Genomic DNA, 57,671 nt, shown 5'->3' with positions numbered 1-57,671 from the left:
CCATGTAGGCTTGGCCGCAGCGTCCCTGCTGCGGACATCCCCTGGAGAGGATACCCCCACCTGTGACACTTGTTTTCCTGCCACCGTAAAAACCGACTTGCCACCGTCTCGTGATTTGCAAAGTCGTAGGGCAGAAGAGCCGAAGGCGTTATCTGCCTTGAGGGCGAAGCCCTATTCTCGCCCTGATCGCTTCAAAAAGCGGGCTTCGCCCGCCACGGCAGATAACGCCCCTCGGGCTCTTCTGCCCTACGGTTCGATCCGTGACATGGGCTGGATTAGAGTTTGGCACAGCTGTGAGCGAAGGGTACCGGTGTGTCTCTTGGCGGTCGTCGGTCCGCAGGGATGCGGACCGCCGAGCTTACATGGACGTACTTGCAGCGACCGCCAAGAGGCATACCGGTGCCCTTTGCGGGCCACTGGCGCTTAAAAAAACCCAGCCACAGCAGAATCCACTGGCACAAAAAAAGGGGGCCAAAGCCCCCTTGATCCAAACGACCCGAGTATTAACCCTGGCCTTTGATCTCTTTGAGGCCGTTGTAAATGGCCTTGTCGCCCAGCTCTTCCTCGATGCGCAGCAGCTGGTTGTACTTGGCTACGCGGTCGGAGCGGCACAGGGAGCCGGTCTTGATCTGGCCGGCGGCTGTGCCGACGGCCAGGTCGGCGATGGTCGCGTCTTCGGTCTCGCCGGAACGGTGCGAGATGACAGCGGTGTAGCCGGCGTCTTTCGCCATCTTGATCGCGGCCAGGGTCTCGGTCAGGGAACCGATCTGGTTGAACTTGATCAGGATGGAGTTGGCGACACCCTTGTCGATGCCTTCTTTCAGGATCTTGGTGTTGGTGACGAACAGGTCGTCGCCGACCAGCTGGATCTTCTTGCCCAGCTTTTCGGTCATGTAGGTGAAGCCGTCCCAGTCGGACTCGTCCAGGCCGTCTTCGATGGAGACGATCGGGTACTGTTCGGTCAGTTCGGCCAGGTAGTCGGTGAAGCCTTTGGAATCAAAGACCTTGCCTTCGCCTTTCAGGTTGTACTGACCGTCTTCATGGAATTCGGAAGCGGCGCAGTCCATCGCCAGGGTGACGTCGGTGCCCAGCTTATAACCAGCGGCCTCGACGGCTTCTTTGATGGCTTCCAGAGCGGCGGCGTTGCTTTCGAGGTTCGGGGCGAATCCGCCTTCGTCACCGACGGCGGTGCTCAGACCCTTGGTGCCCAGAACTTTCTTCAGGGCGTGGAAGATCTCGGCGCCGACGCGCAGGGCTTCCTTGAAGGAAGGGGCGGCGACGGGCTGGATCATGAATTCCTGGATGTCGACGTTGTTGTCGGCGTGCTCGCCGCCGTTCAGGATGTTCATCATCGGGACCGGCAGGCTGTATTGGCCCGGGGTTCCGTTCAGTTCGGCGATGTGTTCGTACAGTTCGACGCCCTTGTCCGCGGCGGCGGCCTTGGCGGCGGCCAGGGAAACGGCCAGGATGGCGTTGGCGCCGAAGTTGGATTTGTTCTCGGTACCGTCCAGTTCGATCATGGTCTTGTCCAGACCGGATTGATCGGCGGCGTCGAAGCCCAGCAGGGCGTCACGGATCGGGCCGTTGGCAGCGGCGACCGCTTTCAGTACGCCTTTGCCCAGGTAACGGCTCTTGTCGCCGTCACGCAGTTCCAGCGCTTCGCGGGAACCGGTCGAGGCACCGGACGGTGCGCAGGCGCGGCCGCGAGCGCCGGATTCCAGAATCACGTCGGCTTCCACGGTGGGGTTGCCCCGGGAATCGAGCACTTCGCGTGCTTTGATATCAACTATCTTGGCCATGTCAGACTCTCCTGAGAGTTCGGTCCTGAAGGTTCGGTCAGCCGCCTGGGCGGCTCATCCAATTGAAATCGTGCCGTGCTGAGTGTAGTGCCTGGTTTTGGTGTTGGACTACGACCTTTCGGCTCTAACAAAGCGTCATCCGATCCAACCCGAGGAGTCACTGTAGGGTGGGCACTGCCCACCACACGAGAGGCCAATGTCGCCGGCCTTTTAAGTGACCCTGTACGGGAAAGAGGCTTCCTTCGATGGTGGGCAATGCCCACCCTACGGATGATTGAATGCCTCATTCCACTGCTAATTTGTAATTTTATTACAAAACCGGCGCGCTGGATTATAGAGCTTTGGCGCCGGATTGCGAACCCCAATCAACCTTTCATCTGCCGGACGGCGCCGATGAAGCCACTGAACAAACCGTGGCCATCCCGCGGCGTAGAGGTGAATTCCGGGTGAAACTGACAGGCCACGAACCAGGGGTGATCGGGGTTTTCGACGATCTCGACCAGGGAACCGTCGACCGAGCGACCGGCGATGCGCAGGCCGGCTTTTTGTAAGTCTTCTACATAATGATTGTTGACTTCATAGCGGTGACGGTGACGCTCGACGATGCGGTCCTTGCCGTAACACTCGCGGGATACGGAATCCTCGGACAGCATGCATTCCTGACCGCCCAGACGCATGGTACCGCCGAGATCGGATTGCTCGTCGCGTTCGACCTTCTTGCCGTCGGCCTCGATCCACTCGGTGACCAGACCCACGACCGGGTGACGCGACTGGCGGTCGAACTCGGTCGAGTGCGCCCCTTCGAAACCGGCGACATTGCGCGCGAATTCGATGACCGCGACCTGCATGCCGAGGCATATGCCCAGGTAAGGGATCTTGTTTTCGCGGGCGTAGCGCACGGTGGTGATCTTGCCTTCGACGCCACGATAACCGAATCCGCCGGGTACCAGGATGCCCTGAACGCCTTTCAGGCAGTCGGTGCCGTCCTTTTCGATCTCTTCGGCGTCGATGAAGCGGATGTTCACCTTGGTGCGCGAGCGGATACCGGCGTGGTCGATGGCTTCGATCAGCGACTTGTAGGCGTCGAGCAGGTCCATGTATTTGCCGACCATGGCGATGGTGACTTCGCCGTCCGGGTTCAGCTTGCGATCGGTCACGTCTTCCCAGTCGCTCAAGTCCGGTTCGTGGCATTCCAGCGCGAATTTCTCGACGACGATGTTATCGAGGCCGGATTTGTGGAGCATGCCGGGAATACGATAAATGGAATCGGCATCCGGCAGCGGGATGACGGCACGCTCCTCGACGTTGGTGAACAGAGCGATCTTGCGCAGTTCCGCCTTGCCCACCGGCTGTTCGGAGCGGCAGACCAGGATGTCGGGCTGCAGGCCGATGGTGCGCAATTCCTTGACCGAGTGCTGAGTCGGCTTGGTTTTGACCTCGCCGGCGGTGGCGATGTAGGGCACCAGCGTCAGATGCATGGACAGGGCCCGGCGGCTGCCGAGTTCGACCTTGAGCTGACGCACGGCTTCGAGGAACGGCAGGGATTCGATGTCACCGACGGTGCCACCGACTTCGACCAGGGCGACATCGGCGTCGCCGGCGCCTTCGATAACGCGGCGCTTGATCTCGTCGGTGATGTGCGGGATGACCTGGACGGTACCGCCGAGGTAGTCGCCCCGGCGCTCTTTGCGCAGGACGTCCTGGTAGATGCGGCCGGTGGTGAAGTTGTTGCGACGCGTCATGGTGGTGCGAACGAAACGTTCGTAGTGACCGAGGTCGAGGTCGGTCTCGGCGCCGTCTTCGGTGACGAAGACTTCACCATGCTGGAAGGGGCTCATGGTACCGGGATCGACGTTGATGTAGGGGTCCAGCTTGAGGAGGGTCACCTTGAGCCCCCTGGCCTCGAGAATGGCGGCCAGTGAAGCCGATGCGATGCCTTTTCCCAAGGAAGACACCACACCGCCGGTGACAAAGATATAACGCGTCATAGAAGATCCCATCCGATGTTCGCTAGGTTGGTAAGGTGCCAAAAACGCCCGATATACAAACGCAATAACGGCCCCGGTGGCTGTTCTGTTGGGCCACGGAGCAATTCGTGCGAGGGGTTTTTGTGCGACTCAAGATGGGAGGCCAGAATAGCAAAAAGGGGCTGGTGGCTCAATTAGAATCTTTGGCTTCTTTATGTTTGGTGCCGGGAATACGCGGAGGATGCCGGCTGTACTCTCTCCGGGTCGCCGTGAATACCCCGAAGCGTCGGACCGCCCTGTAGGCTAGATCGCAGCATCCCTGCTGCGAACTCCCCTCCGTGAGCACAGCAGGCACCCTCCGCTAGCTCACACAGCCAAAACCAAAGTAAATCATTAGCGGAACCTAGTAGGGTGGGCACCGCCCACCAATGAAGGATGCTGCGGCATCAATCTCTCCAGTGGCTGATCTGGTCGTTCTATCGTTGCATTTGAAAAAAGGAGGACGGCGTCCACCCTTGGACTAACCGGCCGGATCGTCATACGCCGAGCGAAACTCGACCCTCAAACCGGGCATCCCCTCCTCCGCGCACCACTCCCGGTCGACACAGAGATCGGCCACGGCCACTAGTTGGTCCCCCGAAAACAGCAGCGGCAACCGATCCCGCTGCCAGGGGGGCAAGCGGTATTCCTGTAACAATCGCTTTAGATCGCGCCGATTGGACCGGCCGACCGGCCAGAGACTTTCCCCACCCTCGCGCATGCGCCAGTTGAGGTCGGGGGTGTCGGCTTTAAGTCGATTCGGGCCTTCGGTGACTCGAGTGAGGGTGAGGTCGCCGACTCCGGTCCAGTGGGTGGTGTGACCGATGTCGACGCTTGGGGGCTGGCCGACGTCAGGCCGGTCGGGCACCCAATAGAGCGCGGTGCGGAAGCGTCGGATGGTGCCGTTGCCGATCCGGACCTGGGGTTGGGCGTCGGGTTGGGCGCGGACGACGTCGTGAAGGATGCGGTGCATCAGGGCTTCGGAGGGCGGACGGACGCCTTGCTGGCGCAGCCATAGGTGAATCAGGGAGATCACCTGGTCATCGGGCCAGTCGTCGAGCTGGACGGCCTTGAAGGCTCCGTCGTGGGCTAGACGGTGGTCGAGAGCGTGCTCCAGTTGTTGTTGCTGTTGCTGGGCGGCCTGGTTGAGCTGGCCGAGGCTTCGGTTGAGCGTCTGGCGGTAGCTCGGCCAGCGTTGCTCCAGGCGCGGGAGGATGTCGTGGCGCAGGTAGTTGCGGTCGAATCGGGTGTCGGTGTTGCTGTCGTCTTCGATCCAGTCGAGCCGGTGTGTCCGGGCATAGGCTTCAAGTCCCGCTCGCGGGAGGTCAAGGAAGGGGCGCAGCAGTTGGTAGCCGCGGCGTTCCGATTCGGCTTGCATCGCACTCAGACCGTGCAGGCCGGCGCCGCGCAACAGACGCAGCATGAAGGTTTCGAGTTGGTCGTCGAGGTGATGGGCCAGCCAGAGGCTGTGGCCGGGGGCGACCTGTTCGTCGAACAGGCGGTAGCGCTCGTCGCGGGCGGCGGCTTCGAGACCCTGCCCCGTGCTTTCGACGTGAACCCGCCCGGCGACGAAGCGGCAGCCCAGTTCGAGGCATCGGTGTTCGCACTGGCGTTGCCAGTCATCGGCGTGGGCACTGATGCGGTGGTTGACGTGCAGTGCGACAACCTGCCGCGGAGACAGGGTTTGGCATAGGGCGTGCAGTAAGACCTGGGAGTCGAGACCGCCGCTGAAACCGACGAAGACCGGTCGCGGCTCGACGCGGTCGAGCCAGGTGTTGATGGTTTGCAGTACGGTGTCGGGCATGTCAGTCGGCGGCGCGCGGTCCGGTTCGTTCGGGTCGCGGCAGAACCCAGAGGTAGCGCAGTTTTTCCCGGTCGCCCCGTCGCCAGAGTTCTGACCAGCGGGGGACTTTCACGGTTTCGATGTATTCGGCGCCCAGTTTTTCGCAGGTGCGAACGGAGGCCGGATTGTCGGGATTACAGGTAATCCAGAGTTCGGTCATGCCGTGATCGAGGGCGACCGGGACGATGAGCTCACAGGCTTTGGCGGCGTAGTGGTGGCCCCGGTAGGGCCGGTCGATGCCGTAGCCGATCTGGCCGGCGTAGGTGACCAGGGCGTGGGTGTTGCCGATGCGCAGGTCGATTTGGCCGATGAGGGTGCCGTCTAGCAGGACGATGTCGAACAGGTAGGCAGGTGCCCCTTCGAGGGCGCGGTGGCCTTCAAGGTAGCGGTTCAACAGCAGGGCGATCTCGTCGCCGACTATGGGGTCGTACTGTCGAAATGGATAGGAGTAGGCGGCAGTCATCGGCTCCTGGGTTCCGCTCCGTGGTGACGGTTTGCTCAGTCTTGTGGGTAAGCATAGACCGAAACCGTGGCCGGTTTCGAGTATGTTGTTTGGATTTTGGCTTGGCGGGATTGTGTGCCTAATGTGGGTGACAGTGCCTGGGTGGTGCTTTGCCGGGGTTGCCAGAGGTGCCAGGAATTCGCGAGAAGTGCCGGTCGCCCCTCAAGCGGACCGCTGCAAGTACATCCATGTAAGCTCGGCGGCCCGCATCCGACCGCCATGGATGGCGGAAGTGCCGGTTTTGCAGGAGCAAAAAAACCGGTCCTGCGGGCCGACGTCCGCCGGAGGGACGACCGGCACCTCTCGCTCAGCGCTTCGGCAAGGTCCTGTAGGGCAGAAGAGCCCTAGGCGATATCTGCCGGGGCGGGCAGCGCCCGTCTTCCGAAGTGGCCAGGGGCCGACTGGAGGGCTTCGCCCTCTCGGCAGATTTCGGCTCCACCTCTTCTGCCCTACTGTAATACTTGTTTGCGAGGACTACTATGTGGGATTGGCGGCGGCACGGCCAAAGTGGCGAGTGTCGGGGTAGCCCATGGAAGGGATGTACGCAGCATGGATGCTGCGGTCAAGCCTACATGGACGTATTTACGGCGACCCTGCCATGGGCTACCCCGACACTCGTCACGAACCACTGGCAACCAACCTTGCCCTTCCGAAGTGAACCTGGCCACTATCAAAGACGACTGGCGCACAAGCCAACCCAGAAAAGGCCAAATCAAGCTTCAGGACTCGATCCCGTAAGCCATCAATCGCTTGTATCGACTATCCAGCAAATCGTCGACGGGCTTGGTGCGCAGCTCGTCGACCTGTTGGGTGAGTTGCTTTTTGAGGTTGGCGGCCATGAGTTCGTAGTCCCGGTGGGCGCCGCCCAGGGGTTCTTTGATCACGTTGTCGACGAGACCCAGGCTGTGCAGGCGTTCGGCGGTGATGCCCATGGATTCGGCCGCATCGGAGGCGCGTTCGGCGGTTTTCCAGAGAATGGAGGCGCAGCCTTCGGGGGAGATGACCGAGTAGGTGCTGTATTGCAGCATGTTCAGGTGATCACCGACACCGATGGCCAGGGCGCCACCGGAACCGCCCTCGCCCACGACCGTTGCGATGATCGGGGTGCGCAGGGAGGACATTTTCAGCAGGTTGAAGGCGATGGCTTCGCTCTGGCCGCGCTCCTCGGCACCGATGCCCGGGTAGGCGCCGGGTGTGTCGATGAAGGTCAGTACCGGCATGCGGAAGCGTTCGGCCATCTGCATCATGCGCAGGGCTTTGCGATAGCCTTCGGGCTTGGGCATGCCGAAGTTGCGGCGAACCTTCTCCTTCACGTCGCGCCCCTTCTGGTGGCCGATGACCATGACCGGTCGGTCGTCCAGGCGGGCGATGCCGCTGACGATGGCGGCGTCGTCGGCGTAGTGGCGATCGCCGTGCAGTTCGTCCCAGTCGGTGAAGATGTGCTTGACGTAGTCCAGGGTGTAGGGACGCTTGGGGTGACGGGCGAGCTGGGAGATCTGCCAGGAGCTCAGGTTGGAGAAGATCTGTTCCGTCAGTTTCACGGACTGGGCGTTGAGCTTCTCGATTTCCGAGGAGATGTTCAGGTCGTTACGGTTGCCGACCAGCCGGAGTTCTTCAATCTTGGCGATCAGATCCGCGATGGGTTGTTCAAATTCCAAGTAATCAGGATTCATGCCGGGTCCCTAATCGAGTGTGGCAGGCGTTCGGGCTCGTCCCGGTCGCCTGCCTGGCTCAGCGAAGATTCATAATAACCCGTCAGCCTAAAAGGTGTCCTTTGATTGAGCAAGGGCATCAATTCTTATTGAGCTTTGAGTAAACGGAAAAAGTGGGGGTGGTGTGGCGGTGTGGTTGGCTTTTGGTGGGCGGTGCCCACCCTACTCGAAACTAAGAGGGTGAGCGCCGCTCTTCAGTCACTAGTCCTGATAGCGGAACTGGAAGGCTCCGTTTTCGAAGGTCTGGCGCAACTGGTGCAGGGTCTCGTCTTCGAGCGGTATTCGATGCTCGGGGCCGAGACGCACCTGGCCGCGGGCGACGTCCGATTCGTAGTTGACCCAGACCGGTGTGCCCTGCCCGTCTTCCAGGTCGGGGCGGATCAGTTGCTTGAGGCGGCTCATGAAGGTATCCGCCTCGGTCACGGTGACGGTGAATTCGATGCCTCGAATCAGTTCCTGGCGCGCCTGGGTCAGGGTGTAGATCTTCTTCGAGCGGATGCGGGCCCGTTCGGCATAGTCGTCCCAGCCAACTTCGGCTTCGACGATGATGACCTGGTCCGGTTCGAGCAGGTCCTTGTAGGTTTGATAGTCCTCGCCGAACAGCGTCATTTCCACCCGGCCGGTACGGTCGTCCAGCGTGACGATGGCCATGGTGTCGCCGCGCTGGGTCTGGCGGGTGCGCACGCCGAGCACCAGTCCGGCTAGCGTCTTGGTCTGTTTGCGCATACGGCGCAGTTCGTCCGGGGAGACGTCGAGGTCGCCCAGGCGCAGGTTGGCGATCTTGCGCACTTCGGCTTCGTATTCGTCGATCGGGTGGCCGGTCAGATAGAGACCGAGCGTGTCCTTCTCGCCCATCAACCGTTCTTTCAGCGAATGCTGAATCACCGAACCGTAGGGCTCGTAGGGGTCGGTCCGGGTTTCTTCCTGGATCTCGCTGAACAGGTCGATCATGCCGGCGGCCTGGTTGCTGGCCGATTGTTCGGCGGTTTTCACGGCGTCGTCGAGGGCGGCCAGCATCATGGCGCGGTGTGGCGCCAGTCTGTCGAGAGCGCCAGCCTTGATCAGCGCTTCGATGCAGCGTTTGTTGACCTTGCGGCTGTCGATCCGCTCGCAGAAGTCGAACAGATCCTTGAACGGTCCGCCTTCGGTGCGGGCATTGACGATCGCCTCCACCGGGCCTTCGCCGACGCCCTTGATGGCGCCGAGGCCATAGATGATCTGGTCGTCGTCGTTGACGGTGAACATGTAGGCGCCTTCGTTGACATCCGGCGGCAGGACGTCGATGCCGATCTGGCGGCAGTCCTCGATAAAGATCACCACCTTGTCGGTGTTGTCCAGTTCCGAGGACATGGTCGCGGCCATGAAGGCGGCCGGGTAATGCGCCTTGAGCCAGAGTGTCTGATAGGACACCAGGGCGTAGGCGGCGGAGTGCGACTTGTTGAAGCCGTAGCCGGCGAATTTTTCCACCAGATCGAAGATTTTGGTCGCCAGTTCGGCGTCGATGCCCTGCTCCTTGGCCCCCTGGGCGAAAATGGCGCGCTGCTTCTCCATTTCCTCGAGTTTTTTCTTGCCCATGGCCCGACGCAACAGGTCGGCGCCGCCAAGGGTGTAGCCGGCCAGCACCTGGGCGATCTGCATCACCTGTTCCTGGTAGAGGATGATGCCGTAGGTGGGCGCCAGCACGGGCTTGAGCCACTCGTGTTGGTACTGGGCGTCCGGGTAGGACAACTCTTCGCGGCCGTGCTTCCGATTAATGAAGTTGTCCACCATGCCGGACTGCAGAGGGCCCGGACGGAACAGCGCCACCAGGGCGATCATGTCTTCCAGGCAGTCCGGCTGCAGCCGCTTGATCAGGTCTTTCATGCCGCGCGATTCGAGCTGGAACACAGCCGTGGTCTGGGCTTTTTTCAACAGCTGGAATGAGGGTTCGTCATCGAGCGGAATGTGGGCGATGTCGATCGGTTTCTTGCCCTCGGCCTCCAGACGCGGATTGATGATTTTCAATGCCCAGTCGATGATGGTGAGCGTTCGCAAACCCAGAAAGTCGAATTTGACCAGGCCGGCGGCTTCGACATCGTTCTTGTCGTACTGGGTGACCAGACCGGTGCCGTCTTCCTCGCACAGCAGGGGCGAAAAATCGGTCAGCTTGGTCGGTGCGATCACCACGCCCCCGGCGTGCTTGCCGGTCTGGCGGGTAATACCTTCCAGCTTGAGCGCCATCTCCCAGATCTCCATGGCTTCCTCGTCTTCGTCGAGGAAATCCTTGAGCTCCGAGACTTCGTCCAGTGCCTTGTTCAGGGTCATACCCGGGTCGCCCGGGATCATCTTGGACACCTTGTCGGCCAGGCCGTAGGCCTTGCCCTGAACACGGGCGACATCGCGCACCACAGCCTTGGCGGCCATGGTGCCGAAGGTCACGATCTGGGACACGGCGTCGCGGCCGTACTGATCGGCGACGTACTGGATGACCTGGTCGCGCTTTTCCATGCAGAAGTCGACGTCGAAGTCGGGCATGGACACCCGTTCCGGGTTGAGAAAGCGTTCGAACAGCAGGTCGTATTCGAGCGGGTCCAGATCGGTGATGTCGAGCGAGTAGGCCACCAGCGAGCCGGCACCTGAACCCCGGCCCGGACCCACCGGAATATCGTGTTCCTTGGCCCAGCGGATGAAGTCCATCACGATCAGGAAGTAGCCGGGGAAGCCCATCTGGATGATGATGTCGAGTTCGAAGTCGAGCCGCTTGATGTAGTCGGCCTTTTTGGCGTCGTAGTCCGGGTCGTCGTCTTTCAGAATCACCGCCAGGCGGCGTTCGAGGCCTTCCAGGCTGATCTTGCGGAAGAACTCGTTCATCGTCAGCCCTTCCGGAATCGGGTAGTCCGGCAGGAAGTATTCGCCCAGATGCACGGTGGTGGAGCAGCGTTCGGCGATCAGCACGGAGTTTTCGATCGCCTCCGGGATGTCCTCGAACAGGGCCGCCATCTCGTCCGGGGATTTCAGATATTGCTGATCCGAATAGCGGCGGGCGCGCTTGGGGTCGTCCAGCACGACACCGTCGTTGATGCAGACCCGGGCTTCGTGGGCGTCGAAATCTTCCTGGGTCAGGAACATCACATTGTTGGTCGCCACCACCGGAATACCCAGTTCCCGCGCCAGCAACAGGCTGCCTTGCAACAGGGTCTCGTCCTGGTCGCGTTGTGTGCGCTGCAGTTCCAGGTAGTACCGATCGCCGAAGACGCGCTGCCAGCGCTCGGCCAACTCGCGTGCATGGTCGGCCTTGCCGCGACTGAGGGCGTCCCCGACATCGCCATGGCGCGCGCCGCTGAGCAGGATCAAACCTTCGTGCTTCGCCTCCAGCCATTCCGCCTTGGTGATGGGAATGTCCTTGTGCTGGTTGGTCTGGTACGCGTCGGAGATGATCTCGGTCAGGTTGCGGTAGCCCTGGGGGTTCATCGTCAGAACCGTCATCAGAAACGGGGCGTCGGCATCGGCCGGGTTTTCGATCCACAGGTCGGCGCCCAGCAGGGGTTTGACGCCGGAGCCCAGGGCCGCGTTATAGAACTTGATCAAGCCGAAGAAATTGCTGATGTCGGTCATGGCGACGGCCGCCATGCCCTGCTCGACCGTGGCCTTGACCAGTTCCTTGGGGCGGATCAGGCCGTCCCAGAGCGAATATTCGGTGTGGACTCTCAGATGCACGAAGGATGCGGACACGGTATTGTTTCTCCTGATGGGTCCTGGAGTGCGGTCTAGGGCACTGTGTAATCGTTGTTTCGCGGCTCAGGCGGTTTTTTCGCCGGTGGCGGCTTCCAAACAGGCCCGAACCGGGCCATAGCTGCGGCGATGATGTTCGAGTATGCCGTGCTCGCGAATGGCCGCCAGGTGTTCCGCCGTCGGGTAGCCCTTGTGTCGGGCGAATCCATACTGCGGATATTGCCGATCCAGTTCAACCAGTTCACGGTCGCGCTGGACCTTGGCGAGAATCGAGGCCGCGCCGATGGCCGGAACCCGGGCATCGCCCTGGACGATGGCCTCGGCAGCGCAGGGCAGACCCGGGGGCAACTTGTTGCCATCGACCTGGCAGAAATCCGGGGTGACCGACAGGCCGAGCACGGCACGCTTCATCGCCAGCAGGCTGGCCTGCAGAATGTTCAGTTCGTCGATCTCGGCGACACTGGCGCGGGCGATGCACCAGGCCAGGGCCTGTTCCTTGATGGTCTCGCTCAGGGCATCCCGGCGGCGTGCGGTCAGCGCTTTGGAATCGGTCAGGCCGGGAATTGGCCGCTCCGGGTCGAGTATGACGGCGGCGGCGACCACATCCCCGGCCAGAGGCCCCCGGCCCACTTCGTCAATGCCGGCCAGGCGACGGGCGCCGGCCTCGAAATCAAATCCGGTCTGGCTCATCGATCAGTTTCCCTCAATGACGGACAAAACAGCCTGAGCGGCCTGGTCATCGGCACCCCGGGCCAGTTGACGATGCAGAAAACGGGCTCGCTGCTCGAATTGGTCGCGGTAGTCGGTGTCGGTCAGAATTTTTATCAGGTCGCGACTCAGGTTGTCCACCGTCGCGTCATCCTGCAGATGCTCCGGCACCCAGTCGGTCTTGGCCAGGATGTTCGGCAACGACACCCACTGGGTCGTCGCCATGGCCTTCATGATGCGGAACGTCAGGGCGTTCAGTTTGTAGGAGACCACCATCGGCCGCTTCAGCAGCATGGCTTCCAGCGCCGCTGTGCCGGATGCCAGCAGGACACCGTCGGCGGCCGTCATGACGTCGGAGGACTGCCCCGAATACAATTGGATGTGCAATGAGTTGCCGTGCCGGCGGACCGCCGCCTCGATCTGTTCGCGGCGGTATTCGTTGGCGGCCGGTATCAACACCGTCAATGGGCCGGTTTCTTGCTGAACCCGGGCCGCCGCCTCCAGGAACAGCGGTGCGAGCCGAGCGACTTCGCTGCCGCGACTGCCCGGCAAAACCGCCAGGCAGCGTTCCTCCAACGGCAAACCGAGACGCTGTCGCGCCGCCGCGCGATCCGGCTCGACCGGCAAGCTGTCGGCCAGCGTATGGCCGACGAAAGTAACCGGCACCCCGTGTTGCTGATAAAAGTCGGCCTCGAACGGCAACAGTGTCAGCATGTGGTCGACAGCCTTGGCGATCTTGTGAATGCGCCCCTGGCGCCAGGCCCAGACGGATGGCGAGACATAGTGCATGGTCTTGACACCGGCCTCGCGCAATTGGCGTTCGAGACCGATGTTGAAATCGGGAGCGTCGATGCCGATGAAGACATCCGGCCGCCAGTGAATGCACCAGTCCCGGTAGGCGCGGCGGATGCGGAACAGTTCGCGCAAACGGCCGACGACTTCGGCGATGCCCATGACCGACAACCGTTCCATCGAGACCCGGCTGTCCAGCCCCTGGGCCATCATTCGCTCGCCACCGATACCACCGAATTCGATGTCCGGATGGCGCGCGCGCAGAGCCTGCATCAGCCCGGCCCCGAGAATGTCGCCGCTGGTCTCACCCGCCAGCAGGGCCACACGAATCGGTCGAGCCATCAGCGAACGATACCCCGCTTGGAGCCCTCGATACTATCGACGAACACCCGGACTTCCGGATGCTCCTCGGCCAACGGCGCGAGTTCATCCAGCGCCTCGCGCACCGTCTTGCCTTCGCGGTACACAATCTTGTAGGCGCGGCGCAAAGCCGTCATGGCGGGTTTTTGGAACCCCCGCCGACGCAGGCCTTCGACATTCATGCCGTGCGGTGTCGCGGGGTACCCCTGAACCGTCACAAAGGCGGGCACGTCTTTGAGTACGGTCGAACCGGCGCCGAGAAAGGCGTGGGCGCCGATCGAGACGAACTGGTGGACGCCACAGTTACCACCGATGATGGCATGGTCGCCCACATGGACGTGGCCGGCCAGTTGAGCGTTGTTGGCCATAATCACCGAATCGCCCACGACGACGTCATGAGCGATGTGGGCATACGCCATGACCAGGCAATGACTGCCGACCCGGGTCTCGCCGCTGTCCTGAATCGTGCCCCGATGCAGGGTGGCGAATTCGCGAATGGTGTTGTGGTCGCCGATAATCAGGCGGGTCGGCTCACCCTTGTATTTCAGGTCCTGACAGGCTTCGCCGACACTGGCGAACTGAAAAATCTTGTTGTAGCGCCCGATGGTGGTCGGTCCGTTGACGACCACATGCGGGCCGATCCAGGTGCCCTCGCCAATCTCGACATCGGGCCCGATGACGCTGAAGGGCCCGATGGTGACCTTGTCGGCGATTCGGGCGCTCGGATCGATCTGAACCGTTGAATGTATCACGACGTCATCTTCCGTTCCGCACAGAGAATATCGGCCGTGGCGGCCAATTGACCGTCCACCTCGGCCCGGCACTGGAACTTGTAGATGCCGCGCCGCGCGGAGACCAGTTCGGAGTGGAGTTCCAGCCGGTCACCGGGCACGACCTGCTTCTTGAATTTGACGTTGTCGAGCCCCGCGAACAGGTACAAATAGCCATCGGCGGCGCGATTGCCGCTGGTGGCGAACCCCAGGATGGCGGATAACTGAGCCAGCGCCTCGCAGATCAGGACCCCCGGAAAGATGGCGCGATCCGGGAAGTGACCGTTGAACAGTTCTTCGTTACCCGAGATGTTCTTGTAGCCCTGAATTCGCGTACCCGGTTCCAGTTCGGTAACGCGGTCCACCAGCAAAAAGGGATAGCGATGTGGCAAGTAATCCTTGATGGCCTCGTGATCCAGGGGTAACGATAGACTCATTCGGGGTCCTCTTGTTCTGAAGATGATTTGGATGCCGACGCCTTCTCCAGTGCCTTGAGGCGTTGCTCCATGTTTTCCAATTGGCGCAATCGCGCCACGGTGCGGCGCCATTCCCGGCTCGGCTGTATCGGCCAACCGGAAGAGTAGAGACCGCCTTCGCGGGTACCCTTGGTCACCATGGCCTGACCGGTGAAATGGCTGCCGTCGGCGATCTTGATATGGCCGGCGAATCCGGCCTGGCCGCCGAGGGTGCAATTGCGTCCGATGTCGGTACTGCCGGATATGCCGACCTGAGACGCCATGGCGGTTCCCCGTCGGATAACGACGTTGTGGGCGATCTGCACCAGATTGTCGATGATGACATCGTCTTCGATGACGGTGTCCTCGATGGCCCCGCGATCGACCGTGGTATTGGCGCCGATTTCGACCCGGTCGCCGATGCGGACGCCGCCAACCTGGGCGATCTTGGCCCAGCCATTGGTGTGGGGGGCATAGCCGAAGCCATCGCTGCCGATCACGGCACCCGACTGAATCAGGCAGTCCGCACCCAGGATGACATCATAGTACAGGGTGACGTTGGCCATCAGTTGGGTACCGCGCCCCAGGTGCACCCGGTCTCCGAGCACACAGCCCGGGCCGATGCGGCAACCATCGCCAATATCACACCCGGCGCCGATAACGGCGTTCGCCTCGACGGTCACCTGTTCGCCCAGGCGGGCGTCCTCGGAGACCACGGCACTGGGATGGATGCGGCCGGACGGCGGCGGCTGTCGGCTGAACCGCTCCGACACCCGGGCATACGCCAGATAGGGGTCTTCGACGACCAGCAATGCCGCGCCGGAGGGCGCCGCCTCGACCTGATCGGCCTTGAGCAGTATCGCACCGGCCTGGCTGGAGGTCAGCCGACGCCGGTACTTGTTCGAGGCGAGAAAACTGAGCGCGTCGGGTCCGGCCTTATCCAACGGGGCCAACTTGACCAGGGACTGATCCCAGGCCGCCTCGTTACCCGCCAGATCCGCCGCCAAATGCTGTGCCAGTTCCCTCGCCGTGACCATCAGTTACCGCTCTCTTCCTGCTGGGTTTCGTACAACTTGTTGAACTCGGCCAGAACGGCTTCGGTAATGTCGAGCGAATTACGATGGTAGATGACCGCCTGTTTGTCGATGATGATATCGAACTGATCCTTATCGACGGCCTGTTCGATCGCCTTGGCCATCAGCGGCTGATGCTGGCGGATAAAGGCGCTGCGACGCTCGTTCTGCACCTGCTGCAGCTGACGCACCAGTTGTTCGCGGTTGCGCGCCTTCTGTTGCAGGTCGGATTGCAGTTGCGTCTTCTCTTCATCGGTCATGATGTCGGCGTCGGTCTTCGCCTTGCTCTGCAGTTGGCGAATGGATTGCTCCAGCGTCTGTACCTGCTGTTCTTCCTCGGCGAATTCCTGCTTCAGGGCCGCGGTGGCCTCCTGCGCCGCCGTGCTGTTGAACAACACATAGTTCTGGTCGAGCAGGGCAATTTCCGCCGCCTGTACACCCGCCGCCATGGCCAGGGCGACCAGGGCGGTCATCAGGCGATTAATGAGCGTCTGCACTCGGTTTGTCGATGCGGTTGCGATTGATTGTGTCACGGCAACTCCTAAATCCGGTCGGTTCAAGTCAGTTCAGTCGGCCTTAGTATGACAGGCCGATGGTAAAGGCAAAGTTCTTCTCCAGGTCGCCGTCCTGGGCGTTCAGCGGCCAGGCGTAGCTGAAGCTGAGCGGCGCCAACGGTGTTATCCAGGTCACGTCAACCCCGGCAGCATACCGCATTTCGGCGAAATCAATACCTTCCTGGCAGGTTTCGTTATCGGTACGGCATTGATCCGTGAATACGTTTCCGCCGTCCAGGAACAGAGAAGCTCGAAACGAGCTCTGGTCCTTGACGAACGGCATGGGAACCAGCAGTTCCGCACCGTACAACACCTTGATGTTGCCGCCGATCGGCGACGGATCCGTCAGATCATCACCGTTTTCGTCCACACTCGGTGTACTGAGCGGACCCAGGGAACCATACCGGAAGCCGCGAACCGAACGCACGCCACCGGCGTAAAAGTTCTTGTAAAACGGCAGGGTGTCGGCATCGCCGTATCCACCGCCATAGCCCAGATCGGTATGCAGACGGAAGCTGTAGTCGTCGTTTACCGGGAAATACTGCTCGGCGTTGCCGGTCAGGCGATAATAGGTCAGATCGCCCAGAGGCGTGGCCACCTCGGTCGACAACGACATCTGACGACCGCGCGTGGCCTTGAAGGTCCCGTTCAGGGTGTTGTAATTCCAGGTCACGCGGGCATCGATGATCTCGTAATCGTCGCCGTTCGCGTCCTTGAAGTCGGTCATTTCCTGGGGCGCCGAGTCACTCAGGAAGAGTTCGTCCTGGCTGTAGCCCAGGGCATAGTTCAGGCGCTGGTTCTCCGAGATCGGATAGCCCAGCGTCAATCGGCCGCCGGCCGTGTTGGTGGCGTATTTACTGAAGGTGGCCTGGCTGAAATCGGTGCGCCGGTAATACAGATCGATGCCCCGGCTGACGCCGTTAACCGTGAAATACGGGTCCTCGAACGAGAGATTGTAGTTCTGTTCGGTGCTGTTCACGGTCACCGACGCGGAGAAGTCATACCCCTTACCCTGGAAGTTCTTCTGTTGCATCTTGGCTTCGGTGAAGAAACCGCTGACGTCCGAGTAGCCGATGGAGCCGCTGATTTCGCGCTGGGTGGCTTCGTCGACCACGACGATCAGATCCACCAGGTCGTCACGCCCTTCCACACGCTGGGTGCGAATGTCCACCCGTTTGAAATACCCCAGCCGCTCCAGCCGGCCTTTCGACAGGCGGATATTGCGGTTGATGACCAGGGCCCGTTCCAGCTGGCGCAATTCACGACGGATCACTTCGTCGTTGGTTTCACTGTTGCCGCGAATCTCGATGCGGTTGACGTAGACCGGCTTGCCGGGGTTCACGCTCAGGGTGACATCGACGGTGCGGGCTTCCCGGTCGGGGTCGAGCTGGGTCTGGACATCGGCGAAGGCATAGCCGCGCGCGCCCAGGGCATCGGTGATGGCGGAACTGATGTTGCTGATGGCGACCCGGGAATACAGATCGCCGGACTCGACGTCGACCAGGCCATTCAGTTCCTCGTCGAGATCGACCAGGTCACCGGTCAGTTGAATGCCGGAGACGTGATAGGGTTCGCCTTCGAAGACATTGAAGATCAGGGTGATGTCGGACTTGTTGTCGGCGATGGAAACCTGATGGGATTCCAGTCGAAAGTCCAGGTAGCCCCGGTCGAGATAGTAGTCTTCCAGTCGCGACAGGTCGCCGGTCAATTGGGCCTGACCGAAGCGGTTACGGCGGGCGATCCATTGGAAAACATAACGTGAACTGGACTCGCGCAAACGCAGGGTGTCGAGCAGTTCGTCGTCTGTGAAGACTTCGTTGCCGGTGATCTCGATGTGGTCGATCGTGGCCACCGGTCCTTCGTTGATGTCGAGTTCGACTTTGACGCGATTGAGCGACAGCGGGGTAATCTCGGGCTCGACGGTGGCGTTGTAACGCCCTTGCATGGCGTACTGTCGTTCCAGTTCCAGCTCGATCCCCTCCAGCAGGGACTGGCTGTAAATTTCACCTTCGGCCAGACCCACGTTATTCAATACCCGCTCCAGCGTTTCGGTGGGTATGGTCTTGTTGCCGGAGAATTCGACCGAGTCGATGGAGGGACGCTCGGTCAACTCGAAAATCAGTTCGTCGCCATCCCGCAGTACGCGAACATCGCTGAAGTACCCGGTCGAGTAAACCGACCGCAGCCATTCATCGGCGTTGTCCGAATCGACCCGATCGCCTTCCTGGATCGGCAAAGCGCGCAGCACCGAGCCCAGGGAGACCCGTTGCAGGCCATTGATGGTGATCGCTGACAACTCGAAAGGCTCGGCCCAGGCACCGACACTCAGCAGCAACGCCGTCAATGCTGCACACGCTGATCTCATAGAATCTCCCATTCTCAAACAATCGGCCGGGTGCCCGCACCCGGCCGCATAGACGTTGTCGAGGCGTTGCGCGGTCAGCCCAATCGCCCGATGTCATTGTAAAACGCCACCATCATCAGACCGATGATCAGCATCAGTCCGACCTGGGTGGCGATGATTTGCATTCGCTCGGACACAGGGCGCCCGCGCAACCATTCGATGGAGTAAAACAGAATGTGGCCGCCATCGAGGATCGGGATCGGAAGCAGGTTCATGACCCCCAGGGCGATGCTGATGAACGCCAGATAGCGAACAAAGCTTTCCAGACCGCCCTGCACCGAATCACCGGCGAGCTGTGCCATGGAAATCGGACCACCGATTTGCTCGAACGAGACCTGGCCGGTCACCATTTTTCCGAGCATGCCGAAGCTGAGACCGACCATCTCCCAGGTGTCCCGAAGACCCCAGGCAATAGCCGTCCAGGGCATGACCCGATGGGTGACAATCTGCTCTTCCGGCCATTCGAAGCTCGCGGCTCCGGCCCCGATGTAGCCCTGGGTTTCGCCCTCGACCTCGCGGGTTCGCGGGGTAATCTCAAGGGTCATGCGCTCACCATCGCGCAGTACCTCGACGTCGAGCGAGCGGCCCCCATTGAGCTGGATCACTTCGACCCAGTCCAGCCAATTTTCAATCACTTGACCCTCGGTCCGCAGGACCTGGTCCCCGACTTGCAGGCCGGCCGCTTCGGCCGCCTCGCCCGGCATCAATTGACCGATGACGGCCGGGACTTCGGGTCGCTGAACATAGAGCCCCAGGTTCGCCATCGGGTTCGGTTCCGACTCTTGGCTCAGCCAGCGCTCGACCGGGACGTTCAGACGCCGCTCACGGCCGTCACGGGCAACCCGGAATTCGATCTCTCCGCTGTCGCCGACGCGCTGGGCGAGGGTCAGATTGACCTCTCTCCAGGTATCGACCTCGTGACCATCGATCGCGAGTATGCGATCGCCACGCTCAAAACCCGCCTCGGCGGCCGGGGTTTCGGTAGGCGGCTGGTCGACCAGCGGCTTCAGCCCCTGCACGCCAATGGTATACAGAAGGGCGAACGCCAGAATCGCGAACAGGAAGTTGGCCAGGGGACCGGCCGATGCGACGGCGATACGCTGCAGCGGTGTTTTCGACATGAACTCGCCGTGCTGTTCGGCGGCCGGTACCGGACCTTCCCGCTCATCCAGCATCTTGACGTAGCCACCAAGAGGGATCCAGGCGATGGCGAACTCAGTGCCCTGTTTGTCGTACCAGCGGTACAGCGGCTGGCCGAAGCCGATGGAAAAACGCAGCACCTTGATGCCATTGCGACGGGCCACCCAGAAATGACCGTACTCGTGCACGGTCACCAGGATTCCCAGGGCCACCAACAGGCCGATCACACTTAAAAGGACGTTCATGTACGCGGTTCCTCGAGGGCCTGATCCGCCAACGCACGGGCGCGGGCGTCCACGCTCAACAATTGCTCGACGGATTGTACCGGCTCGGCCCCCATTTGGTTCATAACGGCCTCATTAATGCGTGCGATGTCCGGGAAAGACAAGCGACGGTCCAGAAAAGCGGCGACGGTGATTTCATTGGCGGCATTAAGCACGGCCGGCAGGGTACCGCCGTCGGCGATGGCCTCCTCGGCCAGGCGCAAACAGGGAAAACGGTCACGGTCGGGGGTATCGAACGTCAGTTGCAGGGTTGGATCGAACGCCAGCGGTTCGGCGCCGCTGACGATGCGATCCGGATAGGCCAGGCCATAGGCGATGGGCGTGCGCATGTCCGGTGTGCCCATCTGGGCGATGACGGACCCGTCCAGATAGCGCACCATGGAATGAATGACGCTTTGCGGGTGGATCACCACCTCGATCTGATCCGGCGTCAGATCGAACAGCCAGCAGGCCTCGATCAGTTCCAGCCCCTTGTTCATCAGCGAGGCGGAATCGACGGATATCTTGCGGCCCATCGACCAGTTGGGATGAGCGACCGCCTGTTCCGGCGTCACACCGGCCAGTTGTCCGGCCGACATATCCCGCAGGGGACCGCCGGATGCGGTCAGCAATACGGAGGCGATCCCCTGGCGACGATGATCCGACGGCATGCACTGGAAAATGGCATTGTGTTCGCTGTCGATCGGCAGCAATTCAGCACCGGACTCGGCTACGGCGGCCATCAGCAGATGCCCGGCCACGACCAGGCTCTCCTTGTTGGCCAGCAATAATCGTTTACCGGCGCGGGCCGCCGCCAGCGACGAGGACAACCCCGCCGAACCGACGATCGCCGCCATGACGGTGTCGACGTCGGGGTGCGCGGCCACGTCCGCCAGTGCCGCCTCGCCGACCAGTATCTCGGTGCCCTGCCCGCTCAGTCGTTCGAGCAATTGGGTGCGACCGGTATCGTCCGGCACCACCACATACCGAGGCCGGAAGCGAAGGGCTTGCTCCGCCAACCGGTCCAGGTTGCGATGACCGCTGATGGCGAACAGGTCGAAACGGTCCGGATGCCGTTCGATCACGTCCAGGGTATTGCAGCCGACGGAGCCGGTGGCTCCGAGCACGCTGACGGTTTGGCGTAGAACGTCTGTATGATCTGTCATGGTCGGCTATACCGCTACCAGAGCAAGCAAGAGACAAAACATGGGTGTGGCCGCGCACAGGCTGTCGATCCGGTCGAGGATACCACCATGGCCGGGCAGCAGATGTGAACTGTCCTTGATGCCGCGATATCGTTTGAGCAGGCTCTCCAGCAGGTCGCCCAGCACGGAGATCGCCACGACAACGGCGCTGACGAACAGCATCAATCCCCATTGGGCGCCGTCCAGGTCGGCCAGAAAGGCGATACCGATGATGGCCGAAATCGCCACCGAGGTGGCCATGCCGCCATAGACGCCGGCCCAGGTCTTGCCGGGGCTGACATGGGGTGCCAGTTTGCGGTTGCCGAAGGCGCGGCCGGCGAAATAGGCTCCGATATCGGCGCCCCAGACCAGCAGCATCAGCCATGTCAGCACCAGGTTGGCCTGGTCGTGGGCCTTGAGGACGTTCAACCCGAGCCAGAGGGGTAACAGAACGGGAATCGCGATCAACAGGCGGACCCATCGTCGGCGAATCACCCCCTGGCTGGCGGGATAGGCGACGACCAGCGCCAGCGCCAATACCCACCAGAGCAACGACCAGAGCGTCAGCGCGAGCCAGGTGACGGGGGTCGCGTTCTGCACCCAGGAAATCGCCACCAGCAGGCCGGCGGTCAGGGCTGCCAGACCCAGTCGGGAGGTCATGCGCTGGTATCCGGCCAGATTGGCCCATTCCCAGGCGCCCAGTACGACGATGGCTCCGATAAAGGCGGAAAACCAGACGGCGGGCAGCAGGTAGATACCCGCCAGCATCAGTGGTGCCAGCACCAGTGCGGTTACAACTCGTTGGAAAAGCATGTTCAGGAGCTCACGGTCTGTTCCAGCTGCTCGTCGGTACGGCCGAATCGGCGCACGCGTCCGGCGTAGCTGGCGAAGGCCCGCTGCAACGATGCCAGGTCGAAATCCGGCCAGTATTCGTCGGAGAAGTAGAATTCGGTGTAGGCGAATTGCCACAGCAGGAAGTTGGAGATGCGTTGTTCACCGGCGGTGCGAATGCACAGGTCCGGCGCGGGCAGATCACCCAGGGCGATTCGGGCCTGAAGCGCCTCTTCGGTGACCTGGTCGGGACTCAGGTTGCCGCAGGCGACGTCGCGGGCGAGACTGCGCGCGGCCTGGGTGATGTCCCAGTGGCCACCGTAATTGGCGGCGATGGCGAGTGTCATGCCGGTGTTATGGGCGGTCATGGCCTCGGCTTTGGCGATGGCGTTCTGAATGGTCTGACTGAAGCCGGTTTTGTCGCCGATGACCCGCAGTTTCAGGTTGTTCTTGTGCAGTTTTTTGACTTCCCGGTTCAGCGCCAGGAGGAAGAGTTCCATCAGGGCGTTGACTTCGTCTTTGGGCCGGCGCCAGTTTTCGGAGCTGAAGGCGTACAGGGTGAGCACTTCAACGCCGGATCGCGCGCAGTTTTCGACCACGGCGCGTACGGACTTGAGACCGGCTTTATGACCGGCGATGCCGCCCAGCAGGCGTTTTTTCGCCCAGCGGTTGTTTCCATCCATGATAATGGCCACATGGCGGGGGACTTTGGTGACGCCCTCTTCGGAGACAGTGGTCATAGGCTATCCAATATTCGTTTCTTGAATGTCCGGGCGGTTTGTTCGGCTCGGTTGATCAGGTGCCAGTGGTTCGCGCCGGCTGCCGGGGGTGCTCCTCCGGGGTCGCCGTAAATACATCCATGTAGGCTTGACGGCAGCATCCTTGCTGCCGACATCCCCGGTTGAGCACCCCCGGCAACCGTCGCTCGTTGTTTGCCAACTCAGCCGGTTTGTTCCCGCTATAAAAACAAAGGCAACATGGTAACCCATGCTGCCCTTGCTGGTCTTCTGCGGGCGGATCAGACCGTCAGCAGTTCTTTTTCCTTGGATTCCAGATGCTCTTCGACCTGGGCGATGGCCTTGTCGGTCAGCTTCTGGATGGTCTCTTCGCCGCGGCGACCTTCGTCCTCGGAGAGCTCTTTTTCCTTGATCAGTTCCTTGATCGTGGCGTTGGCGTCACGACGGGCGCTGCGAATGGAGACCCGGGCCTTCTCGGCTTCGGCGCGGGCGACCTTGATCATCTCGCGGCGGGTCTCTTCGGTCAGAGACGGCATGACGACGCGGATCTTGTCGCCCGAGGTGGCCGGGTTGAGGCCGAGGTCGGATTTCATGATGGCTTTTTCGATCTCCGGGACGAGGTTCTTTTCCCAGGGAACGATGGCCAGGGTGCGGCCGTCTTCGACGTTGATGTTGGCGACCTGCTTGAGCGGCGTGAGATTGCCGTAATAGCTGACCTGAACACCGTCGAATATGGACGGGTTGGCCCGGCCGGTGCGAATTTTGTTGAAGCCTTCGTCCAGGGCCTGGAGGGCCTTGCGGTTGTGGGCTTCGGTCTCTGTTTTAAGCTCTTCGATCATGCAGTTATGTCCTCTACCATGAGCGTCCCCTCGTTACCACCGACCATCAGCGATACCAGGGCTCCGGGTTTGTTCATATTGAACACCCGAACCGGCATATTATGATCCCGCACGAGGCAGACAGCCGTCAAATCCATCACCCCGAGTTGCTTCTCCAGGGCTTCGTTGTAGGTCAAACGATCGTATTTTACCGCATCCGGATTGGTTCGGGGATCATCACTATACACGCCGTCCACATTGGTGGCTTTAAGTACGACCTCGGCTTCGACTTCGATGCCGCGCAGGCAGGCGGCGGAATCGGTGGTGAAGAAGGGGTTGCCGGTGCCGGCGGAGAAGATGACTACGTCACCCTGGGTCAGGTAGCGGATGGCGCTGCGGCGGTCGTAGTGTTCGACAATGCCGGACATGGGAATGGCGGACATGACGCGGCTGCGAATATTGGAACGCTCGAGTGCGTCGCGCATGGCCAGGGCGTTCATGACGGTGGCGAGCATGCCCATGTGGTCGCCGGTGACCCGATCGAGACCGGCCTCATGCAGCGATTTGCCGCGAAAGAGGTTGCCGCCGCCGATGACCAGTCCGACCTGGACGCCGATGCCCACCAACTGACCGATTTCCAGGGCCATGCGGTCCAAAACTTTCGGATCGATACCGAACCCCTGCTCCCCCGACAGCGCCTCGCCGCTGAGTTTCAACAAGATGCGTTTGTAGCGCGGGTGGGAGTCTTTCGTGGGCATGGCGTCTCTCCGAATGGTGTCTGGTTGTATCCTGTAGGAGCGTACGCCGTGCGCGACCCTTGGGGTTCAACCACCAGATCGCGCACAGCGTGCGCTCCTACATATTAAAAACTGCCGCTTCGCGGCATAAGTACATCCTGTACAAGCACTACTCCCGCACATCCTTGTGCTTCGCAGCATAAGCACGTCCTGTGCAAAAAAAAGGGCAGTCAAACTGCCCTTTTCTGTGCCTTAGCTGCCTTTGGCGGCCGCGGCGACTTCGGCGGCGAAGTCGACTTCTTCTTTCTCGATGCCTTCACCCACTTCCAGACGGGTGAAGCTCAGCAACTCGGCGCCGGCGTTCTTGACCAGGGTGCCCACTTTGGTATCCGGGTCCTTGACGAACGGTTGCTCGACCAGGGAGATCTCGGCGACGAACTTCTTCAGACGGCCGGTGACCATTTTCTCGATGATTTCGGCCGGCTTGCCGGAATTCTCGGCCTGGGCGGAAACCACTTCTTTTTCACGGTCGAGCATTTCCTGCGGGACGTCTTCCGGAGAGACGTACTGCGGGTTGATCGCGGCGATGTGCATGGCCACGTCACGACCCAGCTCTTCGCTGCCGCCTTTCAATTCAACGGCGACGCCGATGCGGCCACCGTGAACGTAGGTGGCGACGGTCTTGCCTTCACCGCCGATCAGGACGGCGCGGCGAACGGAGATGTTCTCGCCGATCTTCTGCACCAGGGCTTCACGCTCGGCTTCGAGGCCGTCGGCCATCAAAGCGGCGATGTCGGTCTGCTTGCTGGCAAAGGCCTGGTCGGCCACCTTGTCGGCGAACGCCAGGAAGTTGTCGTCACGGGCGACGAAGTCGGTTTCGCTGTTGACTTCCAGCAACAGAGCTTCGCTGTTGTCGTCGTTGGTGCGAGTGATGATAACGCCTTCGGCGGCGGTACGGCCGGCCTTCTTGGCGGCTTTCAGGCCGGAGGCCTTACGCAGGTTGTCGATTGCTGCTTCGATGTCGCCACCGGCTTCGACCAGTGCTTTCTTGCACTCCATCATGCCGAGGCCAGTGCGCTCACGCAGCTCTTTTACCATGCTCGCGGAAATGTTAGCCATGTTCAGTTCCTCAATGTGTCGTTCAATTCAGGTCGACCTGCTTCAGTCTGCCGGATGTTTGATACCGCTTTATGAACCGGCAGTCGCGTATGGGGCAGTCTGATAGCAAAAAGGGGCCTCGGCCCCTTTTTTCATCTGCCTTGGCCGATGTTGGCTTACTCGGCGGATTCGCCGGCGGCTTCGTCAGCCACTTCGACGAATTCGTCAGCTTCGGTCGCGTTGGCCGCCTTGGCTTCCAGTACGGCGTTGGCGACGGAGCTGGCGTAGATCTCGATGGCGCGGATGGCGTCGTCGTTACCCGGGATCACAACGTCGATACCGTCCGGGTTGGAGTTGGTATCAACCACGCCGATGACCGGAATGCCCAGCTTGTTGGCTTCCTGGATGGCGATGCGCTCGTGATCGACGTCGATGACGAACAGGGCATCCGGCAGGCCGCCCATGTCCTTGATACCGCCGATGCTCTTCTCGAGCTTCTCGATTTCACGCTCGCGCATCAGGCGCTCTTTCTTGGTCAGCTTGTCGAAGGTTCCGTCGCCGGCCTGGGTTTCCAGTTCGCGCAGGCGCTTGATGGACTGACGAATGGTTTTGTAGTTGGTCAGCATGCCGCCGAGCCAGCGGTGGGCGACATAAGGCATGCCGGCACGGGAGGCTTCTTCACGGACGATGTTGCTGGCGGAACGCTTGGTACCGACGAACAGGACCTTGTTCTTGGCAGCGGCCATTTTGCCGATATGCTCAAGAGCGTTGTTCAGGGCCGGGACGGTGTGCTCGAGGTTGATAATGTGGATCTTGTTGCGGGCACCAAAGATGTACTTGCCCATCTTGGGGTTCCAGTAACGGGTTTGGTGACCGAAGTGTACGCCTGCCTTAAGCAGGTCGCGCATGGAAACAGTAGTAGCCATAATATCCTCAACTGTTCGGGTTAGGCCTCCACACGCCCCATGATCCAACCCCCTGACCTGTGGCCCTGGAGCACCCGAAATCATGTGTCGGCGCATGTGAGAGTTAATGTTACGCCATTGGCGGTGGCCAATTGACGCACCTTCGGACACTCTGCCCGAAAGCGGCGCGCTTTATACCACACCGTCCAGTCAAACACAAAACTTCTGGGTTGCAAGTGATGCGTCACTGGTCCGCTGTGGGGCTCCTTGAGAAGGTGCCAGTGGTTCGCTGTAGTGGCTCCGTATGGAGGTGCCAATGGATCGCTTCTGAGGCTCCATATAGAGGTGCCTGTGGTCCGCGGCAGGGGCCTGGGTAGCTCACTCCGGGTCGCCGTGGACCCATCCATGGGGGCTAGACCGCAGCATCCATGCTGCGAACTCCCCTGCGTGAGCCACCCAGGCCCCTGCCGCTTAGATACGTGCCAACAACTGATTCCAACAGTCCCCCAATAGTATTGGGGGAAGCGCTAGAAACGGGTATGCCATCGACCATGAAAGGCTAGCGCCGGCTGCCGGGTAGGCCTATTCGGGGATGTCGGCCGCCCGGATGGCGGCCGTCAAGCCCCCATGGACGGGTTCACGGCGACCCCGAATAGACTTACCCCGCAGCCGGTGCGGGTTCTGGCACTGAACTGAATAGGTATAAGCAACCACGGGCCTATTGCTGCAAGGCGTTCTTAAAACCTTTAGAATACCCGGCCATTATTCATGATCCGACTTGGGAATCGCATGCCTGTTACCATTAAGACCGCTGAAGAAATCGAGAAGATGCGGGTCGCCGGTCGCCTCGCGGCCGAAGTGCTGGAAATGATCGGGGACTATGTCAAACCCGGGGTCACCACCGGCGAGCTGGACCGTATCTGCCACGATCACATTGTGAATGTGCAAAAGGGTATCCCGGCGCCACTGAATTATGGCAATCCGCCGTTTCCGAAGTCGATCTGCACATCGGTGAACCATGTGATCTGCCATGGCATCCCGAGCGATGACAAGGTATTGAAGAAGGGCGACATCCTGAACATCGATGTAACGGTGATCAAGGATGGCTACCACGGCGATACCAGCAAGATGTTCTTTGTCGGTGAAGCACCGGCGCACCTGGAGCGGTTGGTGCGGGTGACGCAGGAATGCCTCTACAAGGGCATCGAGATTGTCCGGCCCGGAACGCAATTGGGCGATATCGGCCATGTGATTCAGCAACATGCCGAGAGCAATTACTATTCGGTGGTGCGGGAATACTGCGGTCACGGCATCGGGGCGGGTTTCCACGAGGAGCCCCAGGTACTGCACTATGGCAAGCCGGGCACCGGTATGGAGCTGCAGGAAGGCATGTGCTTTACCATTGAGCCGATGATCAACGCCGGCAAGCCGCAGACCAAGATGCTCGGCGATCACTGGACGGTGGTGACCAAGGACCGCAAACCGTCGGCCCAGTGGGAGCATACGCTGCTGGTAACGGCCGATGGCGTCGAGGTTCTGACTCGACGGGGTGAAGAATCCTTCTGATCTCGACTCATTACCTGCCTGGCCGGTCAGGCTTTCCCATTGGCCGGCCCGGGGAGCCCCACGGGAATTGTCCAGAGGCTCCCTTCCCTTTACCATTGGCTCACCTTTTGTAGGACGAGTGAATGATCCTGAGCGATTACGCCGACAGCGATTTAGTCGATTTTGACGCCTTGTGCCGGTCGTTGGCCGACCAACCGGCCGTTCCCGTATTGCGCGAGACTCTGGAACAGTTGCAACAAGCGCTGGATCGCCGCTTTTTACAGGGTGAGCCGATACGATCGCTGGTGTTTGGCCGGGCCTGGGCTCTGGATCAGGTGATTCGAGCGGCCTGGCAATGTTTCGAGTGGTCGGATCCGGACGATATCGCCCTGGTGGCGGTCGGCGGTTACGGCCGCGGTGAGTTGTTGCCGAAGTCGGACATCGACCTGCTGTTGTTGTTCACCGAGGAAGACCGGATCGAGACCAATGTCGAGTCGATCCAGGCGTTCCTGACGCTGATGTGGGACATCAAGCTGGAGGTGGGCCACAGTGTCCGCACGCTGGCCGCCTGTCAGGAGGAAGCCCGCAACGATGTCACGGTGACGACCAACCTGATGGAAACCCGCACCCTGGCCGGCAACGAGAGCCTGAGAGAGCGGGTGACCGAACTGACCGGGCCCGATTACATCTGGCCCAGTGAGGACTTCTACAAGGCGAAGCTGAACGAGCAGACCCACCGCCACCAGAAGTACAACGAAACCGAATACAACCTCGAACCGAACGTAAAGGCCGGCCCGGGCGGGCTGCGTGATATCCAGACCATTGCCTGGGTCGCCAAGCGCCATTTCGGCGATACCGATCTTGGCGGCCTGGTGGAACGCAAGTTTCTGACCGATGCCGAATACCAGGCCCTGCTGGAAGGCCAGGACGCGCTCTGGCGCATCCGCTATGCCTTGCATGTTTTCAGCGGCCGGGCCGAGGACCGTTTGCTGTTCGATCTGCAGGAGCAGGTGGCCGAGCAATTCGGTTACAGCGATCGGGACGGCCAGTTGGCGGTCGAACATCTGATGCAGGACTATTTCCGCCAGGTGTTCCGGCTGCGCGCCCTGAACATCATGCTGTTGCAACACTTCGACGAGACCATTCTGCACGCCGGGGACGAGGAACAGATCATTCCGATCAACTCCCGCTTCCAGGTGCGCGACAACTACATTGAAACGCTGGACGAGTCGGTCTTTATCCGCACGCCTTCCGCGCTGATGGAGATTTTCGTCCTGTGCGCCCAGCAACCCGAAGTCAAAGGCATTCGGGCCGGCACGCTGCGGCAGATCTTCGCTAATCGCCATCGCATCGACGGCAAATTCCGCCAGGATCTGCGCAACATCACCTTTTTCATGGAATTGTTGCGCAGCCCGGCCGGGGTCTCGACCAACCTGATGCGCATGAACCAGCACGGGATTCTCGGCCGCTATCTACCGGAATTCGGGCGTATCGTCGGCCAGATGCAGTACGACCTGTTTCACGTCTACACCGTCGATGCCCATACCCTGCTGACCATCCGCAACCTGCGCCGCTTCCGCCACGCCAACAACACCGCCGAATTCCCCATCGCCACCAAGATCATCCACCAGTTACCCAAGGTGGAGCTGGTCTACGTAGCGGCGCTCTATCACGACATCGGCAAGGGCCGGGGGTCGGATCATTCGGTCGAGGGCGCCGAGGAAGTGCGCCGTTTCGCCCTGCGCCACCGCCTGACCGCCTGGGAAACCGATCTGGTGATCTGGCTGGTACGCCATCACCTGCTGATGTCCACCACGGCCCAGCGCCAGGACATTTCGGACCCGGAAGTGATCAACCACTTTACCCAGCAGGTCGGCGACGTGCACCGGTTGAACTACCTTTACGTGCTGACCGTGGCCGACATCTTCGCGACCAACCCGAACCTGTGGAACAGCTGGCGGGCCTCGCTGCTGAAGAAGCTGTATAACGAGGCGCTGCGGGCCCTGCGGCGCGGCCTGGAGAACCCGGTGGACAAAGAGGAACGGGTTCAGGAGATCAAATCCCAGGCGCTGGCCCTGCTCCGCGACGACGGTTTCGAGGAAGCCGAGATCCTGGAATTGTGGGACAACCCCGGCGACGATTACTTTCTGCGCGAGAGCCCGGAGAACATCGCCTGGCACACCCGCGCCATTGCCAATCACGGCCTGAACGTGCCCCTGGTGCTGATCAGGGAAACCGACGAACAGAGCTTCGCCGGCGCCACCCAGGTGTTCATCTACGCGCCGGACCGGCCGCATCTGTTCGCCGACATCGCCGCCTGCCTCGACCAGTTGGAGCTCGACATCCAGGACGCCCGCATCATGACGTCCTCGGCGTCCGACTTCAGTCTGGATACTTTCATTGTTCTGGACGAGGAAGGCCACAGCATCGGCAACAACCCGGCCCGGTTACGCGACATCCAACACCGGCTGTTGCTCGCCATACAGGATCCGGAAGAGACGTCGACGCCCCAGCGCCGCATGTCGCGGCGACTGAAGCACTTCAGCATCCCGCCGGAGATCACCGTCAGCAACGACCCGACCAACCAGCGCACCGTGGTCCAGGTGATCACCTCGGACCGTCCCGGTCTGCTGGCGGACATCGGCCGCACCTTCAAACGGCTCGATCTGCGCATGCAAAGCGCGCGCATCTCGACCCTGGGCGAACGCGTCGAGGACGTCTTCTTCGTGGTCGACAACCAGAACGAACCCCTGCACGATGCCAGGCGCGTTGCCGAGCTGCAGCAGCGTCTGGCCGACACGATCGAACAAGGACAACCCTGAATGAACCCTCTGATGGAGCGACTCCAGCCCTACCCGTTCGAAAAGCTGAAGCGCCTGGTCGCGGACGTGACCCCGGCCGAGTTGCCCGAAATCGCCTGGGGCATTGGTGAGCCCAAACACGCCGCACCGGCCTTTCTGGAAACCACCCTGCGCGACCATCTGGACGGGTTTTCACACTACCCGGCCACCGCCGGATTGCCGGCCTTGCGCGAGGCCATCGCCGACTGGTGCACGCAGCGCTTTCAACTGCCCGCGGGCAGCCTGACCGCCGAATCGCATGTCCTGCCGGTGACCGGCACGCGCGAGGCCCTGTTCGCCGTGGTTCAGGCCCTGTTCGACGCTACATCGAGCAAGAATCAGGTCTGGATGCCGAACCCCTTCTATCAGATTTACGAAGGGGCGACCTTCCTGGCCGGGGGCGAACCCCGTTACCTGCCCTGCCTGGCGGAATCGAACTACCAGCCGGATTACGACGCCCTGAGCGACGCCGAGTGGGACCAGTGCCAAATGCTGTTCCTGTGCACCCCGGGCAACCCGTCCGGCCGGACACTGAGCCAGGAACAGCTGCAACGACTGATCCGCAAGGCGCAGCAACACGATGTCATTCTGGTCTCGGATGAATGCTACTCCGAGCTGTACCGCGACGAGAACAACCCGCCGGCCGGTCTGCTGCAAGCTGCCGCCAGCCTGGGGGACGCCGACTACCGCCATTGTCTGGTGTTTCACAGCCTGAGCAAACGCAGCAACCTGCCCGGCCTGCGCAGCGGCTTCGTCGCCGGCGATGCGAACCTGCTGAACCAGTTTCGAAGCTATCGCACCTATCACGGCTGCGCCATGCCGCTGCCGCACCAGCATGTGTCCATCGCCGCCTGGCGCGACGAGGCGCATGTTGCCGAGAACCGGGCCCTGTACAACGAGAAGTATCGGGCCGTACAGAGCATACTTGCCGGCAAACTGCCGGTGGACATTCCCGACGCAAGCTTTTACCTTTGGCCCGACCTGGGCCGGGACGACGAAGCCGTGGCCCGGGAATGGCTGGCCAAGGCCAACATCCGGGTACTGCCCGGCCAATACCTGTCGCGCACCGTCGACGGCGTGAACCCGGGCTACGGACACGTTCGCATCGCCCTGGTCGCCGAGGTCGACGCCTGCATCGAGGCCGCCGAACGGTTGCGCAAACTGCTATAGGGCCATCAGCCCTAAACGACATCCACCCGAGACGATACACAGCCTGAATGGGGCGGACGCCATGATCCGGATTTACGGCATTCGAAATTGCGACACCATTAAGAAAACCCTGGCCTGGTTCGACCAGCAAGGGGCCGATTACGAATTCATCGACTACAAGAAAACCCCGCCGACCGAAGACCTGCTGCGCAGTTGGTTTCCCCACGTCGGCTGGGAGAACCTGATCAATAAACGGGGTACGACTTGGCGCAACATCGACGATGGGCGCAAGGAAAAACTGAACCCTGAACGCGCCATCCAGTTGATGATCGCCGAACCGTCGATCATCAAACGTCCGGTCGTCGAGCACGGCGGCCTGGTGAGTGTGGGTTACAACGAGCAGGCCTTCCGGGACCTGCTGTCGTTGGAGTTATAACCCGGGCGACCGCCCCGAGGCATCGCCCCCTGGAATCCGACTGAACCGAATTCGGCACCGCGTGGCTCGTGATCGGGCCCGCCCCGCCCCCGGATTGCATCTCTAACCATACCCGACATTAGAAACCCGAGGAGTCACGACGGATGAGCTATTTCTCCCTGGCGGTGGGTACCGCCACCCGCAACTCAGAAGGCAAGATTATCGAAGCCTGGTTTCCGCAACCTTTGCTGAATCCCGAAGACAGCCTGATCCAGGGCGTCGGCGAAGTCGTGAAATTGAACGGCGGCAATGAAGTGTTCGTGCTGGAAAACAGCCAGATGAACCCGCTCGCCGGCCAATTCAACGACGCCGGTCACACCCTGTCCGCCCAGTTCTGCCGTGCCGCCGAAAGCAGCCACCAGACCCTGGTGCTGGTCGCCCTGGAAACCGACAGCGCCCCGTCCTCGGTCGCCGAAGGCTTCCTCAAGTTGCAGCTGATCTCCCATCGCCTGATCAAGCCGCACGGCTGCTCGCTGGAAGGTCTGTTCGGTCTGCTGCACAACATCGCCTGGACCAACGAAGGCCCCATCGACCTGCCGGAACTGGCCGAACGTCGCATGGAAGCCCGCCTGAACGGCCGGGTGCTGGAAGTGAACTGTGTCGACAAGTTCCCGAAAATGGCCGACTACATCGTGCCGGAAGGCGTGCGCATCGCCGATACCGCCCGGGTGCGTCTGGGCGCGCACATCGGCAAGGGCACGACCGTCATGCACGAAGGTTTCGTCAACTTCAATGCCGGCACAGAGTCTGTGTCGATGGTTGAAGGCCGGATCACGGCCGGCGTTATGGTCGGCGAAGGGTCCGACGTCGGTGGCGGGTCATCCATCATGGGCACCCTCTCCGGTGGCGGCAAGGTCGTCGTCTCACTGGGCAAGAACTGCCTGCTGGGCGCCAACGCGGGTGTCGGCATTCCGCTGGGCGACGGTTGCACCGTCGAAGCCGGGCTCTACATTACCGCAGGCACCAAGGTGACCATGCTGGACGAGAAAAAGCAGCCGGTTAAGACGGTCAAGGCCCGGGAACTGGCGGGTCAGTCCAACCTGCTGTTCTGGCGCAACGCCGAGACCGGCCGTGTTGAGTGCCTGACCAACAAGAGCGCGATCGAACTGAACGAGGCATTGCACGCCAACAACTGATACTCCGGAGGCCGGTTTCCATTACCGTGCCTTTGGTTCGGTTCGTGCCTCCGCCCCGGTGCCTGGGTTGGCTTTTGTGCCAGTGGCCCTTGGTGCCTGGGTTGGCTCTCGTGCCGGGGTGGGGGTAGGCCTCCTCGGGGTCGCCGTGTATACGTCCATGTAGGCTAGACGGCAGCATCCCTGCTGCCCACTTCCCCGATGAAGCCTACCCCCACCCCGGCACTTACTGTTCAGCCCTCTACTCCAAAAACCTTCCCTACTCTACTCGAACCAGTACGTAGGTCGGATTAGGTCCGCAGGACCGTAATCCGACAAGACCGATCCCTGGCTGAAGGGTTTACCACGGCTCGCACATTGATCGTTGGATTACAGCCTTCGGTGCACCGAGGCGTCGGACTGATCCAATCTACTGTGTACTTTCAACTAGATCCGATGTGTTGTAATCCAATATTTGTTTGAGGTAATGGTTTGTACCTTGCCACGGTTGTGTTGTCGGATTACGCCTTTAGCTAATCCGACCTACTGGGTTTTGTGGTTACATTTGTCTTATTGGTGGGCCGTGCCCACCCTACGTAGTGATGCTAGGCGATATCTGGTTCGAGTAGAGGGGGAAGGGTTATGGTGTAGAGGTTTCAGCAGTGAGTGCCGGGGGTGGGGGGAGGCCTCATCGGGGAAGTCGGCAGCCATGGATGGCTGCCGTCTAGCCTACATGGATGTATTCACGGCGACCCCGAGGAGGCCTCCCCCCACCTCCGGTACGGGCCACTGGCAATCAATCCCACCCAGGCACCACAGATGAAGGCACCAAAGTATACGAGTGGCACAAAGCCTCCAGGACGCTAAACCGCCTCGGCCTGTCGTTCGTCGCAGATGAACAGGCGGACGTCCGACTGCGCCAGGATGTCCTCGATGGTCTTCGGTGGCGGCTGGTCGGTGAAGACGGCGTCGGCCTGGGTGATGCTGCCCAATCGAACCATGGCCCGGCGGCCGAATTTGCTGTTGTCCGCCGCCAGGAACACATGGCGGCTGTGTTCGATGATCGTCTGGGCCACCCGCACTTCCCGGTAATCGTAATCCAGCAGCGAGCCGTCCTCGTCGATGCCGCTGATGCCGATAATGCCGTAGTCCAGCTTGAACTGGCGGATGAAATCCAGCGTCGCCTCGCCGACGATGCCGCCATCCCGATTGCGCACCTCGCCACTGGCGATGATGACCCGGAAATCCTCTTTCGGGCTCATGATGGTCGCCACATGCAGGTTGTTGGTGACGATCTGCAGGCCGCGATGGTTCATCAGCGCGCGGGCGATGGTTTCGGTCGTGGTGCCGATGTTGATGAACAGGCTGGCGTGATCCGGAATCTGCTCGGCCACCTGGGCGGCGATGCGTTCCTTGGCCGCCTGGTTGAGGATCTGCCGGTCCTGGTAGGACAGGTTCTCGGTCGAATTCACCGGGCTGGCGCCACCGTGAAAGCGGGCGATCAGGCCTTCGTCGGACAGTAACGTCAGGTCGCGACGGATGGTCTGGGGCGTGACGTCGTAAGCATCGACCAGTTCGTCGATGGTGACATGGCCGGATTGTTCAACTCGGCGGACGATGGCCGCCTGTCTCGGGTTCAGAGGTTTATCCATGACGATCCAACAGTCTGTCGGGTTCGCCCCGATTAGGGGCGAACCCATCCTTCGATTGGGTTATTGGGACGAACCGGTCAGCGCCGAAACCTTGGCTTCGAGCGCCTGCAACTGATCGTTCAACGTGACCAGTCGGCGGTTGGTGTCCAGGCGGCTGGCATCGATGGCCTGAATGGTCTCGTTCAGTTCCTGCACCGTTGTATTCATGCTTTGAACGTTGGAGCGCATATCACCCTGCTCCTGTTGCAGGGTTTCCTGACCCAGGGTCAGAGAGATAAGCCGCTCTTCCAGTGAGGCCAGATCGATCGATGCCAGGTCTTCGTTGAGTGTGGTCAATTGCTGCTGGACGCTGGTCAGGGTCTCGGCGCGCTGGCTGGCACTTTCCTGTTGGCTGTCGAGCCGGCCGGCCAGGGTGTCCAGGGTCTGGCTCTGTTGATCCAGGCTGGAACTCAGGGCCGCCAACTGGTCGGTCTGGGCCTGCAGGTCGGTTTGCAGTTTTCCGATGGCCTGCTGGTTTTCCTCGATCCACTCGCGATTACGCTTGTTGGAGACGTCCCACAGCTTGCGAATTTCCGACATCTGCATGTCGGTCTCCGACTTGATGGCCCGGAACTGGGCGTTGATGGCGGTCTCGTTCATGGCGACCGATTCGCCGGTCTCGTTCATCGACCGTTCCAGCGAGGAGATCCGATCGTCCGCCAATTGCAGGCGCTCCTCATAGGAGGCCAGCATCTGGTTCTGGCTATAGGCCATCAGGCCGACCCCCACCAGGGCCGCGAACAAAACCAGCAAGGCGACCCACACCAGCGGGCCGGCACCACCGCGCCGCGCCGGCGGTGTGGGCTTGTCGCCCGAACCGGAGCCCGTTGGTTTCGATTCCTGGCCGGAGCCCTTGCGCGTACGGATTTCGTCCCGGTCCGGGACCATGCGGGGCAATTCATTGACTGGCTTGGAATCCGCCATGGTAACAACCTGTTCCTGAAATGAGCGTGCAGCCATTATAGGGAGCCTCCTGCCCGGGACAAGCGCTGCGGCCAACCCTGTGACGTGGTGAACCACTTTCACCCACGGGCCGTAGTGCAGGATCGGAAAGAGAGTATCGCACCCCCGGCCCTTGAAACACCGTCACACTGACCTGATCATAAGCAGTTGAGCGAGCGGCCGCGCCTGCTCGGTCGTTCACAAGAAATTAATAACCCATCCGTGAGGGAGAGAACCATGGCTTTTGAACTGCCTGATTTACCGTATCCGAAGAACGCACTGGAACCGCACATTTCCCAGGAAACCCTGGAATATCACCACGGCAAGCACCACAACACCTATGTGACCAAGCTGAACGGCCTGATCCCGGGTACCGAATTCGAAGGCAAGAGCCTGGAAGACATCATCAAATCGTCTTCCGGCGGCGTCTTCAACAACGCGGCTCAGATCTGGAACCACACCTTCTACTGGCACAGCCTGAGCCCGAACGGCGGCGGTGAGCCGACCGGCGCACTGGCCGACGCGATCAACGCCAAGTGGGGCTCCGTTGAAGCGTTCCAGAAAGAATTCGACGAAAAAGCCGCCGGCAACTTCGGCTCCGGCTGGACCTGGCTGGTCAAGAACGCCGACGGTTCACTGGACATCGTCAACACCAGCAACGCCGGCACCCCGATCACCGAGGGCAAGACCCCGCTGCTGACCGTCGACGTGTGGGAACACGCCTACTACATCGACTACCGCAACTCTCGCCCGAACTACCTGGCCGCTTTCTGGAAGCTGGTCAACTGGGAGTTCGCCGCCGAGAACTTCAGCAAGTAAGCCAGCTGCCACACCGGAGCCGGCCAGCCGACTCCAACCGAAAGGGGCCTTCGGGCCCCTTTTTGCGTCTGTGGCCACCATCAGCGGTTTTTACCCCCATCGAGGGGCATTTTGTATTAGACTAATCGAAAGTATCGATACATCTGGCCGTACCCTCCATGATCAAACGCATTCCAGTCACCAGCCTCCGGGTCGGTATGTACATCTCCGACCTGAATACCGACTGGATTCCCCATTACAACTACAGCCGCAAGGGCAAGATCGGCTCGGAAGCCGTTATCGAGAAGATTCGCGATCTGGGGGTGAGCGAGCTCTACATTGACACCGCCAGAGGACTGGATTCCCCCGACGGTATTCCGCTCGAGGAAATCGACCGGCTGAACGAAGCGGCCCTCCAGAAGGTCGGAGCGCAAACCCACTACAACCGGCCCCGGGTCGAACTGGAGATCGAGCGCCATCGTGCCGGGGACCTGCACGACGAAGCCAAGCAGTTGATCGATACCGTCATGGGCGATGTCAAACTGGGCCGCTCCATCGATGTCGATTCAGTCAACGACGTCGCCGACAACCTGCTCGAATCCGTGCTGCGCAACCACAACGCCCTGTCCAGCCTGGGCCGTATCCGCCACAAAGACGCCTACCTGATGGAGCATTCGGTCAATCTGGCCGTGCTGATGTCCGTTTACGGGCGTTACCGTCAATTCGAGCGGACCACCCTGCACGACATCATGGTCGGCGCCCTGCTGCACGACATTGGCAAGATCAAGATTCCCGACGACGTACTGCACAAACCCGGACGCCTGAACGATCGGGAATTCGAGATCATCAAACGCCACGCCCTGTTCAGTGAAGAGATCCTCAAGACCACGCCCGGCATTTCCCCGCTGACCGTCTGCGTCGCGGCCCAGCACCATGAAAAAATCGACGGTTCGGGGTATCCGCACGGTCTCAAGGGTAACGAGATTTCCGAATACGGCAAGATGACGGCCATCGTCGACGTCTATGACGCCATCACATCGGACCGTGTCTACCATCGCGGCATCCCGCCCACGGCCGCGATGAAAAAACTGCTGGAATGGACCGAACACCACCTGGACCGGCGCCTGGTCGAAACCTTCATCAAATGCATGGGCATCTACCCGGTCGGCTCTCTGGTTGAACTGGAAAGCGGCCTGATGGGCGTGGTGGTCGAAATCAACGAACACAGCCAACTGGCCCCCACGGTGCGCCTGTTCTACAACCGCAAGCTGCGCCAACCGGTATCGCTGCGACTGGTCGACCTGTCCAAACCCGGTAACCAGGACCGCATCGTTCACGCCCTCGACCCAATCAAGGAAAAGGTCGACATCAACGCCTTGATGTAGATCAATCGGCAAGCCGCTCCCGTCCTTACAATCCGGGCTTTTGCACCCGACCCGGATAACCGCCATGACCGCACAACCCGAACTGCTCTCCCCCGCCGGCACGCTGCGCAACATGCGCTACGCCCTCGCCTACGGCGCCGACGCCGTCTACGCCGGCCAGCCCCGATACAGCCTGCGCGTGCGCGAGAACGACTTCAAAGCCGACAACCTGGCCATCGGCATTGACGAGGCCCATGCGCTCGGCCGTAAATTCTACCTCGCCAGCAACATCGCCCCGCACAACGCCAAAGTAAAGACCTACCTTCGGGACCTGGAACCGGTCGTCGACATGGGCCCGGACGCCCTGATCATGTCCGACCCCGGCCTGATCATGCTGGTGCGCGAGCGCTGGCCCGACCTGCCCGTTCACCTCTCCGTCCAGGCCAACGCCGTCAACTGGGCCAGCGTCCGTTTCTGGCAGCGCCAGGGCATCGAACGCGTCATCCTGTCGCGGGAACTCTCACTCGACGAAATCGAGGAAATCCGCCAGCGGGTCCCGGACATGGAACTCGAAGTCTTCGTCCACGGCGCCCTGTGCATGGCCTACTCCGGCCGCTGCCTGTTGTCCGGCTACATCAACCACCGCGACCCCAACCAGGGCACCTGCACCAACGCCTGCCGCTGGTCCTACCAAGCCCACCCCGCCACCACCGACGCCACCGGCGACCTCATCCCCGTCGCCAGCGGTCACTGGACCCCGGACAGCCCCGCCGAACCCACCCTCGGCCAGGGCGCCCCCACCGACAACCTCTTCCTGCTCGAAGACCCCGGCCGACCCGGCCAACTGATGCCCGCCTGGGAAGACGAACACGGCACCTACATCATGAACTCCAAAGACCTGCGCGCCATCGAACACATCGACCGTCTCGTGCGCATGGGCATCACCTCGCTCAAGATCGAAGGCCGCACCAAATCCCACTACTACGCCGCCCGCACCGCCCAGGTCTACCGCCGCGCCATCGACGACGCCATCGCCGGTCACCCCTTCAACCCCGACCTCATGCACCAGCTCGACCACCTCGCCAACCGCGGCTACACCGAAGGCTTCTACCGCCGCCACACCCACGACGCCTACCAGAACTACGACCAGGGCCGAGCCACCTCCGACCAACAGCAATTCGTCGCCGAAGCGATCGGCACCGACGACCAACGCATCCACCTGCGCGCCAAGAACAAATTCCGGGTCGGGGACCGGGTTGAGTGGATGTCGCCACGCGGTAACCGGAGCTATGCGCTGGACGACATTCGGTTGGTCAAAAACGGAAAGAACATCGAGGAAGTTCCCGGGTCGGACTATGAGGTGAGCATTCCGTTGCCCGAGGGAGTGGATGAGGGCGATGTGGAGTTCGGGTTGCTGATGCGGTATTTGGTGTAGGGCAGAAGAGCCCGAAGGGCGTTATCTGCCGTTTGGGTTGTGCCGGTGGGATGACCACTGCCGAAGTCACACCCCACCGGCAGATAACGCCCTTCGGGCTCTTCTGCCCTACGAATGAGCGTTAAGGTCGGCCCAGTTGCGCATCGATCCGGTCGATGATCACGATCAGTTCCCCAACCGGCTCCTGCGACTGCGCGAAATACTCCTCCGCGTACGGCTTCACCAGCGCCCCGGATGGCAGTTCCCGACCCGCCTCCAGCAACGCCCTCAATCGCTGCAGGTAAACCCACTGCAACCACTCCGGCAGGCTCAGCGTATCCACCGCGAACGGCTGCGTGCTGGCCAGCGCTTCCCGCGACGGCGGCACGTCACTCCAGTGATCGAGCCTGCGCAGCTCGGCTTCCAGTTCGTCCAGTAAATTCCAAAGTTCAGACAACGGTTAACAACTCCAATTAATAACAACAAGGTATGAATCGGGTATTCGACCCTCGATGGACAGGGGCGGATGGCTGGGATGCCCATGCGAGGATGTCTGAGGCATGGATGCCGAAGCCAAGCCCCCATGGATGGGTTTACGGCGACCTCGCATGGGTATCCCCGCCAGCCGGCCCGGATTCCCGGCACCAAACCCAGACTAACCACAAAACGCATTGTAACCACCGAAACGGCCACTGTCAGGAAACCACCCCCCGATTTGGTGTACACTCTGGCGCCCAGACGAAACCCAGCACCACCCAGGATCCACCATGACCCAAGCCAAAAGCCTGGCCGAATTCCTCGACCACAGTGGCGCCCGCTACCGCGTCTTCGACCTCGGCAGCCAACTGCGCAAAGTCGGCAAAGACGACTGGCAACGCTTCAACGCCGGCGAAGCCTACCCCTATCCGCACCTCGGCCACGCCTGGCTCGTCCTGCTGATGTGGAACCCCGACGACACCGACCAGCACTCCATCTGGTTCATGAAACTGCCGCTGGACGAACAGGCCGGCCTGCCCGTCGCCGTCCTCACCGACGTCCTCAACCGCATTCACAAAGCGCTCGCCACCCGGGACCCCAAGGAACGCCAGCGCCTGCTGACCGACCACCCCTACCAGTTCACCCCCGGCCCCGGCAAAATGGCCGCCCTGCACGCCCGCGCCAGCCGCCTGCTCGGTGCCGCGCACAGCGAACACCACGGCCCAGCCCGGGACTACCTGCTGCAGTCCAGCACGACCGACGACTGGCAAAGCCTCGGCCTCCAGGGCATCGCCGACGTGCTCGAACGCATGAACGACAGCGACGCCCGAGCCCTGGCCAAACGCCTGCCCGAGTTGCCGCCAGAGCCCCGAATCGCAGTACTGGAAGCGCTCGAGCACCATACGCCGGCCTTACCGCTGGTCGAAGGGATCATCAAACAGGCGAACGAACACCAGGATCCCGCTCTGGATACCGCCGCCTTGCGGGCCCTGTCCCAGTCCGACGCCACCGGCCTGGTGCGCGAATTCACCGCCACCGCCTTGAACCGACACCCGGACCACCTCGACCTGGTGCTGGTCGTATTGACCCGCCATCCCGGCCTGCTGGAAGACACCGACTTGAGCCTGGTCGCGCTCGACCGACTGGCGCATCTGGCCGACCAGGACGGCTTCAATCGCGTCGTTCAGGGATTGGCCCTGCAGCCCCGATTGTCCGGCCTGGTCCTGAAGGTTCTGCGCCACCCGAACCGGTCCGAACAACTGGCCCGTGCCATCGGTGGGCTGATCGATGCGTCCAGGAGCGTTCAATGACAAACCCATGCCCCTGCGGCCGCGATGCCGACTACGACCAGTGCTGCGGCCGCTACATCGATACCGGCGCCCCGGCGCCGGACCCGGAAACCCTGATGCGCAGCCGCTACACCGCCTTCACGCTGCGCAAGCACCCCTATCTGATCAAAACCTGGCACCCCAAGACCTGCCCCGACCTGCAACCCGGCGACCTGGAGGGGACACAATGGCAGGGATTGGAGGTATTGCGCAGCAAGACCGGGTTCAAGAAAGGCTATGTCGAGTTCAAGGCCCGGTACGTGGACGACGGCGAAGCCCGGGAACTGCACGAGATTTCCCGGTTCCAGAAGATCAAGAACCGCTGGTATTACCAGGATGAACTGGAGCAGTGGCCGGGCGAGGCATGAGCGTTAGGCGCCCTTCTCCATCAACTTGGACGGGTCGGTGACCCGTTCGAACCCGTATTGTTCGTACAGACCATGCGCATCCCGCGTCGCCAGCATGAAACGGCGCAGCCCCCGCAGCCGGTCATCCGCCACCACGGCTTCCACCAACCGCTTGCCCAGCCCCCGCCCCTGGCATTCCGGCAGGATAAAGACATCGGCGAGATAGGCGAAACTGCTCTGGTCGGTCACCACACGGGCAAAACCGATCTGGCGGTCATCCTCGAACAGCCCCCAGCACAACGAATGCTCGATCGCCGTCGCCACTTTCTCGCGACTGATACCCGGGCTCCAGTAGGATTTCGTGAGGTAGCCGTAGATGACGTCCAGGTCGAGGCGGGATTTGTCGGTGGTGATGTCCAGGGGCATGGGGGGAGCGTCCTTGGTTGAGCATGGCCGCCGGATATTACCATGATGGTTGTTTCGTAGGGCAGAAGAGCCTAAGGCGACATCTGCCGAGAGGGCGAAGCCCTCTTCCGGACTCCAATCACCAATCCAAGACGGGCTTCGCCCGCCACGGCAGATATCGCCTCCGGCTCTTCTGCCCTACAACGCCCGGGCAATGGCCTTGCGAATCACCGACAATCGCTCCTGCTCAAACCACGGATTCCGCTTGAACCAGGCGATGTTCCTCGGGCTCGGATGCGGCATCGGATAGATCCCCCGCGCCGAATCCATTCCGTCCCGAACCGCCTCGGTCAAGCTGCCGAACCGGCCGGCCAGGTGCCAGTCCATCGCGTATTGACCGATCACCAGGGTCACTTCGATGTTCGGCATCGCATCCAGGATGCGTTGACGCCAGGTTGGTGCGCAGTCGGTACAGGGAGGACGGTCGCCGGATTTTCCCTTGCCGGGATAACAGAAGCCCATCGGCACGATGGCGATGCGGCGGGAATCATAGAAGGTCGCCTCGTCCACGCCCATCCAGTCACGCAAGCGCTTACCACTGGCGTCCGCGAATGGTTTACCGGCCTCATGCGCGCGAACGCCCGGTGCCTGGCCGGCGACCAGGATGCAGGCGTCGGGATGAATCTGCAGGATAGGCCGGGGTTCGTACGGGAGTTGCTCCCGGCACAGGGTGCAGGCGAGTACTTCCCGGTGCAGTTTCTGGAAGGTGTCTGAAGTCACGATGGGTTCGGTCAACGGTTGAATCCGGGTCATGATGCATTCGGTCATTGACCTGAGTCAAAGTTACATCCCGAATGATGGTTATACTGCGCGCCATGCACTTTCATCTTGTGCTACCGGTCAGTCCGGACGGCCCGATCCTGGTGTGACTGAGCCCATGCCCGGATCGGACTGTCGGTTCTCTCCCTACGCCCAGAAGGACTGACCGGCTTTTTTAACGTCTAATTCCACCTCTCAAAGGCCGCTCTTTGTGGCAATGGTCCGCATCGGCCGCCGGGGAAGCTCCTGTGGGGTCGGCGTGAATCCATCCCTGGAGCCTAGACCGCAGCATCCATGCTACAGACTCCCCCACAGGAACATCCCCGGCACCCGCTGCTTTCAAGCTCAGCTTACACGACTACTTCGCCAATTTTATGGGCCTAAACAGGTTCCCCACTAGCTGATCTTCAGCATCCTCACCAGTTGAGGCGTGTCACCTTCGTCCACCAAATCCCTCAAGGTGTACTGATCGAGCGTCTTCAAAAACGCCGCCCGTGCCTCGGCCAATATCCCCTTCAACCCGCATATCGGTGTAATCCGGCATTCGTTGTTCGCGGCGAAACACTCGACCAGGTTCATGTCCTGCTCGGTTTCGCGGAAGACGACGCCGATGTTGATGTCCGCCGGGTCGCGTTGCAGCCTCAGCCCGCCGTTCTTGCCGCGAATGGTCTCGATGTAGCCCAGCCGGTTCAACTGGTGCACCACCTTCATCAGATGGCTCTTGGAGATGTCGTAGCTGTCGGCGATTTCCTGGATGGTGGTCAATCGCCCCGGGTCCGCCGAGAGGAAGATCAGCACGCGCAGCGCGTAATCCGAATAACGGGTAATGTGCATGGTCTGTACTCGAACATTCATCTGGTATCTCGGTTCAGTTTATCAGCCCCCGGCGGATTGCGCCACGAGCGTCCTCTGTCGACCGGAGTATGAATTTTTTCGAGTCGACCACCCCGCCGTTTCACCTTGATCCAGCTCAAGAAAACATCGGCCGGATACACCTTTTTCAGTATCGACTATTAACATTCATATAAAATAGATGTTTAATAGTACCCGCTAACGGCATTCGCATACGACCTTCACACACAAGGAGTCCACCATGGCCCACTACCGCCGACTCTGGCTCATCCTCATCCTCATCCTGGGGGTGACCTTTTCCCTGCTGGGTTACTACGGTACCGAGGTGTACCGCAAGGCCCCGCCCATTCCGGATCGCGTTGTTTCCGCTTCCGGCGACGTTCTGATGACCGAGGACAGCATTCTCGATGGCCAGACCGCCTGGCAGTCCATGGGCGGCATGCAGGTCGGCTCGATCTGGGGCCACGGTGCCTACCAGGCGCCGGACTGGACCGCCGACTGGCTGCACCGTGAACTGCTCGCCTGGCTGGATCTGGCGGCGCAGGACAAACACGGTCTGCCGTACGATGAACTGGACGGGCAACAGCAAAATGCCCTCCAGTACGACCTGAAAACCGCGTACCGCACCAACACTTTCAATGCGGAAACCGGCGAGCTCACGCTGGGCGACCGTCGCATCGAAGCCATCGAACAGGTGGCGACCTATTACGACCGCCTGTTCAGCGACGACCCGGAATACCGTCAAACGCGCGAACACTACGCGATGAAGGAAGACACCCTGCCGAGCGCTGAGCGTCGCGCGCAAATGGCTCAGTTCTTTTTCTGGACCGCCTGGGCCGCCGCAACCGAACGCGGTGAAGGCGAAGCGACCTACACCAACAACTGGCCGCACGAACCCCTGATCGACAACCGCCCGACCGGTGAGAACATCATGTGGTCGGTCATCAGCGTCGTTCTGTTGATCGCCGGTGTCGGCGGGCTGGTCTGGGGCTGGGCTTTTCTGCGTCGTGAGGACGAAGAAGAGGTCGAAGCACCGGTTCGCGATCCTTTGACCACGTTCAGTATCACCCCGTCCCAGCGCGCTCTGGGCAAGTACCTGCTGCTGGTGGTCGGTCTGTTCACGGTCCAGGTCATGCTCGGCGGGCTGACCGCTCACTACACTGTCGAAGGACAGGGTTTCTACGGCTACGAGTTGTCCAAGTGGCTGCCCTACTCGCTGGCGCGCACCTGGCACATTCAGGCGGCGATGTTCTGGATCGCCACCGGCTTTCTGGCCGCCGGCCTGTTCCTGGCGCCGATCATCAACGGCGGCAAGGACCCGAAATTCCAGAAAATCGGGGTCGACTTCCTGTTCTGGGCGCTGGTCGCCGTGGTCGCGGGCACCTTCATCGGCAGCTTCTTCGCCATCGCCCAGATCATGCCGCCGGAGTGGAGCTTCTGGCTTGGTCATCAGGGTTATGAATACGTCGACCTCGGTCGCCTCTGGCAAATCGGCAAATTCGTCGGCATCGTCTTCTGGCTGGTGTTGATGCTGCGCGGCATCGTCCCGGCTTTGCGTCAGCCCGGCGACAAGCACCTGCTCGCGCTGCTGACCGCGTCCGTCGTCGCCATTGGCCTGTTCTACGGCGCCGGTTTCTTCTACGGCGAGCGCACGCACATCTCGATCATGGAATACTGGCGCTGGTGGATCGTTCACCTCTGGGTGGAAGGCTTCTTCGAGGTGTTCGCGACCACCGCCCTGGCCTTCATCTTCTGCAGCATGGGTCTGGTGTCCCGCCTGGTCGCCACCTCGGCCAGTCTGGCCTCGGCCTCGCTGTTCATGCTCGGCGGCGTGCCCGGCACTTTCCACCACCTCTACTTCTCCGGCACCACCACACCGGTGATGGCTGTGGGCGCCTCCTTCAGCGCACTCGAAGTGGTGCCGCTGGTCGTGCTCGGCTACGAAGCCTGGGAGAACTGGCGCCTGAAGAACCGCGCTCCCTGGATGGATAACGTCAAATGGCCGCTGATCTTCTTCGTCGCCGTCTCCTTCTGGAACATGCTCGGTGCCGGTGTCCTCGGCTTCATGATCAATCCGCCGGTGTCGCTCTACTACATTCAGGGCCTGAACACCACGGCCACCCATGCCCACGCGGCCCTGTTCGGTGTGTATGGATTCCTGGCACTCGGCTTTGTCCTGCTGATCCTGCGCTACATCCGCCCCGGCCTGGTATTCGACGACAAACTGATGAAAACGGCTTTCTGGTGGCTCAACGGCGGCCTGGTGCTGATGCTGTTCACCAGCCTGTTGCCGGTCGGCCTGATCCAGTTCGCCGCCAGCGCCAGTAAAGGCATGTGGTATGCCCGCTCCGAAGCCATGCTGCAGTCCGACATCCTGGTCACGCTGCGCTGGGTGCGCACCTTCGGTGACGTCGTCTTCATCGTCGGCGCCCTGGCCGTCACCTGGCAGGTGGTCAAGGGCATCTTCCTGCCCAATGTCCAGCCGGCCGACGATCTGTCCGGAGAGGTCGTCGGTAAAACGCTCTGACCCCGATTTCAGGAGACGGTTTCGACCGTCTCTTGAATTCTCCTGAAACACCACCCATTGTGTTTTACAATACCCGACTAAATTAGTCGGGTATTCAACCCATCATCGGCCGCAGGCACGAGAGCGAGTATGGACGTCAATATTCACCTTTCCGATCCGGCACGGGACTTCCTGCTGGAATTGTTGAACAAACAAAAAGTGGACGGCATCGCGGCCCGTTTGTTCGTGACCCATCCGGGCACGCGCATGGCGGAGACCTGCCTGGCCTACAGTCGTCCCGGCGAGGAGAAAGAGACCGACAAGCGCCTGCAATTCGGCGATCTGGTGCTCTATCTGGAAAAGCGCAGCCTGCCCTACCTGGACGAACTGGAAATCGACCTGGCCGAGGAACGCATGGGCAAGCAGTTGACCATCAAGGCGCCCAATGCCAAGAAGCCGCAAACCAGCTCCGACGAGCACAAGGTGTTGCAGCGGGACTGTCGCGGCCAGCAGGTTCCTTCCGGCGACCCGGTGGTGATACCGGCCGGTACCGAAGTGCGCGTCACCCAGGCACTCGGCGGCAGCTACACGGTGTTGTATCAGGGCAATCTGGTGCGCGTGGAAGGCAAAGACGCCGCCGCGCTGGGGCTGGCGAACAACGAACTGCAGTTCGAACCACCGGCCGACGGCTCGATCAGCGAAGACCAGGTCTGGGAAGCGATGGCGACCGTGTTCGACCCGGAAATCCCGGTGAACATCGTCAGTCTGGGGCTGGTGTATAAAATGGAAATCGACCAGTCGCGCAAGCACGTCGATGTCGACATGACGCTGACCGCGCCCGGCTGTGGCATGGGTCAGGTATTGGTCGACGATGTGAAATACAAGCTGTCCATGGTGCCGCACGTCGAGACCACCGATGTGGATCTCGTATTCGATCCGCCCTGGCGACAGGACATGATGAGCGAGGAAGCCCGCCTGGAAACCGGCCTGTTTTTCTAACGTACGTCAGCACACAACGGTAGGGCGGAAGAGGCGCAGCCGACATCCGCCATTTACCGCCTCCGCCAGAAAGCCAGCAATTCATCCGCCGGCAACGGCCGACTGTACAAATACCCCTGACTCATATCGCATCCCTGCTCCTTCAGGAAGGCCGCCTGGGCTTCCGTTTCCACGCCTTCGGCCACCACCTTCATGCGCAGGCTGTGCGCCAGCGCGATCACGGCCGAGACAATGGTGGTGTCGTCCTCGTCGGTCCCGATGTCCGACACGAACGACTGATCGATTTTCAACACCTCGATGGGCAGTCGTTTCAGGTAATTGAGACTGGAATAACCGGTCCCGAAATCATCCACGGCCAGGCCGACACCGAGTTTTTTCAGGGCGGATAACAATGGCGCCGTCCCGTCGACATCCTGCATCAGGGTGGTCTCTGTGATCTCCAGTTCCAACAGGTCGGCGGGCAGCCCCGACCGGCCAATCAGTTGCTCGATGCGGGCCAGGACATTGCCACTGGCAAACTCCCGGGCGGAGACGTTGACGGCGATCGGTACCAACGCCTGCCCCAGTTTTTTCCAGGCCGACAACTGACGAACCGCTTCTTCCAGTACCCAGGTGTCGATGCGGACGATCAATCCGGTCGACTCCGCCAGGGGGATGAACTCGGCCGGGCTCACCCAGCCACGTCGGGGGTGATGCCAACGGATCAGCGCCTCCATGCCGACCATGCGGCCGCTGACCGTATCGAGCTTGGGTTGGTAGTACAGCTCGAAGGATTCGCGCTCCACGGCCTCGCGCAGATCGTTCTCGAGCTCCAGCTCCTCCCGCACGGCCGCGTTCATACCGCTGGCATAGAATCGGAAGGTATTGCGACCCGCCGTCTTGGCGCTGTACATGGCGGCGTCGGCGAAGGCGAGCAATTCGTCCTGGTCGGCACCGTCATTCGGATAGAGGCTGATGCCGATACTGCTGCTGATGTACAGCGTCTGGCCGAAGATTTCGAACGGCGGCTCCAGCGTGACCAGAATTTTCTCGGCGACGTATTGGGCGGTGTTCGCCTCGAGCTGTGTGGCCAGAATGACGAATTCATCCCCGCCCAGCCGGGAAACCAGATCCTGCTCCCGAAGACAGCTTTGCAACCGTTTGGCGACCTGGCGCAGCAGTTCATCGCCCGAGCTGTGCCCCAGACTGTCGTTGATGACCTTGAACCGGTCGAGATCGAGAAACAGGACGGCGACTTCCTTGCGGTCCCGATCGGCCGCCTGCATGGCCCGGCCCAGCGCGCTGTCGAGGTAGGACCGGTTGGGAATCCGGGTCAAGGCATCGTGAGTGGCTTGGTATTTGAGCTGATGCTCCGCCTGCTTGTTCTTCGTCACGTCGTGCAGGATGCCCACCTGGTGCGTCACTTCCCCATGGTCGCCTTGCAAGGGCGACAGAAAGAGTTCGATCCAGAAGGGCTGGCCCTCGTGATCGACGCCGTTCAGCAGTGTCAGGCCGTCCCGCCCCGCTTGAATCGCTTTTTGAACTTCGAACAACGTCGGGTTGTCGGTAAGGGGTTTCTGGTCGGGAGACTCGAACACACAGGGCAGTCCGAGCGCCGATTGATCCGTCATGCCGGTAATGCGTTCGAAGGCGGGATTAACGTAAGTGATCGGGCAACGGGGTTCGCGCATATCGACCATGAACACACCGTTGATGCTGGACTCCAGCGCATGGTGGGCCAATGCACGTTGATCCTCGGCGCGCCGGGTACTCTGTTGTTCGACGAAAAAATAGGTGTCGAGTGCCAGTGTGATGTCGAACTGAATCAATTTGTAGAAGGTTGCGATGCTGGCGAGCACCGCGTCACGGTCACCCTGGCAGCGATTCCAGATCTCCGGCAGCGTATGCTCGAACACAAAGCTGAAGGCACCCAGATACCACTTGGGTTCCAGCTCGATTTGCCGGTGTATCCACCCGACGCGCAATCTCCCCTGGATATAATCGCGGCTGAAGGTCGCCGTGCCCAGAGCCTTGAAATAATCACGATGCGCCTCGTTCAAGCGGTTCAGATTGTCGACGTCGAGCAGCTTGTCCTTGGTTTCCCGGAATCGGAACAAATGGCCGTAGAATTCCGGTTCATTTCGGATCCAGGCGGAGTCCAGGGCGGACTCAATAACATCGCGCGCGTTGAGGTCGGACTCGGTGATGCGCAGGAACGCCAGTCGTTCCTCGATTTCCGTCGGTGTCAGGCCCATCGCCTGCATCAATGCGTCCAGGCGTTCTCGGTCAAACTGCATTCAGGCGGCTCCAAATATGACCCATCCGCCTGCGGGAAGGAAGCGAATGGCCTTAAAGTCGTACACCGGGGTTCGTACTCTTCCCTCCGTACAGAACGGCCATGAACAACCAGACCGTCAATCCGGCGTACGCGGTTGACCAGGCGGCCACGGACACGCGCAGCCAATCGGCCCGGGGCAGCAACCAGTGGACGTCCGCCGCGCAACGGCTCAGTGTGGCGACCGCGAGACAGAGGGTGATCAACACCAGACCGACCGGCGGTGGCGGCACACCCAGGGTGCGTCGCAATACGACCCGGGCCATCATCCCGGTGGACAGGGTGCCGAGCGCACCGACGGTGATCATGTGCAAGATCGCCGTAGACGGCCAATGCAGCAGGCGGGTCACGCCGAACATCAATAAGCCGAGACCCAGCCAACCATATCCCACACCCAAGCATAGCAGATCGGTCCGCCCCCACAGCGAACCCAATCGCCAGCGGGCGAGGCGCACCAGCACCAGGATGCCGGCGATCGCCACCACTACACCCACCAGTTCCGGCCGGACCCAGGGCTGCACCAGGGCGGCACCGCCCAGCAACACAATCAAGGCGCCTTCGAGGCGTGGCTGAACCCGCGCCTGGAGGTCGCGGCCACGCTCCTGATGGGCGCCGGCGGCGGCCGGAGCAATGGCCCGGCCGCCCATATAGACCATCAACAGGGCGAACAACAGCAAACTGCTGCCCGCAAGCCGGTTGTGCTGTGCCCAGACACCGGACAACTGGGCCGCGACGACGGCGATCAGGGGCAACAGGCCCAGCATCACCATCAAGGGCACCAGCATGCGGTTGCGCCACTTTTTGGCGACCCGTAACTTGGGCACCAGCCGCCACAACAGCGCCAGCACGAACACGGCCTGACACGCCAGCGACCACCAGGAAAACGGAAACCACAGGTGGGTGACCCGACTCGCACCCCAACCGACCAGTAAAATGGTCATAAAGGACCGTTTCTGCACTCCGAGCAGATAGCCGGCCACCAACCCGAGGCCAATGCCGAAGAACATCTCGTAGGCGTGACCGGTGCGATCGGCCAGACCCGGCAGGCCGTCGGGATAGACGAAACTGTAGAGCGTCAGCGGCATGATCAACGCCGCGTAGGCACTGACCAGTGGAAAGAACCACAAGGCCGCTCGATGGGTTGAAGACCAGTGGGGTGACAAATAAAAATGCAGCATGGGTTAACGAAACCTGACGTTGATCAAATCGATACCGGGACGGAATGACTACACTTGCCCGGACAAGCTTAGCTCTTTTATTATAGCGGCCAATTGATTCATTTTATATGAATCTTTATAGCACTGTCAGATTTCCATCACACCAACGCACAGGCTCCACCATGACCACCTTCGACCTCACTTCGTTCGACGACTTCCTGAACCTGGCCCAGCGCCAGGACGAGCCCCAGCGCCTGTTGCTGGTCTTCACCCGGCCGGAACTGCCCAATGGTCACACCGCCGAACAGGCGGACCGCTTTGCCCTGGGCGAAGGCGGACACCTGGCACCGGTCGTCTGCGTCGATAAAGACCCGCGGGAACTGAAGAGCTTCACCGCCCTGGCGGCCGAATCCCGGCAAATCGAACAGGATTGGGCTGTGCTGTTCGCGGCGGCCCTGATCGGGCAAGGCGATGAACCACCGACCGACGAACAAACCGACCAGGCACTGGATCAGATGGTAGAGGCGATACGCACCGGTCGGGTATCCAACTTTCTGGTATTTGATCACCAGGGGCAGGTGTTGTCGCTGGAATCCAGCGGTTAACCGGACGTACCGGCATCTCTCCGGCCTGCGGGCTCATGGACCCGCAGGCCGGCGGGATGCCGGCTCTTGCGGAGGCGTTATCCGGCCGCTTTCCGTTTGGCCTGCAACCGGTCCGCGAATTGACGCAGGGTGGGCGATACGGCATCCGGCTCCAACATGGCCTCGATCAGCACAAAACTGCCGCGTGCCTGATCGGCCTCTTTCAGCGCCGCCTTGAAGTCCCGGCGGGTCGCCACCCGCAGTCCCAACCCTCCGAGTTCATCGGCGAGGCCGGCGTAGTGCCAATCGCCCAACTCACTGCACCGGCTGTTCGGCTGGAACACGCGGATCATCTCCCAACGCCGGTTGTTGAACAGCACGACGATGGGGTCCAGCCCGAGACGGGGGCAGTTGCCCAACTCCCAACCGGTCATCTGAAAAGCGCCGTCGCCCACCAGGATGATGGGGCGCTGGCCAGTGGTGAGTTGAACGCCGATGCCCGCCGGAACGCCAAACCCCATGGAGGCGTAGTATCCCGGTGCCACCATGGGCGTATGGGTGATGTCCAGGCTGGTGAACAGGCAATCGCCGATGTCCGAAGCCAGCGGAATGGGTTCGCGGCTTTCCGCCAGGAATTCGTTGATACCGAGCGCGATGTCACGGGGAGTCAGAGGTTGATCGTCCGCTTCCCACTGCGGCGTCTCCGGTGGCTCGGGTCGTGCCCTCGCGGCGGTTTCGGGCAGTCGATCCAGCAGGGCCTGGACCAGGGCGCCGATCGGCACATTGTGGTAGCTGTGATACCCGAGATCGACCTGGCGATTCGAAACCAGCATCGCCTTGCGTACGTCGAAACGGCGGCCGCTGGGTCCGAAATTACTGTCCGACAGAATGGCGCCCAGCAGCAGGGGAGCGTCCGATTCCTCCACCAGCTGGGCCAGGGCCGGGTCGCCCGCCTCGCCCAGATAGGTCCCCAAAACCGGTACGGGCGTCTCCGCGAGCAGCCCGCGGCCCATCAGGGTGGTGACCACCGGAGTGTTCAGCCGGTGCGCCAGCTCGGCGACTTCCGCCTCCAGACTGTAACGTCGGATCTCGACATCCACCACCAGCACCGGCGATTCGGCCGACTGCAAACGTTGCAGCACCTCTTCGGCACAGGCGTTCACCGCGTCCGCCTCGAAGGGCACCGGCCCGCGCAGTGTCACCGGCTCGCAGGGCTCGGTCGCCATGTCGCGCGGCAGCTCCAGCAGCACCGGCTGGGAATAGGTCTCGCATGAGCGGATCAGGCGGGCGATGATCTCCGGGGCGTCTTCGGCCCGGGTTATGCGAGCCTGGTCACAGGTGATTTCCGCGAAGATCCGGTATTGCGAATCCAGCGTTTTCGCCTGGTGATGCAGCAGAAAGCCACTGCCCCGTTCGGCTTCCGACGGGCAGCCGGCGATGACGAACAACGGCGATCGTTCGGCGTAGGCGCCGGCCACGGCATTGACCAGATTCAGAGCGCCGGCACCGTAGGTGACGGCCACGGCGGCAGGTTTGCAGGACATGCGCGCGGACGCGTCGGCCGCGAAACCGATGCCGGGCTCGTGACTGAGCGTCACCAGCGGCAGAATGTCGGATTGCTCAACCTGTTCGAAGAACGGCAGAATGAAGTCGCCCGGTATGCCATAAAGGTGGCGGGCGCCGGCATCCTTGAGAGCCGAAAGTAAGACTTCACCAAGGCGCATCGATGGAAACCTCCTGTTAGGGGATGCCGCCAGTGTCCGCCATTCGCGTCAAACCGGTTTGATGCAAATCAATAAGACGCGAGGCCGAGCGGTGTTTTATTGATCTGGCTCAGCCCGGCTACCCCGCCAGAGAGCGCACCTGCCCGCATACCTCGATCACCGCCTGGCGGATTCCGCCGCTCAACTCCTCCGGATAGGCCAGCCCGATCTGAATATCCGCCTGAAAATCGGACAGCGGACGCAATGCCATATCCAGGCGGCTCCGGGTTTCCGGCCAGTCCGGTACCAGGGCCAGGCCCACGCCGGCCGCGACCAGGGCCAGGCTGTACTCGATGGTGCGCAGGTGGGCGCGGGGCTGCACGGTGATGGTCTGCCGATGCAGCGCCTGGCGCAGTGATTCGGTGGCCTCGCAGTGCTCGCGCAGCACGAACGGCTGATCTTCCAGGTCCACCAGCGTCACCCTCTCCTTCAATGACAACGGATGGCCCGCCGGCAGCGCCAACCGGTAGCGGTCGGTCCAGATCGGCTCGAAGGATTCGTGCGACTGGCGCATTCCCGCTGTGACAATACGGGCGTCACAGCCTTCCTCCGGGTTCACCAGGGTCAGCTCCAGGTTCTCGATACGCCCCATCAACCGCTTCAGCCAATCGCTCATCCGCTCCGCACCAAGCGAGCGCATCAACCCCAGCCGCAACGGCTGGGGACGTTCGCTGCGGTGGAAACTGCGCACGATGGCCTCGCTGTCCGCCACCAGATGAGCCGCCAGCGGATACAGACGCTGGCCGGCATCCGTCGGTCGCACGCCCTTTGTGTGCCGTTCGAACAACGGAGTGCCCAGTTCATCTTCCAACTGGGCAATGGCCGCCGAGATCGACGGCTGGGCAACAAAACAACGCCTTGAGGCGGCACTGACCGACCCGGTTTCATACGCGGCCAGAAAATACCGAAGGACTCGCAACTCCATAGTTAATTCCGATAGCCGTTAGCAGAAAACTATATTACGGCTTTATCGGGTTCGGGGATAGGATGACGAGGATACAGACCCTCACCCCTAACCACCATCAGGCCAGCACATGACCGACACCCTTTACCACACGCTTCGTCAACGCCTGACGGAAGGCCCGCTCCCCACCGTACCGACCGGCACCGCCGAGGCCGCCGGCCTGTCCGCAAGCGCCCTGATCGAGCTTTTCGAGAGCCAGGTGCACAGCCGTCTGCTCGACCTGCACGCCCGCCACTTGCAAAGCCGGGGCGACGCCTACTACACCATCGGCAGCAGTGGCCACGAGGGCACGGCCGCCATCGCCCGGGCGCTGCGTGTGACCGACCCGGCCTTTTTGCATTACCGCGATGCCGCCTTCTTTATCCAGCGCGGCAAGGCCCATCCGGGCGAAACCCCGACCTGGGACATGCTGCTCAGCTTTATGGCCTCCACCCGCGACCCCATCGCTGGCGGCCGCCACAAGGTGCTCGGCTCCAAACGCCTGAACGTCCCGCCGCAGACCAGCACCATCGCCTCCCACCTGCCCAAGGCCGTCGGTACGGCCCACAGCCTGGGCTTGTGGCGGCGACTGCAGGGCCAGGGAGAATGGCCGAACGACAGCGTGGTGCTGTGCAGTTTCGGCGACGCCTCGTTGAACCATTCCACCGCCCAGGGTGCGATCAACGCCGCCGGCTGGACCGCCTACCAACATCTGCCGATGCCGATCATCTTTCTGTGCGAGGACAACGGCCTGGGCATCTCCACCCCCACGCCCGACGGCTGGGTCGGCGCCTCGATGCGACACCGCGCCGGTCTCCACTACCTGAGCTGCAACGGTCTGGATCTGGTCGATACTTGGACAACCGCCCTGCAAGCCGAACGCATCGCCCGCGGGCGTCGCCAGCCGGTGTTTCTGCACATGAGCTGCGTCCGGCTGTACGGTCACGCGGGTTCGGACGCGGAACAGGCCTACCTGAGCCCGGCCCGGATCGACGCCATGCACGAACAGGATCCGCTGGCCCACAGCGCCGCCCGGGTGCTGCGCGACACCCACCTCGGCCGGGCGGATCTCGGCCAACTGCTGGACCGACAACGCGAACGCATCGCCGCCTGCGCGGAACAGGCGTGTCGCGCGCCGCGCCTGCGCGATCCGAACGAGGTGGTGCGCGCCATCGTGCCGCCAACGCGCCCCGGTCGTCGGCGAAACTTGGTGGAACACCCCGCCCCGGACCCGACCCCGCAACCGATGGCCCGCCTGATCAACCAGAGCCTGACCCGGTTGATGGCCGATCACCCGCACCTGGCACTCGCCGGGGAAGACATCGGCCGCAAGGGCGGCGTATACGGTGTCACCCAGAAACTGCAGCAACGCTTTGGCCGCCACCGGGTCATCGACACCCTGCTCGATGAACAAAGCATCCTCGGGCTCGGCATCGGCTTGGCCCAGAACGGCCTGATTCCCATCGTGGAAATCCAGTTTCTCGCCTACCTGCACAACGCCGAGGACCAGTTGCGCGGCGAGGCCGCGACCCTGCCCTTCTTCAGCAACGGCCAATTCAGCAACCCCATGGTGGTGCGCATCGCCGGCCTCGGTTATCAAAAAGGGTTCGGCGGTCACTTCCACAACGACAACGCCCTGGCCGTGTTGCGTGATATCCCCGGATTGCTGGTCGCCTGCCCGAGCGACGGCGTCGGCGCGGTCGGTCTTCTGCAGGAAGCGGTGCGCCTGGCGGACGAGGAGCAACGGGTGGTCGTGCTGGTCGAACCCATCGCCCGCTACCACGCCCGCGATCGGATCCACGACGGCGACCAGGCCGCCTGCCAACCGGACCCCGGTCCGGATTACCGCATACCGCACGGCCAATTCCGACGCTGCCGCGAAGGCCGGGACATTGCCATCGTCACCTACGGCAACGGCGTAACGCTGAGCCTGCAAGCCGCCGCCATACTGGAACGGGACGGCATCAAGGCACGGGTCATCGACTTGTGCTGGTTGACGGACATCGACCACAACGCGCTGTTCGACGCCATCGATGACTGCGACCACCTACTCATTGTCGATGAATGCCGTCCGCGCGGCTCGGTCAGCGAAGAACTGGTTACCGAGTTCACCGCCCGGGGCTTCGACGGCCATCGGCTCGACCGGGTCACCGCCCGCGACAGCTTTATCGCCCTCGGTGAGGCCGCCACCAGCACGCTGCCCAGTGTCGACGACATCCTGGTCCACGCCCGATCCCTGATCGAAGGCCGGCCCCATTCCGAAACCGACATCACCGACATCGACGAGGAGATCGCACCCCATGCCCACGGCTAAAGAACGCGCCGTTGTCATTTGCCCGGGACGCGGCACCTACAACGCCACCGAATGGGGTTACCTAGGCAACCGCCATTCGGACAAAGCGGACTTGTTCCGCACCTTCGACGACTACCGTCGCAACCAGGGTCAACCCACGCTGACCGAACTGGACAGCGAGCTGCCCTACAGCCTGAAGACACACAGCCGGGGCGACCATGCGTCGCCACTGATCTACGCCTGCGCCTATGCCGACTTCTTGGACATCGACCGGGAGCGGTACGACATCGTCGCCGTTACCGGCAATTCCATGGGCTGGTACATCGGCCTGGCTGTCGCCGGCGCCCTCTCGTCAACGGACGGCATGCACCTGGTCAACACCATGGGATCTTTGATGCATGAACATCGGATCGGCGGGCAACTGTTGATTCCCTGGGTCGACGACAACTGGCAACCGGATTGGGAAAAACGCCGCACCTACCTGAAACTCGCCGAAGACATCACCGCGAGCCGACAAGGCTTGGCCTACCTGTCCATCGACCTCGGCGGCATGCTCGTCTTCGGGGCCGATCGACCGGGTATAACCGCACTGGAGAAAGCACTTCCCAAAAGCGACCGCTTTCCGATGCGCCTGCACAATCACGCCGCATTTCATACACCGCTGCAACAACCGGTGCGGGACATCGCCCGCCAAACTCTGGGACCGGAACCGTTTCAACGACCTGTGATTCCATTGGTGGATGGACGGGGACATATCTGGACGCCCTGGAGTACCGATACCGAAGCGCTGTGGGATTACACGCTCGGACATCAACTGACCGAACCCTATGACTTTACCAGGGCGGTGGACGTGACGGTGAAGGAGTTCGCACCGGACGCGGTATTTGTACTGGGCCCGGGCAATACTTTGTTCGGCGCAGTGGCCCAGAGTTTGATATTGAGTGGGTGGGACGGTGTTGAAACAAAAGGCCAGGTTAAACAACTGGCAAACCGATTAATCCACTCATTGGGATCGACCCGGTAAATCATATTTCGTTCACAGTCGTAGGGTGGGCAATGAGGCTGTGAAAGTATCCCTTCTTTAAGGTTAAAATCACGGCTTGCTATTCAAAAGGAGCTTTCCAGTGCCTGCCCGCCGCTACAAAACCGGCC

Annotated in this window: 46 protein-coding genes; 15 read left to right on the top strand and 31 right to left on the bottom strand. The window is 61.4% G+C overall.

Going from position 1 to position 57,671, the window contains the following annotated elements:
* Positions 1 to 503: 503 nt before the first annotated feature.
* From eno to rpsB, 21 genes are all read right to left on the bottom strand, one after another.
* Positions 504 to 1,799, bottom strand: a complete 1,296-nt coding sequence (gene eno / locus IE111_RS15740; RefSeq protein ID WP_189610473.1) for a phosphopyruvate hydratase — start codon at positions 1,797 to 1,799, stop codon at positions 504 to 506.
* Between the two features lie 365 nt (positions 1,800 to 2,164).
* Complete coding sequence (pyrG, locus tag IE111_RS15735) at positions 2,165 to 3,787, bottom strand: CTP synthase (protein ID WP_189610471.1); 1,623 nt, start codon at positions 3,785 to 3,787, stop codon at positions 2,165 to 2,167.
* Positions 3,788 to 4,286: 499 nt separating this feature from the next.
* The gene (gene tilS, locus IE111_RS15730) at positions 4,287 to 5,609 is read right to left on the bottom strand and encodes a tRNA lysidine(34) synthetase TilS (RefSeq protein WP_189610469.1); all 1,323 of its coding nucleotides are present in this window, start codon (positions 5,607 to 5,609) and stop codon (positions 4,287 to 4,289) included.
* Position 5,610: 1 nt separating this feature from the next.
* Entirely contained in the window at positions 5,611 to 6,111 is a 501-nt protein-coding gene (locus IE111_RS15725) for a GNAT family N-acetyltransferase (RefSeq protein WP_189610467.1), read from the bottom strand.
* 758 nt (positions 6,112 to 6,869) lie between these two features.
* A complete protein-coding gene (accA, locus tag IE111_RS15720) occupies positions 6,870 to 7,823 on the bottom strand; it encodes an acetyl-CoA carboxylase carboxyl transferase subunit alpha (RefSeq protein ID WP_189610465.1) in 954 nt (317 codons plus the stop codon).
* A gap of 240 nt (positions 7,824 to 8,063) precedes the next feature.
* A complete protein-coding gene (dnaE, locus tag IE111_RS15715) occupies positions 8,064 to 11,573 on the bottom strand; it encodes a DNA polymerase III subunit alpha (protein WP_189610463.1) in 3,510 nt (1,169 codons plus the stop codon).
* A 66-nt stretch (positions 11,574 to 11,639) separates the two neighbouring features.
* Positions 11,640 to 12,263 (bottom strand): ribonuclease HII, encoded by a 624-nt coding sequence (rnhB, locus tag IE111_RS15710; protein WP_189610461.1) that lies wholly within the window; start codon positions 12,261 to 12,263, stop codon positions 11,640 to 11,642.
* Positions 12,264 to 12,266: 3 nt separating this feature from the next.
* Positions 12,267 to 13,415 (bottom strand): lipid-A-disaccharide synthase, encoded by a 1,149-nt coding sequence (lpxB, locus tag IE111_RS15705; protein WP_189610459.1) that lies wholly within the window; start codon positions 13,413 to 13,415, stop codon positions 12,267 to 12,269.
* Positions 13,415 to 14,185, bottom strand: a complete 771-nt coding sequence (gene lpxA / locus IE111_RS15700) for an acyl-ACP--UDP-N-acetylglucosamine O-acyltransferase (protein WP_189610457.1) — start codon at positions 14,183 to 14,185, stop codon at positions 13,415 to 13,417. The genes lpxB and lpxA overlap by 1 nt, the downstream gene beginning before the upstream one ends.
* Positions 14,182 to 14,640, bottom strand: a complete 459-nt coding sequence (gene fabZ / locus IE111_RS15695) for a 3-hydroxyacyl-ACP dehydratase FabZ (protein ID WP_189610455.1) — start codon at positions 14,638 to 14,640, stop codon at positions 14,182 to 14,184. The genes lpxA and fabZ overlap by 4 nt, the downstream gene beginning before the upstream one ends.
* The gene (gene lpxD / locus IE111_RS15690) at positions 14,637 to 15,695 is read right to left on the bottom strand and encodes a UDP-3-O-(3-hydroxymyristoyl)glucosamine N-acyltransferase (protein ID WP_189610453.1); all 1,059 of its coding nucleotides are present in this window, start codon (positions 15,693 to 15,695) and stop codon (positions 14,637 to 14,639) included. The genes fabZ and lpxD overlap by 4 nt, the downstream gene beginning before the upstream one ends.
* Positions 15,695 to 16,264, bottom strand: coding sequence for an OmpH/Skp family outer membrane protein (locus IE111_RS15685; RefSeq protein ID WP_189610451.1), 570 nt, complete (start codon positions 16,262 to 16,264; stop codon positions 15,695 to 15,697). Before IE111_RS15685 ends, lpxD begins: the two co-directional genes overlap by 1 nt.
* 43 nt (positions 16,265 to 16,307) lie before the next feature.
* A complete protein-coding gene (gene bamA / locus IE111_RS15680) occupies positions 16,308 to 18,650 on the bottom strand; it encodes an outer membrane protein assembly factor BamA (protein ID WP_189610449.1) in 2,343 nt (780 codons plus the stop codon).
* 74 nt (positions 18,651 to 18,724) lie between these two features.
* Positions 18,725 to 20,074, bottom strand: a complete 1,350-nt coding sequence (rseP, locus tag IE111_RS15675) for an RIP metalloprotease RseP (RefSeq protein ID WP_189610447.1) — start codon at positions 20,072 to 20,074, stop codon at positions 18,725 to 18,727.
* Positions 20,071 to 21,258 (bottom strand): 1-deoxy-D-xylulose-5-phosphate reductoisomerase, encoded by a 1,188-nt coding sequence (gene ispC / locus IE111_RS15670; protein ID WP_189610445.1) that lies wholly within the window; start codon positions 21,256 to 21,258, stop codon positions 20,071 to 20,073. Before ispC ends, rseP begins: the two co-directional genes overlap by 4 nt.
* 6 nt (positions 21,259 to 21,264) lie before the next feature.
* On the bottom strand, positions 21,265 to 22,089 hold the full coding sequence (locus IE111_RS15665) for a phosphatidate cytidylyltransferase (RefSeq protein WP_189610443.1): 825 nt from the start codon (positions 22,087 to 22,089) through the stop codon (positions 21,265 to 21,267).
* Between the two features lie 2 nt (positions 22,090 to 22,091).
* The gene (gene uppS, locus IE111_RS15660; protein WP_189610442.1) at positions 22,092 to 22,847 is read right to left on the bottom strand and encodes an undecaprenyl pyrophosphate synthase; all 756 of its coding nucleotides are present in this window, start codon (positions 22,845 to 22,847) and stop codon (positions 22,092 to 22,094) included.
* Between the two features lie 278 nt (positions 22,848 to 23,125).
* Complete coding sequence (gene frr / locus IE111_RS15655; RefSeq protein WP_189610440.1) at positions 23,126 to 23,683, bottom strand: ribosome recycling factor; 558 nt, start codon at positions 23,681 to 23,683, stop codon at positions 23,126 to 23,128.
* The gene (pyrH, locus tag IE111_RS15650) at positions 23,680 to 24,420 is read right to left on the bottom strand and encodes a UMP kinase (protein ID WP_189610439.1); all 741 of its coding nucleotides are present in this window, start codon (positions 24,418 to 24,420) and stop codon (positions 23,680 to 23,682) included. The genes frr and pyrH overlap by 4 nt, the downstream gene beginning before the upstream one ends.
* Before the next feature lie 231 nt (positions 24,421 to 24,651).
* Entirely contained in the window at positions 24,652 to 25,518 is an 867-nt protein-coding gene (gene tsf, locus IE111_RS15645) for a translation elongation factor Ts (RefSeq protein ID WP_189610437.1), read from the bottom strand.
* A 155-nt stretch (positions 25,519 to 25,673) separates the two neighbouring features.
* Positions 25,674 to 26,423 (bottom strand): 30S ribosomal protein S2, encoded by a 750-nt coding sequence (gene rpsB / locus IE111_RS15640; RefSeq protein ID WP_189610435.1) that lies wholly within the window; start codon positions 26,421 to 26,423, stop codon positions 25,674 to 25,676.
* 768 nt (positions 26,424 to 27,191) lie between these two features.
* On the opposite strand from rpsB, the gene map reads away from it, so the two are divergent.
* The 5 genes from map to dapD all read left to right on the top strand — a co-directional run bounded on the left by map (position 27,192) and on the right by dapD (position 33,547).
* Positions 27,192 to 27,968, top strand: a complete 777-nt coding sequence (gene map / locus IE111_RS15635) for a type I methionyl aminopeptidase (RefSeq protein ID WP_189610433.1) — start codon at positions 27,192 to 27,194, stop codon at positions 27,966 to 27,968.
* 122 nt (positions 27,969 to 28,090) lie between these two features.
* Positions 28,091 to 30,769, top strand: a complete 2,679-nt coding sequence (glnD, locus tag IE111_RS15630; RefSeq protein WP_189610431.1) for a [protein-PII] uridylyltransferase — start codon at positions 28,091 to 28,093, stop codon at positions 30,767 to 30,769.
* Positions 30,770 to 31,957 carry a succinyldiaminopimelate transaminase gene (dapC, locus tag IE111_RS15625; RefSeq protein ID WP_189610430.1) on the top strand — a complete coding sequence of 396 codons (1,188 nt, stop codon included), beginning with the start codon at positions 30,770 to 30,772 and terminating at the stop codon, positions 31,955 to 31,957. It abuts the gene before it with no gap.
* A 61-nt stretch (positions 31,958 to 32,018) separates the two neighbouring features.
* Entirely contained in the window at positions 32,019 to 32,372 is a 354-nt protein-coding gene (locus IE111_RS15620) for an arsenate reductase (protein WP_229805384.1), read from the top strand.
* A 143-nt stretch (positions 32,373 to 32,515) separates the two neighbouring features.
* Positions 32,516 to 33,547: a 2,3,4,5-tetrahydropyridine-2,6-dicarboxylate N-succinyltransferase gene (gene dapD / locus IE111_RS15615; RefSeq protein ID WP_189610428.1), complete on the top strand. Its 1,032-nt coding sequence runs from the start codon at positions 32,516 to 32,518 to the stop codon at positions 33,545 to 33,547.
* An 839-nt stretch (positions 33,548 to 34,386) separates the two neighbouring features.
* Here the strand turns inward: dapD and IE111_RS15610 are convergent.
* Both IE111_RS15610 and IE111_RS15605 read right to left on the bottom strand, forming a co-directional pair.
* Entirely contained in the window at positions 34,387 to 35,175 is a 789-nt protein-coding gene (locus tag IE111_RS15610) for a DeoR/GlpR family transcriptional regulator (protein ID WP_189610426.1), read from the bottom strand.
* Positions 35,176 to 35,235: 60 nt separating this feature from the next.
* Positions 35,236 to 36,174 carry a hypothetical protein gene (locus IE111_RS15605; RefSeq protein WP_189610424.1) on the bottom strand — a complete coding sequence of 313 codons (939 nt, stop codon included), beginning with the start codon at positions 36,172 to 36,174 and terminating at the stop codon, positions 35,236 to 35,238.
* A 219-nt stretch (positions 36,175 to 36,393) separates the two neighbouring features.
* Here IE111_RS15605 and IE111_RS15600 point away from each other — a divergent pair, with 219 nt between their 5' ends.
* The 3 genes from IE111_RS15600 to trhP all read left to right on the top strand — a co-directional run bounded on the left by IE111_RS15600 (position 36,394) and on the right by trhP (position 39,753).
* Positions 36,394 to 36,975, top strand: a complete 582-nt coding sequence (locus tag IE111_RS15600; protein WP_189610422.1) for a superoxide dismutase — start codon at positions 36,394 to 36,396, stop codon at positions 36,973 to 36,975.
* A gap of 158 nt (positions 36,976 to 37,133) precedes the next feature.
* A complete protein-coding gene (locus IE111_RS15595; protein WP_189610420.1) occupies positions 37,134 to 38,339 on the top strand; it encodes an HD-GYP domain-containing protein in 1,206 nt (401 codons plus the stop codon).
* Between the two features lie 64 nt (positions 38,340 to 38,403).
* Entirely contained in the window at positions 38,404 to 39,753 is a 1,350-nt protein-coding gene (trhP, locus tag IE111_RS15590; protein ID WP_189610417.1) for a prephenate-dependent tRNA uridine(34) hydroxylase TrhP, read from the top strand.
* Positions 39,754 to 39,874: 121 nt separating this feature from the next.
* Here the strand turns inward: trhP and IE111_RS15585 are convergent, their stop codons facing one another.
* Positions 39,875 to 40,189 (bottom strand): YqcC family protein, encoded by a 315-nt coding sequence (locus IE111_RS15585; protein ID WP_189610416.1) that lies wholly within the window; start codon positions 40,187 to 40,189, stop codon positions 39,875 to 39,877.
* Positions 40,190 to 40,499: 310 nt separating this feature from the next.
* Here IE111_RS15585 and IE111_RS15580 point away from each other — a divergent pair, with 310 nt between their 5' ends.
* Both IE111_RS15580 and IE111_RS15575 read left to right on the top strand, forming a co-directional pair.
* Positions 40,500 to 41,519 carry a DUF3549 family protein gene (locus IE111_RS15580; protein WP_189610413.1) on the top strand — a complete coding sequence of 340 codons (1,020 nt, stop codon included), beginning with the start codon at positions 40,500 to 40,502 and terminating at the stop codon, positions 41,517 to 41,519.
* Positions 41,516 to 41,905 carry a YchJ family protein gene (locus tag IE111_RS15575; RefSeq protein WP_189610411.1) on the top strand — a complete coding sequence of 130 codons (390 nt, stop codon included), beginning with the start codon at positions 41,516 to 41,518 and terminating at the stop codon, positions 41,903 to 41,905. The genes IE111_RS15580 and IE111_RS15575 overlap by 4 nt, the downstream gene beginning before the upstream one ends.
* A 3-nt stretch (positions 41,906 to 41,908) precedes the next feature.
* Here IE111_RS15575 and IE111_RS15570 read toward each other — a convergent pair whose 3' ends face one another.
* From IE111_RS15570 to IE111_RS15560, 3 genes are all read right to left on the bottom strand, one after another.
* Positions 41,909 to 42,310, bottom strand: a complete 402-nt coding sequence (locus IE111_RS15570; RefSeq protein ID WP_189610409.1) for a GNAT family N-acetyltransferase — start codon at positions 42,308 to 42,310, stop codon at positions 41,909 to 41,911.
* A gap of 177 nt (positions 42,311 to 42,487) precedes the next feature.
* Entirely contained in the window at positions 42,488 to 43,102 is a 615-nt protein-coding gene (locus IE111_RS15565) for a uracil-DNA glycosylase family protein (protein ID WP_189610407.1), read from the bottom strand.
* Between the two features lie 402 nt (positions 43,103 to 43,504).
* A complete protein-coding gene (locus IE111_RS15560; protein WP_308427547.1) occupies positions 43,505 to 43,963 on the bottom strand; it encodes an Rrf2 family transcriptional regulator in 459 nt (152 codons plus the stop codon).
* A 238-nt stretch (positions 43,964 to 44,201) separates the two neighbouring features.
* On the opposite strand from IE111_RS15560, the gene IE111_RS15555 reads away from it, so the two are divergent.
* Positions 44,202 to 46,487 carry a nitric-oxide reductase large subunit gene (locus IE111_RS15555; protein ID WP_189610404.1) on the top strand — a complete coding sequence of 762 codons (2,286 nt, stop codon included), beginning with the start codon at positions 44,202 to 44,204 and terminating at the stop codon, positions 46,485 to 46,487.
* A gap of 129 nt (positions 46,488 to 46,616) precedes the next feature.
* Positions 46,617 to 47,465: a putative Fe-S cluster assembly protein SufT gene (sufT, locus tag IE111_RS24735; protein ID WP_189610402.1), complete on the top strand. Its 849-nt coding sequence runs from the start codon at positions 46,617 to 46,619 to the stop codon at positions 47,463 to 47,465.
* Positions 47,466 to 47,518: 53 nt separating this feature from the next.
* On the opposite strand, the gene IE111_RS15545 is transcribed toward sufT, so the two are convergent.
* On the bottom strand, positions 47,519 to 49,741 hold the full coding sequence (locus tag IE111_RS15545) for a putative bifunctional diguanylate cyclase/phosphodiesterase (RefSeq protein ID WP_189610399.1): 2,223 nt from the start codon (positions 49,739 to 49,741) through the stop codon (positions 47,519 to 47,521).
* A gap of 52 nt (positions 49,742 to 49,793) precedes the next feature.
* Positions 49,794 to 50,957: an NnrS family protein gene (locus IE111_RS15540; protein WP_189610397.1), complete on the bottom strand. Its 1,164-nt coding sequence runs from the start codon at positions 50,955 to 50,957 to the stop codon at positions 49,794 to 49,796.
* 161 nt (positions 50,958 to 51,118) lie between these two features.
* On the opposite strand from IE111_RS15540, the gene IE111_RS15535 reads away from it, so the two are divergent.
* On the top strand, positions 51,119 to 51,541 hold the full coding sequence (locus tag IE111_RS15535; protein WP_189610396.1) for a ribonucleotide reductase subunit alpha: 423 nt from the start codon (positions 51,119 to 51,121) through the stop codon (positions 51,539 to 51,541).
* 77 nt (positions 51,542 to 51,618) lie between these two features.
* Here the strand turns inward: IE111_RS15535 and ipdC are convergent, their stop codons facing one another.
* Entirely contained in the window at positions 51,619 to 53,244 is a 1,626-nt protein-coding gene (gene ipdC / locus IE111_RS15530) for an indolepyruvate/phenylpyruvate decarboxylase (RefSeq protein WP_189610394.1), read from the bottom strand.
* Between the two features lie 118 nt (positions 53,245 to 53,362).
* A complete protein-coding gene (locus IE111_RS15525; protein ID WP_189610392.1) occupies positions 53,363 to 54,208 on the bottom strand; it encodes a LysR family transcriptional regulator in 846 nt (281 codons plus the stop codon).
* Between the two features lie 109 nt (positions 54,209 to 54,317).
* Here IE111_RS15525 and IE111_RS15520 point away from each other — a divergent pair, with 109 nt between their 5' ends.
* Both IE111_RS15520 and IE111_RS15515 read left to right on the top strand, forming a co-directional pair.
* Entirely contained in the window at positions 54,318 to 56,540 is a 2,223-nt protein-coding gene (locus IE111_RS15520) for a thiamine pyrophosphate-dependent enzyme (RefSeq protein WP_189610390.1), read from the top strand.
* Positions 56,527 to 57,543: an ACP S-malonyltransferase gene (locus IE111_RS15515; protein WP_189610388.1), complete on the top strand. Its 1,017-nt coding sequence runs from the start codon at positions 56,527 to 56,529 to the stop codon at positions 57,541 to 57,543. Before IE111_RS15520 ends, IE111_RS15515 begins: the two co-directional genes overlap by 14 nt.
* The last annotated feature ends 128 nt before the right edge of the window (positions 57,544 to 57,671 follow it).

Origin of the sequence: Saccharospirillum salsuginis, from assembly GCF_014651855.1 — a bacterium.
GTDB classification, from domain to species: Bacteria; Pseudomonadota; Gammaproteobacteria; order Pseudomonadales; family Natronospirillaceae; genus Saccharospirillum; species Saccharospirillum salsuginis.
Note: the sequence above shows the minus strand (reverse complement) of the source record. Positions and strands in the feature narration are given on the sequence as shown.

Bases quoted from the DNA above. Each gene is read 5' to 3' on its own strand.
- eno (WP_189610473.1), bottom strand. From the start codon at position 1,799: ATGGCCAAGATAGTTGATATCAAAGCACGCGAAGTGCTCGATTCCCGG.
- pyrG (WP_189610471.1), bottom strand. From the start codon at position 3,787: ATGACGCGTTATATCTTTGTCACCGGCGGTGTGGTGTCTTCCTTGGGA.
- tilS (WP_189610469.1), bottom strand. From the start codon at position 5,609: ATGCCCGACACCGTACTGCAAACCATCAACACCTGGCTCGACCGCGTC.
- IE111_RS15725 (WP_189610467.1), bottom strand. From the start codon at position 6,111: ATGACTGCCGCCTACTCCTATCCATTTCGACAGTACGACCCCATAGTC.
- accA (WP_189610465.1), bottom strand. From the start codon at position 7,823: ATGAATCCTGATTACTTGGAATTTGAACAACCCATCGCGGATCTGATC.
- rnhB (WP_189610461.1), bottom strand. From the start codon at position 12,263: ATGAGCCAGACCGGATTTGATTTCGAGGCCGGCGCCCGTCGCCTGGCC.
- lpxB (WP_189610459.1), bottom strand. From the start codon at position 13,415: ATGGCTCGACCGATTCGTGTGGCCCTGCTGGCGGGTGAGACCAGCGGC.
- fabZ (WP_189610455.1), bottom strand. From the start codon at position 14,640: ATGAGTCTATCGTTACCCCTGGATCACGAGGCCATCAAGGATTACTTG.
- lpxD (WP_189610453.1), bottom strand. From the start codon at position 15,695: ATGGTCACGGCGAGGGAACTGGCACAGCATTTGGCGGCGGATCTGGCG.
- bamA (WP_189610449.1), bottom strand. From the start codon at position 18,650: ATGAGATCAGCGTGTGCAGCATTGACGGCGTTGCTGCTGAGTGTCGGT.
- rseP (WP_189610447.1), bottom strand. From the start codon at position 20,074: ATGAACGTCCTTTTAAGTGTGATCGGCCTGTTGGTGGCCCTGGGAATC.
- ispC (WP_189610445.1), bottom strand. From the start codon at position 21,258: ATGACAGATCATACAGACGTTCTACGCCAAACCGTCAGCGTGCTCGGA.
- IE111_RS15665 (WP_189610443.1), bottom strand. From the start codon at position 22,089: ATGCTTTTCCAACGAGTTGTAACCGCACTGGTGCTGGCACCACTGATG.
- uppS (WP_189610442.1), bottom strand. From the start codon at position 22,847: ATGACCACTGTCTCCGAAGAGGGCGTCACCAAAGTCCCCCGCCATGTG.
- frr (WP_189610440.1), bottom strand. From the start codon at position 23,683: ATGATCGAAGAGCTTAAAACAGAGACCGAAGCCCACAACCGCAAGGCC.
- pyrH (WP_189610439.1), bottom strand. From the start codon at position 24,420: ATGCCCACGAAAGACTCCCACCCGCGCTACAAACGCATCTTGTTGAAA.
- tsf (WP_189610437.1), bottom strand. From the start codon at position 25,518: ATGGCTAACATTTCCGCGAGCATGGTAAAAGAGCTGCGTGAGCGCACT.
- rpsB (WP_189610435.1), bottom strand. From the start codon at position 26,423: ATGGCTACTACTGTTTCCATGCGCGACCTGCTTAAGGCAGGCGTACAC.
- map (WP_189610433.1), top strand. From the start codon at position 27,192: ATGCCTGTTACCATTAAGACCGCTGAAGAAATCGAGAAGATGCGGGTC.
- glnD (WP_189610431.1), top strand. From the start codon at position 28,091: ATGATCCTGAGCGATTACGCCGACAGCGATTTAGTCGATTTTGACGCC.
- dapC (WP_189610430.1), top strand. From the start codon at position 30,770: ATGAACCCTCTGATGGAGCGACTCCAGCCCTACCCGTTCGAAAAGCTG.
- IE111_RS15620 (WP_229805384.1), top strand. From the start codon at position 32,019: ATGATCCGGATTTACGGCATTCGAAATTGCGACACCATTAAGAAAACC.
- dapD (WP_189610428.1), top strand. From the start codon at position 32,516: ATGAGCTATTTCTCCCTGGCGGTGGGTACCGCCACCCGCAACTCAGAA.
- IE111_RS15610 (WP_189610426.1), bottom strand. From the start codon at position 35,175: ATGGATAAACCTCTGAACCCGAGACAGGCGGCCATCGTCCGCCGAGTT.
- IE111_RS15605 (WP_189610424.1), bottom strand. From the start codon at position 36,174: ATGGCTGCACGCTCATTTCAGGAACAGGTTGTTACCATGGCGGATTCC.
- IE111_RS15600 (WP_189610422.1), top strand. From the start codon at position 36,394: ATGGCTTTTGAACTGCCTGATTTACCGTATCCGAAGAACGCACTGGAA.
- IE111_RS15595 (WP_189610420.1), top strand. From the start codon at position 37,134: ATGATCAAACGCATTCCAGTCACCAGCCTCCGGGTCGGTATGTACATC.
- trhP (WP_189610417.1), top strand. From the start codon at position 38,404: ATGACCGCACAACCCGAACTGCTCTCCCCCGCCGGCACGCTGCGCAAC.
- IE111_RS15580 (WP_189610413.1), top strand. From the start codon at position 40,500: ATGACCCAAGCCAAAAGCCTGGCCGAATTCCTCGACCACAGTGGCGCC.
- IE111_RS15575 (WP_189610411.1), top strand. From the start codon at position 41,516: ATGACAAACCCATGCCCCTGCGGCCGCGATGCCGACTACGACCAGTGC.
- IE111_RS15570 (WP_189610409.1), bottom strand. From the start codon at position 42,310: ATGCCCCTGGACATCACCACCGACAAATCCCGCCTCGACCTGGACGTC.
- IE111_RS15565 (WP_189610407.1), bottom strand. From the start codon at position 43,102: ATGACCCGGATTCAACCGTTGACCGAACCCATCGTGACTTCAGACACC.
- IE111_RS15560 (WP_308427547.1), bottom strand. From the start codon at position 43,963: ATGAATGTTCGAGTACAGACCATGCACATTACCCGTTATTCGGATTAC.
- IE111_RS15555 (WP_189610404.1), top strand. From the start codon at position 44,202: ATGGCCCACTACCGCCGACTCTGGCTCATCCTCATCCTCATCCTGGGG.
- sufT (WP_189610402.1), top strand. From the start codon at position 46,617: ATGGACGTCAATATTCACCTTTCCGATCCGGCACGGGACTTCCTGCTG.
- IE111_RS15545 (WP_189610399.1), bottom strand. From the start codon at position 49,741: ATGCAGTTTGACCGAGAACGCCTGGACGCATTGATGCAGGCGATGGGC.
- IE111_RS15540 (WP_189610397.1), bottom strand. From the start codon at position 50,957: ATGCTGCATTTTTATTTGTCACCCCACTGGTCTTCAACCCATCGAGCG.
- IE111_RS15535 (WP_189610396.1), top strand. From the start codon at position 51,119: ATGACCACCTTCGACCTCACTTCGTTCGACGACTTCCTGAACCTGGCC.
- ipdC (WP_189610394.1), bottom strand. From the start codon at position 53,244: ATGCGCCTTGGTGAAGTCTTACTTTCGGCTCTCAAGGATGCCGGCGCC.
- IE111_RS15525 (WP_189610392.1), bottom strand. From the start codon at position 54,208: ATGGAGTTGCGAGTCCTTCGGTATTTTCTGGCCGCGTATGAAACCGGG.
- IE111_RS15520 (WP_189610390.1), top strand. From the start codon at position 54,318: ATGACCGACACCCTTTACCACACGCTTCGTCAACGCCTGACGGAAGGC.
- IE111_RS15515 (WP_189610388.1), top strand. From the start codon at position 56,527: ATGCCCACGGCTAAAGAACGCGCCGTTGTCATTTGCCCGGGACGCGGC.